Raw genomic sequence first — 57,671 nt, 5'->3', positions numbered from 1 at the left:
CCATCGGCGTTCTGGTAGTTCTCGATGATCGCGACCAGGGTGCGGCCCACCGCGAGACCGGAGCCGTTCAAGGTATGCAGCAGCTCGGTCTTCTTGGTCTCGGGATGGCGATAGCGAGCCAACATGCGCCGCGCCTGGAAGTCCTCGAAATTCGAGCAGGAGCTGATCTCGCGATACTTGTTCTGGCTCGGCAGCCAGACCTCGATGTCGTAGGTCTTGGCTGCATTGGCACCCATGTCGCCGGTGCACAGCACGACGGTGCGGAACGGCAGATCGAGCTTCTTCAGGATGTTTTCGGCGTGCGCGGTCAGCTCCTCGTGTGCGGCATACGAAGCCTCCGGCGTGGTGGCCATCACCAACTCGACCTTCTCGAACTGATGCTGGCGGATCATGCCGCGGGTATCGCGGCCGGCCGAGCCGGCTTCGGCGCGGAAGCAGGGCGTGTGAGCGACCCACTTTTTCGGAAGGTTCGCAGCGTCGAGAATCTCGTCGCGCAGCAGATTGGTGACCGGCACTTCGGCAGTCGGGATCAGACCCCACTGCGCGCCCTCGCCCGGCACATTGCTCAGCCAGAACAGATCGTCGCCGAACTTCGGCAACTGGCCGGTGCCACGAAACGACGCGGCGTTGACGATGAACGGCACGTACAGCTCTTCGTAGCCGTGCTCGCTGACATGGACATCCAGCATGAACTGGCCCAGCGCCCGATGCAGGCGCGCGAGTTGGCCGCGCAATACGGTGAAGCGAGCGCCGGTCAGCTTGGCGGCGGCGGCGAAATCCATCAGGCCGAGCGCTTCGCCGAGATCGGCGTGGTCCTTCGCGCCACTGCTTTCGCGCGGTGTGCCCCAGCGGCGGACTTCGACGTTGTCGGCTTCGCTCTTGCCGTCCGGCACCGAGGCATGCGGGACGTTCGGAAGACTGCCGGCAAACTCGTCGAACTCGATCTGTAGCGTGTTCAGTGCCGCTTCGTTGCCCACCAGCTGCGTCTTGATCCGCTCCATGTCGGCAAAGATCGGCGTCGCATCTTCGCCCTTGGCTTTTGCTTGACCAATGCGCTTGGAACCAGCGTTGCGCTCGGCCTGCAGCGCTTCGGTTTCGGTCTGCATCTGCTTGCGCTGCGCTTCCAGCGCATTGAAGCGTTCGAGATCGAACACATAGCCGCGACGCGCCAGCTGCGCGGCAATCGCGGCGGCATCTGCGCGCAAGCGTTTCGGGTCAAGCATCGGTCGGCATCCGGGTAAAAAGTGCCGCGCAGTATAGCGGCGAGGCTGCCCCCGTCAGACTGCCCAATCAGGCAGGATCAGGCCAGTTGCCGGCCCAGCCACAGGCCGATGGCGCAGGCTGCGAGGCTCAGGGCCAGGTTCGCGGCGATGTTCACGAACGCAGCCGTCGAGTTGCCATCCCGCCACAGCAGCATGGTTTCGATCGAGAACGCCGAGAACGTCGTGAAGCCGCCGAGGATGCCGGTGGTAAGACCCAGCCTGAGCGTATCGGACAGTGCACCAGGCTTCGCCAAGGCATAGGCCGTGATCGCACCCATCGCGAAGCCGCCGACGACGTTGACGGCCAGCGTGCCCCAAGGAAAGCCAGGCGCCGCGCCGCGCAACAGGGTCGACAGCAGGTAGCGGGCGACCGAACCCAATGCGCCGCCGACGGCAACCGCGAAGATCACCGGCGCATTCATGCCGCGTGCGCCCGCAACACCTTGAGGCCGAGGCCGTGCTCCATCGCGTCGAAATCGCGGTCACGGTGCAGAAGGGTCAGGCCGTGCTCGATGCAGAACGTGCCGATCAGCAGGTCGATGGTCTTGCGCACCGTGACGCCCTGCGCACGCAGCCGCCGATAGTTCTGCGCACTGAGCAGCGCGATGTCGAAGCCGGCCATCTCGTGGCTCGGCAGCGCGGCCATCAGGCTGGACACGCGACGGAACTCGCGATCGTCGCGGATGCCTTGCAGCACTTCGGTGAGGATCAGATCACCGGTCACCACGGTGTCGCGATCGAGCAGCTGGTCGAGCAGCTCGACCTGCGGGCCGTCGACGCCATTCAGGAAATCGATCCAGACCGAGCTGTCGGCAACGATCACGGCGCGGGTTCGTGAACGGAAAGCCGGCTCGCCTCGAGATTGCCGTCCCAGGCCACCTTGCCGCGCAAACTGCGCAATTCCTGCTGGCGCTGCATGCGCACGAGCAAGCGCAAGCCGTCCTCGACCGCCTGCTTCTTGGTGCGCGCGCCGGTCGCAGCCATGGCGTCGGCCATCAAGCGGTCGTCGATGTCGATATTGGTCCGCATCGGACGTCTCCGTGTGTATTCAATAAAGAAATGATACACACAATGAAGAGGGAGGTCAGCGGGCCGGCTTTTGTCGCGACACGGCCCGCAACTGCGCCAGCCGCTCGCCGATCTTGATTTCCAGGCCGCGCGGCACCGGGCTGTAGAACTCGGTGCCGATCAGCGCATCAGGCAGGAACTGCTGGCCGGCGGCGACGCCATCGGCTTCATCGTGGTCGTAGCGATAGCCATCGCCATAGCCGAGACCTTTCATCAGCTTGGTCGGCGCGTTGCGGATGTGCATCGGCACTTCCAGCGAGCCGTGTTTCTCGACGGCCGCGCGAACGTTCTTGTACGCGCGGTAGACCGCGTTGCTCTTGGGTGCAACGGCCAGATAGACGACGGCCTGCGCCAGTGCCAGTTCGCCTTCCGGGCTGCCGAGCCGCTCGTAGGTGTCCCAGGCGGAAATGCACATCGCTTGCGCGCGCGGATCGGCGAGGCCGATGTCCTCTACGCTCATGCGCAGCACGCGGCGCGCCAGATAGCCGGGATCGACGCCACCATCGAGCATCCGCGCGAACCAGTACAGCGCCGCATCGGGATCGCTACCGCGTACCGATTTATGCAGCGCGCTGATCTGGTCGTAGAAGTTCTCGCCCTGCTTGTCGAAGCGGCGCAGACCGCGGCCGATCAATTGATCGAGCAGCGCATCGTCCTTCTTGCCCGCGGCGCGGCTCAGTTCGACGGCGGTTTCGAGCAGGATCAGCGCGCGGCGCGCATCACCATCGGCGGAATCGGCAATGCGCTCGATCCAGGCCTCGGGCAACGCATCAGCGGCCTCGCCCATGCCGCGCTCGGGATCGGTCAGCGCGCGTTTCAGCAGCGCGCTGATCGCATCGGCATCGAGCGAACGCAGCACGAACACGCGCAGCCGGCTGAGCAGCGCGCCGTTGAGTTCGAAGCTCGGATTTTCGGTGGTCGCACCGATCAGGGTGACCGTACCGTCTTCGACATAGGGCAGCAGCGCGTCCTGCTGGCTCTTGTTGAAGCGATGGATCTCGTCGATGAACAGCACCGTGCGCCGCGGTGGCTTGGCGTTGCGCTCCATCTGCGCATTGATCATCGCTTCGCGGATGTCCTTGACCCCCGCCATCACCGCCGACAAGGTCAGAAACTGCGCATCCGAGTGATTGGCGATCAATCGCGCCAAGGTGGTTTTGCCGACACCGGGCGGGCCCCAGAACACGATCGACGGAATGCGGCCGGATTCCATCGCCACCCGCAGCGGCGAGCCCGGCCCGAGCACATGCGCCTGGCCGACGACTTCATCGAGCGTGCGCGGCCGCATTCGCTCGGCCAACGGCGCATGCGCGTTCAGGACTGCGTCCGCTCGCTCACGCATCACGAAGCGTCGCGTGTCGATCCATCAGGGTGTTGCAGCACCGGCCTTCGGCGGGCTGTCGCCATCGACCACTTCCGTGCCCTTCGGCGGCACGAACTTGAACTGCGCGTCGTCGATTTTCTGATTGGTCTTGATCGCGCTGAACTTCACTTCCGACGAGCCCCCGATCGGATCTTCGAAGCGCATCCGCTGCGGCGCGCCGGCCTTGTCGAGCGTCAGTTCGATCAGCTTGAAATCGCCATCCTTGGCCTTGGGCAGCAGGCGCACGATACGCCAATCACCATTACTGGCGCCTTCGCTGCCGCCGTCCTGCACGACGAAAGCCTCGCTGAGGCCGCCGCGCTGGGACAGCAGCGCCGCTGGCGTACCGGCCAGCGCATCGCGGGCATTGCGCACGGTCACCTGATTCAAGTCAGGGTCGAACGCCCAGAGCTTCACGCCGTCGCAGATCGACAACTGCTCGTACGGTTTTTCGTAGGCCCAGCGGAAGCGACCGACGCCAGTCTTCGCCGATGCAGGCGGACGTGCAAGCAGAAACAGGCCACTGCTGCGAGCCGTGACCTTGTGGCGGTCGTCCGTCTGGGTTTGCTCGAAGTGCGCCTCGAAGGTCTGCACGCCGTCGACGAAGCGCTTCAGCGCGTCCTGCGCGGAATCAGCGCCAGCGGCAGACACAGCCGTCGACGACAGAAGCAGGACAGCCAGCAGCGATGACAGCGATCTGATCATGGGAGGCCACGCGGTACCAAGAGTGAGACGACGAAATTATCGCCTGTCGGCTGAAGCCCCGCTGAGCGACCACATCGAGCCCCATCGATTCAGCCTGCAGAAACGGGAAAAGGCCCCGAAGGGCCTTTTCCTTATCGCTACGAAGTGTGTCGCTTACTTCGTTTCGAGAACCTTCTTCAGGTTGTCGAGACCGCCGGTGTAGACGCCCTCGATGGTCGTCGTCGCGGTCGCGTCGTCGGCGCCCTTAGCCTTGAACTTGCTCGACCAGGTCACGGTGCTGCCAGCGCCGTCGGCGGCGACAGTGAGGGTCGACGAGTAGTCGCTGACCGGCAGCGGGCCTTCGACGATTTCATACGAGAAGGACTTGGCGGCGTCGTCCAGCGCGGTCAGCTTTTCCTTGATCGTGGTCGGGGTTTCGCCGGCCAGCGTCAGCTGACGCACGGCGCCAACGGTGTTGTTGGTGCCTTCGACGATTTCCGACTTGGCGATCGCCGGGTGCCAGGTGTTCATGCCATTGAAGTCCTTGACCTTGGCCCAGACGGCGTCGGCCGGGGCAGCGATCGAAACCGACTTGCTGACCGACAGTTCGGCACCAGCGGCGGCCGGCGCAGCTTCAGCAGCAGCCGGGGCGGCTTCGGCCGGAGCGGCTTCCGGAGCCGGGGCCGGCTTGCAGCCAGCGGCGAGAACGGAGACCAGCGTGACGGCAGCAGCGGCGTAAATCGACTTCATGGATTGAATCCTCTCGGGAATTTAAATGTGTACAGATCGGGATGTGCCCCTTTGCGCCCGGCATCGATCTGGGTCGATGCTCACGCAAGGCCGCGTAATTTGACACAGCAGCCCTGTTCGGGAAAGCGGGACAACTCTCGAACGAGCTGCCGAGGTGCTCAGTCCCGGCCGCCAGGCCCGAGGATTTCGCGGTTGCCGCCAGGGCCGGAGGGCCCGACGATGCCCGCCGCTTCCATCTGCTCGACCATGCGCGCGGCGCGGTTGTAGCCGATCGACAGACGCCGCTGCACCCAGCTGACGCTGGCCTTGCGGGTCTCGAGCACGATCGCCACAGCCTTGTCGTAGAGCGGATCGGATTCGGCATCGGCCGCGCCCGGCTCTGGCGCAGCGCGTTCTTCCGGCTCGCCGTTGAGGATGTCGACGATGTAGTTCGGCTCGCCGACCTGCTTGAGATAAGCGACGACCTTGTGCACCTCGTGATCGTCGACGAAGGCGCCGTGCAGACGCTGGATGCGGCTGGCGCCGATCGGCCGATAGAGCATGTCGCCGTGGCCGAGCAGCGTCTCCGCACCCATCTCGTCGAGGATGGTCCGCGAGTCGATGCGGCTGGCGACCTGGAACGCGACGCGGCTCGGGATGTTGGCCTTGATCAGGCCAGTGATCACGTCGACGCTGGGGCGCTGGGTGGCGACGATCAGATGAATGCCGGCGGCGCGCGCCTTCTGGGCGATACGGGCGATCAACTCTTCGACCTTCTTGCCGACCACCATCATCATGTCGGCGAGCTCGTCGATGACGATGACGATGTGCGGCATCGGCTCCAGGCTCGGACCGAGCACCGGGCCGGACAGCTCGGCATCGGCGAACAGATCCGGAATCGTCGACAGCGGATCGGAAATCGGCTCACCAGACTCGATCGCGTCGAGCACCTTCTTGTTCAGGCCGGCGAGATTGCGCACGCCGAGTGCCGACATCAGCCGGTAGCGGCGCTCCATCTCGGCCACACACCAGCGCAGCGCGTTGGCGGCGTCCTTCATGTCGGTGACGACAGGCGTCAGCAGATGCGGAATGCCCTCGTAGACGGACAGTTCCAGCATCTTCGGATCGATCAGGATCAGGCGCAGTTGCTCGGCCGTGGCCTTGAACAGCATCGACAGGATCATCGCGTTGATCGCCACCGATTTGCCGGAACCGGTGGTACCGGCGACCAGCAGATGCGGCATCTTCGCCATGTCCACGGCGACCGGATTGCCGGCGATGTCCTTGCCCATGCCCATGGTCAGCGGCGATGTGGCGCTGGTGTACGCGTTCGACGCCAGAACCTCGGACAGGCTGACCATCTCGCGCTTCTGGTTCGGAATCTCCAGGCCGATGACGCTCTTGCCTTCGATGACCTCGACCACGCGGACGCTGGCCACCGACATCACGCGAGCGAGATCGCGCGACAGATTGGTGATCTGCGAGCCCTTCACACCGGAAGCCGGCTGCAGCTCGAAGCGGGTGATCACCGGGCCGGGCATCGCGTCGACGACCGTGCCCTTGACGCCGAAGCTGGCCAGATGGCGTTCCAGTTCACGTGACAGGCGATCGATTTCCTCGGCCGTATAGCGGCGACCGCCCGGCTTCGGCGGATCGAGCAGGTACAGCGGCGGCAGCGGCTCGCCGTTGAAGGCTGGCACCTGAATCGCATCCGGCTTCACCGCTTTCTTCGGCTTCGGCGCGGCCATCACCAGCTTGGATCCGGCCGGGATTTCCACTTCGGTTTCGACCTCGGTCGCCCATGGCGGAGCTGGATCGGGCGGCAGCGCAAACGAAGGCGTGACCACGGCAACGAGTGGTGGCACCGGCTCTTCGCGGTCGTCAGCCCGGTCGACGATCGGCAAGGGCTCGATGGCGGCCAGATCGAGTTCCGGGTTGGACAGCGAAGGCTCGAAGCGCGGCTTGCGGCGGCGCGGCTCGCGGACCGCCGGTTCATCGAGCGCGACGTCCACTTCACTGCCGATCACGTCGGCAATCTGATCATTGCTGCGCTGGGCACGGCGCAATTGACGCCGCTCCCACCAGGCCATCGCCCGGTTGCCGATGGCATCGAGCACGGCCAGCCACGAAAACACCATCGCCAGCGGCAACGCGGCGACGAACAAGGTCAGCAACAACAACGTCGCGCCGACCGGATTCAGCACGCTGCGCAGGCTGTTGCCGAGCAGGCTGCCGGCAATGCCGCCACCGCCCTGAGGCAACCAGCGGCTAGCGTCGCCGCCGTACATCGCGGCTAGTCCCGCCAGGCTCAGAGCCGAAACGAACCAGGCAGTGGCCCGCAAGCCCAGGGGCAGGTGCATCGGCGAATCGAAACCGCGGAAGGCGCGCAAGCCCAGCCACAACACAGCCCAGGGCGACAGGAATGCGACATAGCCGACACAACTCAGCAGGCCGTTGGCGAGCCAGGCACCGGCGGCACCGGCAAGGTTGCGGGTTTGATGACCGACCCCGGACGAGGACCAGCCCGGATCATCCGGATGGAAACTCAGCAGCGCGGCCAGCAGGAACACCGCGACGCCGACGCAGATCAGCAGCACCGCCTCGTTGGGCAGGCGTTCGATCCAGGTGGCATCGGCGGCGGGCACCGTCGAGCCAGCCTTCCGCGTCAAGGGTTGCGCGGCTTGTTTCTTGCTACCAAAGCGAAAGAAGCGGGCGATAGAAGGCACGGTGAAAGGACGTCGGGAATGGTCGGAGTATATCAGCCGACTTCCGGTACTCCGGCGACCACACAGGCCTTGAAATCGCGCCGGTCAGCGTCATGTTTCTGTCAGACAAGAACTGCCATTAACTGCCAAAAATCTGGAACTCGGAGGGTTTGCGATGACTATGGAAGTGCGTCATTTCGTGCTGGCCCCGGACGGTGCAATCCGTGAATTTTCCCCGGCCGAAGCCGCGTTGATCGCGGCCGGCTCCAACAAGCTGCCTGAGTTTGCCGAGCGTCGCGTGCGTTATCTGCAGGTGTCCTGGGATGATGAAGCCGCTGCCGAGATGAAGATCCAGACGGCGGGCGCTGCCATCAAGTTCGACTCCGATGGCCGTCTCGCCGAAGCGGCTCCGCCGTCGGACGAAGAAAAGATTTCCCGCTTCGAGCACGACACCTGCGTGCAATGGGCGCTGCGTGGGGCCGAGGTCGCAGCACTAACGTTTCACTGAGGCCAGCCTCCCTCAGCAACCGGACGTTCCGGAACCCGCAGCGACGCAATGCGCGTCAGACATCTCGACCGCGTCGCGTCGCTGCCCGCCGAGCAGTGGAACGCGCTGTTCCCGGCTGCCTATCCGTTCACGCGGCATGCCTTCCTGAGTGCTCTGGAAGAACACGGTTGCGTGAGCCCGGAACTGGGTTGGTCGCCGTGTCATGTCGTGCTCAGCGATGAGCTGGGTATTGCCGCCATCGCGCCGCTGTATGCGAAGGGCCATTCCTACGGCGAATTCGTGTTCGATTTCGCCTGGGCCGACGCCAGCCGGCGCATCGGCCAGTCGTACTACCCGAAGTTGATCAATGCGATTCCGTTCACGCCGTGCAGCGGGCCACGGCTCGGTGCTCGCGACGACATTGCCCGTCACCTGATCGCCGGTCGACTGCCCGATATCGCCCGCTCCGCCGGACTGTCCGGCTGCCATGCGCTGTTCGTCGACGACGCCGACTTTGCGGCGTATCAGAGTGCCGGACTGGTCGAACGCAACGATGTGCAATTCCACTGGTTCAACCAAGGGCCAAACGGCGCCTATCGCGATTTCACCGATTTTGTTTCGACCTTCACCAGCGACAAGCGCAAGAAGATTCTGCGCGAGCGCCGCCGGGTCGCCGAGGCCGGCATCCGCTTCGAGATCCGTGCCGGTCACGAGTTGAGCGAAGCCGATTGGACGCGGGTATATGCGCTGTATGCGAGCACCTACGCCGAGCGCGGCCAGGCGCCGTATCTGACCCCGGAATTCTTTCTCGACTACGGACGACAGACCGACACGCCGGTTAGACTCGTGCTGGCATACGAGGACTCGGCAATGGTGGCAGTGGCGATCACGCTGCGCGGTGGCGATACGCTCTACGGGCGTCACTGGGGTGCGGCCGATCGCTATCACAGCCTGCATTTCGAGACCTGCTACTACCAAGGCATCGATTACTGCATCCGCGAAGGCCTGCAGCATTTCGATGCCGGTGCCCAGGGCGAACACAAGCTGGCACGCGGCTTCACGCCGCAGATCACCCGTTCGGCGCACTGGCTGGCCGAGCCGCGATTGTTCGATGCGGTCAGCGATCATCTCGAACGCGAGCGCGCGTATGTCGAACAGCGCGAAGCGCTGCTCGACGAGCACACGCCGTACAAGCGCATCGTGAATCCGGCCGGGGCAGCCCAAGATGAGTAACCGGGATGGATAACCCGGTCCGCCTGCACTGGCTGGACCCGCGTGACCCGAACCAGCCTTTCCCTCCGCCGAATCGCGCGATGCGCGATCCCAACGGGCTGCTGGCGATTGGCGGTGATCTGTCTGTCGACCGACTGCTGCGCGCCTACTCCGGCGGCATCTTTCCCTGGTACAACCCGAACGAGCCGATCCTGTGGTGGTGCCCGGACCCGCGTGCGGTGCTGGAGCCGGATCAGTTTCACATCTCGCATTCGCTGGAAAAGCGCATCCGCAAGCCGGATTACGCGGTGACGCTCGATCGCGCTTTCGGTGAGGTGCTCGACGGCTGCACCGAATCGCGACGTGGCAGCCACGGCACCTGGCTCGGCGCCGACATGAAGCGTGCCTATCTGGAATTGCGGGAAGCCGGCCATGCCCATTCGGCCGAGGTCTGGCGCGACGGCCGGCTGGTCGGCGGGCTGTATGGCGTCGCGCTCGGCCATGTGTTCTTCGGCGAATCGATGTTCAGCACCGAGACCGACTGCTCGAAGCTGGCGCTGTACTGGTTGTGCCAGCAATTGAAGTCCTGGTCTTTCGAGCTGATCGATTGCCAGATCGCGTCCCAGCATCTGCGCACTCTCGGCGCGGTGGAGATTTCCCGCGAGCGCTTCCTGTCGCGGCTGCGCGTTGCGCTGCAATCGCCATCGCGGGTCGGTCTCTGGCGTTACGACATCGAGGTGCCGGACTTGCAGCAGCACTTTTCCGGGCTGCTGGCATGAGCCTCTGGCGCGCACCGTTCTTGCATCGGTTTTCGCCATGACCATGCAAAGCCTCCGCCTGCTGATGGGAAGCGCGCATGCCTGCGGCTACCTGCCGGAGCGACATGCACGCAGCGCCTTCGTCGATCCGGCGTTTCCGCTGGAACCGGCGCTGTACGGCGCGCTGCTCGATCAGGGCTTCCGGCGCAGCGGCGATTACGCCTATCGCCCGATGTGCCTGAACTGCCGCGCCTGCCAGTCAGCGCGCATCGTGGTCGGCGAGTTCGTGCCGGATCGCGCCCAGCGCCGTTGCTGGAAGCGCAACGCCGACTTGGTGCTGTCGATCAAGACGACGCTCAACGACGAGCATTACGCGCTCTATCGCCGCTACCTCGCCGCCCGCCATCGCGATGGCGGCATGGATCCCGACGATGCCAAGGCCTTCGAGGAATTCCTCGCCTGCGGCTGGGGCGCGACCGAGTTCTGGGAGTTCCGCGCCGGCGATCAGCCGGACAGCCCGTTGATGGCAGTGTCGGTGGTCGATCGCGTACCGCGCGGCCTGTCCGCCGTCTACACCTTCTTCGAGCCGGAAGCACCGACCCGTGGCCTTGGCACCTACGCGATCCTCAGTCAGATCGAACAGGCCCAGATCCAGCGGCTGCCCTATGTCTACCTCGGCTACTGGGTGCCCGACAGCGCGAAGATGGACTACAAGAAACGCTTCCATCCGCTGCAAGTGCTGCGCAACGGCAGCTGGCAGGATCTGGTTGACATTTGAGGCAGGAATTGCCAGTCCGGGTTCGTTCCCGGATAATCCCGCCTCCTCAAACTCCGTGGCCCTAATGGCAAAAGAAGATCACATCGAAATGCCCGGCATCGTCGCCGAAACGCTTCCGAACACGACGTTCCGGGTCAAGCTCGAAAATGGCCATATCGTCACCGCCCATATCTCCGGGCGCATGCGCAAGAACTACATCCGCATCCTGACCGGCGACAAGGTCACCGTGCAGCTGACGCCGTACGACCTGACCAAGGGTCGGATCACGTTCCGCGACAAGTAACGTTTCTGCTGCATTGAAACGTCATCCCCGCGCAGGCGGGGATCCAGTTCAAGCGTCTGCTGCCTACCCAGCCAATTTCCCGGCCGGGAGCGACAGCCAAGAAAAAGCCCGCTTTCGCGGGCTTTCTCGATTCAGCGCTGAAGCGTCAAGCCGGTTCGACCGCCACCACCGACTTCTCCTTGGCCTCGATCTCGAAGCCGATCTTGTCGTCGTCGGTGACCTTGACGGTGACGCGACCACCATGGGCGAGCTTGCCGAACAGCAGTTCCTCGGCGAGCGGACGCTTGATGCTTTCCTGGATCGTCCGCGCCATCGGCCGGGCACCCATCTTGACGTCGTAGCCGTGCTCGCACAGCCAGTCGCGCGCTTCCTGCTCGACATCCATCGTCACGTGCTTGGCCGCCAGCTGTTCCTCGAGCTGCATCAGGAACTTGTCGACCACGCGGGCGATCTCGCGCTTGCCCAGCGGCGCGAACGGGATGATCGCGTCGAGACGGTTGCGGAATTCCGGCGAGAAACCGCGACGAATCACTTCCAGCGCATCGGTCGAGTGGTTCGCTTCGGTGAAACCGATCCCGCGCCGTGAAGATTCCTCGGCACCGGCATTGGTCGTCATCACCAGGATCACGTTGCGGAAGTCCGCCGCGCGGCCGTTGTTGTCGGTCAAGGTGCCGTGATCCATGACCTGCAACAGCAGGTTGAACACGTCCGGATGCGCCTTCTCGATTTCATCGAGCAGCACCACCGCATGCGGATGCTTGATCACCGCTTCGGTCAGCAGACCGCCCTGATCGAAACCGACATAGCCCGGAGGCGCGCCGATCAGGCGCGACACCGTATGCCGCTCCATGTACTCGGACATGTCGAAACGGATCAGCTCGATGCCCAACTGGCTGGCCAGCTGGCGCGTGACTTCGGTCTTGCCGACACCGGTAGGACCGGCGAGCAGGAAGTTGCCGATCGGCTTGTCCGGATTGCCGAGGCCTGAGCGCGCGAGCTTGATGCACGAAGACAGTGTTTCGACCGCAGCATCCTGGCCAAAGATCACCAGCTTGAGATCGCGTTCCAGGGTGGCCAGGCGGTCCTTGTCGCTGGACGACACGCTCTTCGGCGGAATCCGCGCGATCTTGGCGACGGTTTCCTCGATGTCACGAACCTGCACGGTCTTGCGACGCTTGGCCTCGGGCAGCAGGCGCAGGCGGGCTGCGGCTTCGTCGATGACGTCGATCGCCTTGTCCGGCAGATGCCGATCGGTGATGTGCTTGGCCGCCAGTTCGACGGCGCTGCGGATCGCACCGCTGGTGAAGTGCACCTGGTGGTGCTCTTCGAAACGGGCGCGCAGGCCTTCGAGAATCTGGATCGTTTCCGGCACGCTCGGTTCCGGCACGTCCACCTTCTGGAAGCGCCGCGACAGTGCGCGATCCTTCTCGAAGATGCCGCGGTATTCCTGGTAGGTGGTCGAGCCGATGCAACGTAACTCGCCGTTGGCCAGCATCGGCTTCAGCAGGTTCGACGCGTCCATCACGCCACCGGAAGCCGCACCGGCGCCGATGATCATGTGAATTTCGTCGATGAACAGGATCGCGCCCGGGGTCCGCGCCAATTCCGAGATCACGCTCTTGAAGCGCTTCTCGAAATCACCGCGGTACTTGGTACCGGCGATCAGGCTGCCTAGATCGAGACTGAAGACGATGCCGTCCTTCAGCAGTTCCGGCACGCGGTTCTCGGTGATCAGCCAGGCCAGGCCTTCGGCGATCGCGGTCTTGCCGACGCCGGCTTCACCGACCAGCAGCGGATTGTTCTTGCGCCGGCGGCAGAGCGTCTGCATCACTCGCTCCATCTCGTGGGCGCGGCCGATCAACGGATCGATCAGTCCCCGCATGGCGCGCTGGTTGAGGTTGACGGCGAACTGCTCGAGCGCGGACTTGCCGCTGCTCTTGCCGGACTCATCCTTGTCCTCGTTGTCGTTCTGCTGCTCCTGCGGCGCGGCCGGTTGGTTGTTCTTGGCGATGCCGTGGCTGATGTAATTGACGACGTCGAGGCGGGTCACGCCCTGCTCGTTGAGCAGATAGACCGCGTGGGTGTCCTTCTCGGCGAACAGCGCCACCAGCACGTTCAGCGTCGACACACGCTTCTTGCCGGAAGCCTGCACGTGATAGATCGCCCGCTGCAGCACGCGCTGGAAGGACAGCGTCGGCTGTACTTCCTGGTTGCCGCCGGCATCCTTGTTCGAGTGGATGTTCTGGGTGATGTATTCACGCAGGCCGGTTTCCAGCTTGTCGAGATCGCCACCGCTGGCGGTCAGCACTTCGCTGACGTTGGAGTCGGACAGCAATGCCAACAGCAGGTGTTCGACGGTCAGCAACTCATGACCGTCACTACGCGCCGCAAGGAATGCGGCATCAAGAGCTTTCTGCAGTTCATCGCTGAGCATGGTCGCTTCCTGAACGGGTGATGTCGGTACGTTGGGGCAGTGATGGAGGCTTTTCCAGCCCCATCATGCAATGTCGTCAACCGAAATAGGAGTACGCAAAAGGCGCACCATTTCGAAACCGTTGAGACAAGGGCGACGATGCCCCGTGATTCTGCCGGCAAGCGGTATCGATTGCGGGCGCAAACGTCGTGAGCCGTTCAGTCGGCATGCCGACAGCGATTTCGAACGATGGCCTGAAGCTGGCTTGAAACGGTGCTCGGGCAGGCAGAGGCGGGAAAACGTCACCGCCCATGTGTCAGAAAGGCGACGAGCGCCCGCAGCGAACGAAGATCCGAATCGGGTCTGGTCTTAGACCTTTTCCATCACCGTCAGCAAGGGATGGTGGTTCTTGCGCGCGAAGCTGTTGACCTGGGCTACCTTGGTCTCGGCAATTTCGGCCGGAAAGATGCCGGCCGTGCCGCGCCCGACCTGATGAACCTGCAGCATGATCTGCACGGCCTGTTCGCGCGTGTGATGAAAGAACGTTTGCAACACTTGCACGACAAACTCCATCGGCGTGAAGTCGTCGTTGATCATCACCACCTTGTACATCGGCGGCTGTTGCAGGCGCGGTTTCGCCTCATCGACGATGAGGCCGGTGCCGGAATCCTGATTGCTTCGAGTGTCGCGGTCTGACATGGCTGAAGTGTACCGAATTGTCCAGCGCTGCCGAAGCCGGAGGCCGCTGGCAGCAATCTTGTAGACGGAGCGAGCGCAGCAACTCCGTTCGATGTCTCGTGGCTGCACCACATTATTCCCGCCGCTGTCAAAGCCCCGTTATCATGCCGCCGATGGCCACTTTTTCCCGTTCACGACTCAATGCCCTGCCCGGCGCAATGCCTGCGCTCGCGGCTCGCTATGGTCGTCGCCTGCCGGATCTGGCGAATCTGCTGCTGGTCCTGGTGATCGCCAAAATCGCGGCGAGTCTGGTCTGGGCCCTGGTTCCGGTACCGGAAAGCGCCCAGTGGCAACCGGCAGCGGCCACGTCACCGCGTACCGCTGCCAAGGCGGGTGTCGATCTTGGCAGGGTTGCCAACGCTCATCTGTTCGGTCAGTACACGGCGCCAGCCGATCCTGCGCTCTCCGATCTCGCCGCCGCGCCGGATACCCAGCTGAACCTGACCCTGCTCGGCATCCTGTCGAACGGTCGCAACGACAAGGACCGCCAGTCGCGGGCACTGATCGCCACCCAGGGTGGCGACGAGAAGCCTTATGCCGTCGGCGACGACATCGCCCGCGGCGTGCAGTTGCAGGCAATCTTCCCGGATCGCGTCATCCTGCTGCGCGGCGGCAAGCTGGAGACGCTGCGGCTCGACAAGGACAACCCGGGCGGCAGCCTGCTGCCCTCGCAGGTCAGCGACGATCTGGTCGAAACTCCAAACTCCGACGGCGAGAGCGACATCCTGACCTCGCTCGGCGAGATCCGCTCGGAAATCCTGGCCGATCCGTCCAAGGCCGCCAATTACATCCGCGTGCAGCCGGTCAACACCGGCGGCGGCCTGTCCGGTTACCGCATCTATCCAGGCCGCGATCGGGCGATGTTCGCGGCGGCTGGCCTGCGACCCGGCGATGTCGTCACCTCGGTGAACGGCGTGGCATTGAACGATCCGTCCCGCTCGCTGCAATTGCTGACCGATCTCAGTCAGAGCGCCCAGATCAATCTCACCGTCGATCGCGGCGGCCAGCCACAGAACTTCAGCATCAATCTCGAATAAGTGACACCGGCGGCTTCATCAGCTCCACCGCCGTAACCGAATGCTCTTCCGATCCTCGCCATGAACGCACGCAATACCCTGAAACAGACTGTGCTGACGCTGTCCGCAGCACTGCTCGTGGCGGCCACCGGCAGCGCGGTGCTGACCCAGGCCCAGGCCCAGGGGCGCAACCGCGGTGCGGAAGTCACGCTGAACCTGAAGGATGCGGAAATCTCGACGCTGATCGCGACGGTCAGCGAAGTGACCGGCAAGAACTTCATCATCGATCCTCGCGTGCGCGGCAAGGTCACCGTGGTATCGGCCAGCCCGATGGATGCCGCGGGCGTCTACCAGACCTTCCTGGCCGTGCTGCAGGTGCAGGGCTTCGCGGCGATCCCGGCCGGTGACGCGATCAAGATCGTGCCGGAAACCAACGCCCGTACCGACGGTGGCGGTCTGATCTCCAATGGTCGCGGCGTACCCTTCGACGAGATCGTCACCCACGTCTACACGGTGCAGAACGTTTCGGCTTCGCAGCTGGTGGCGATCCTGCGGCCGCTGATCAGCCAGTCCGGCCACTTTGCGGCCTATGCCGGCAACAACTCGCTGATCATTTCCGACCGCGCCTCGAACGTCATGCGCATCGAGCGTTTGATCGCGCAGATCGATCAGAGCGGCGATCGCGAGATCGAAGTGGTCAAGCTCGAGAACGCTGCCGCCACCGACGTGGTGCGCATCCTCACGACCTTGTCGCAGGCCAGCAAGCAGGCCGATCCAACCGCCCAGACCGGCGTCGTCATTGCCGACGAGCGCAGCAACAGCGTGTTGATCGGCGGCGAGAAAGGCGAACGCAGCCGGATGGCCGAAATCGTCCGACGCCTGGATCAGCCCGGCCCGAGCGGCGGCGATACCCAGGTCTTCTATCTGAACTACGCGAGTGCGGAAAACCTGGCGCCGATTCTGGAAGGCTACGCCCAGGCAGCCAGCGCCAGTTCGCGTCCCGGTGCCAGCGCCGCGGCAGGCGGCGCGGCACCAGCCGCAGCATCGTCCAGTGGCGGCGGCGCCGATGGCACCCGTGTGATCGCCGACAAGGACACCAATTCGCTGGTCGTCACCGCGGCGCCGAAAGCGATGCTGGCGATCCGCAACGTCATCAGCCAGCTCGATATCCGCCGCCGCCAGGTGCTGGTCGAAGCGATCATCGCCGAAGTCAGCGCGACCAAGGCCAGCGAACTCGGCCTCGATTACGCGGCCTACAGCCCGAGCACCGGCGCGATCACCGGCATCCTCAACCAGAGCACCCAGGGCGCCTTGTCGTCGCTGGCCACGGCAGCCAGCGGCGCCGCCAGTACCGGCGCCGCGGTGGCCACCGGTGGTGCCAGCACCTTGGTCACGGCGGCTGCGTCACTGATCGGTTCCGGCGCCACGGCCGGCATCGGCGGCTTTACTTCCGGCGGTTCGTTCTTCGCCGTGCTCCTGCGCGCACTGGCTTCCGATGGCGACACCAACATTCTCGCCACGCCGCAGCTGACCACGCTCGATAACGAGGAAGCGAAGCTGTCGGTCGGCCAGGAAGTGCCGTTCCTGACCGGCAGCTTCTCGAACACTGGCAGCGGCGGCGCCAACAACGGTTCGGTCAACCCGTTCCAGACCATCGAACGCAAGGAAGTGGGCCTGAAGCTCGGCATCACGCCGACGGTCAACGAGAACAACGGCATCAAGCTGAAGATCGATCTGGAAAGCTCCGGTATCGCCAGTGGCGGCGCCGGCACCGCGAGCCTGATCACCAATAAGCGCACGGTGACCAATTCGGTGTCCGTGGAAGGCGATCAGATCCTGTTCATCGGCGGCTTGATCGACAACCAGCTGACCGATTCGCAGAGCCGCATCCCGCTGCTGTCGAGCATTCCGGTGATCGGCGCGCTGTTCAAGTCGCGCTCGGTTCGCAAGGCCAAGACCAACCTGATGATCTTCATTCATCCGGTGATCCTCGACGACCGCAAGGACGCCGACTACTACACCCGCAAGCGCTATGACGGTGTGCGCAACGCCGAAATCCGCGCCGCGCAGGGCGCCGTGCCGCTGATCGGTGGCGCGCGTCCGGTGCTCGCACCGTTCGAGAACTACGCGGCCGACCAGCAGGCGGCCAAGGACGCGAATACCGTTTCGCCGCCGATGGTCCAGGAGCCGGGGCCTGAACAGGTCCCAACTCCAGCGCCCGGCACGGCCGCACCGCCCGCACCGTCTGGCAACTGAGCCGAAGGCAAGCACTGTCATGGAAGCTGCGAGCCCCGTCCTCCGCCGGCCACCGTTCGCGTTCGCGAAACGGCACGGACTGATCGTCTCGGTCGACCGCGGCGACGCCGTCGAACTGGTCTGCCGTCCTGGCGTCAGCATCGATGCCGTGCAGGAAGCGCGGCGCTTCGTGCGGCGCCCGGTGAAGATGCGCAATGTCAGCCTCGATGAATTCGACGCATTGCTGCAGCGAACCTATGAAGGCCAGACCGGCGCCAGCGCCGCGCTTGCCGACGGCCTCGAAGAAGACAGCGCCGATATCGACAGCCTGAGTGCCGCGCTCGCCGAAGCGCAGGACCTGCTGGAAACCGATGACGACGCGCCGATCATCAAGTTCATCAACGGCCTGCTCGTCGAAGCGATCAAGGAAAACGCTTCGGACATCCACATCGAGACCTTCGAGACCCGGGTGACGGTGCGCTTCCGCATCGACGGCGTGCTGCGCGAAATCCTCAATCCGCCGCGCTCGCTGGCGCCGAAGATCGTCTCGCGCGTGAAGATCATGGCCAAGCTCGACATCGCCGAGAAACGCCTGCCGCAGGACGGCCGCATCAGTCGTGCGTTCGGCGGCCGCAAGGTCGACGTCCGTGTATCGACGATCCCCACCGGCGGCAATGCCGAGCGGGTGGTCATGCGTATTCTCGACAAGCAGGCCGAGCGCCTCGATCTCGAACAGCTCGGCATCGATCCGGTCCAGACCGCGACCTTGAAGCGGATCATCAATCGCCCCTACGGCATCATGCTGGTCACCGGCCCGACCGGCTCGGGTAAAACGACGACCCTGTACTCGGCGCTGTCAACCCTGAACGACCGCAGCCGCAACATCATGACCGTCGAAGACCCGATCGAGTACTACATCGATGGCGTCGGCCAGACCCAGGTCAACCTGCGTGTCGAGATGACTTTCGCCCGCGGCCTGCGCGCGATCCTGCGTCAGGATCCGGACGTGGTGATGGTCGGCGAAATCCGCGATCTCGATACCGCGCAGATCGCCGTGCAAGCTTCACAGACCGGCCATCTGGTGATGTCTACCCTGCATACCAACACTGCCGTCGGCGCCGTCACGCGTCTGCGCGACATGGGTGTAGAGCCTTACCAGCTATCGTCGTCGCTCGTCGGCCTGATGGCGCAGCGTCTGGTGCGCACCCTGTGCAAGCACTGCAAGACGCCGTACGAACCGAAGCTTGCCGAACTCGAACAGCTCGGCGTGCCGCATCGCACCGACTTGCTGCTGTACAGGCCGGTCGGCTGCCCGCTGTGCCGGCACACCGGCTTCGCCGGCCGCAGCGGCATCCACGAGATCATCGAAGTCGATCGCAAGCTCGAAGCGCTGATCCACGACAATGCCTCCGAGCAGATCCTCGAAGCCGCCGCCCGCGAGCGCGGCGCGGGTATCCTGCAGTCCGGACGCAACAAGGTCATCGCCGGCGACACCACCCTGAGTGAAGTGCTGCGCGTGACGATCGAGGAAAGCTAGGCCTCCGGCCGTCCTCATGTCCGCCTACGAATACAGCGCGCTCGACACCCGCGGCCGCCAGGTCAAGGGCCTGATCGAGGGCGATACCCAGCGCCAGGTTCGCCAGCTGCTGCGCGACCGCAGCCTGACGCCGCTGGAAATCAAGGAAGTGGACGACAAGGGCAGCCGCAGCTCGCGGGCCAACCTGCCAATCACTCGTGGCGGCAGCCTGAACTCCACCGAGCTGTCGCTGTTCACGCGCCAGTTGGCGACGCTCACCCGCTCCGGCCTGCCGCTCGATGAAGCGCTCGCGGCGGTGTCGCAGCAGAGCGAATCGAAGCGCGTCCAGCGCGTGACCTTGGGCGTGCGTTCGCGCGTCACCGAGGGCAACAGCCTGGCGCGGGCGATGGGCGAATTTCCCGGCGCCTTTCCGACTCTGTTCCGGGCGACGATCGAAGCCGGCGAATCGGCCGGCAAGCTCGATTCGGTACTCGAACGCCTCGCCGACTATGCCGAGCGCTCGCAGGCGATCCGCAGCAAGGTGATGCTGGCAACCTTCTATCCGGCGATCCTGACTTTCGTCGCGATCGGCGTGATCTCGCTGCTGATGTCCTACGTGGTGCCGAAAGTCGTCGGCGTGTTCGATTCGATCGGCGCCGACCTGCCGCCGCTGACCAAGGGCCTGATCGCGACCAGCGAGTTCCTGCAGCACTTCGGCTTCGGCATCTTCATCGCGCTGCTGCTCGGCGTGTTCGTGTTCCGTCGTGCGCTGAGGAACGACGGCTTCCGTCGCAAGTACCACCTCTGGGTGCTGCGCCTGCCGTTGATCGGCCGTCTGGTGCGCGGTGCCAACACCGGCCGCTTCATGCGCACCCTGGGCATTCTGTTCGGTGCCGGTGTACCGATTCTCGATGCGCTGCGGATCGGCTCGCAGGTGGTGGAAAACCTGCCGATGAAGGAAGCAATCGACGCGGCGGCGAAGCGTGTCCGTGAAGGCGCCTCCTTGAACAAGTCACTCGCCGAAAGCCGCTTGTTTCCGCCGATCACGATGCATCTGATCGCCTCCGGCGAATCCTCCGGCAAGCTCGACGACATGCTCGATCGCGCCGCCGAAAATCAGGAACGCGAACTGGAAACGCTGATCTCGGCGCTGATGAGCCTGTTCGAACCGATCCTGATCCTGACCATGGGCACCGTGGTGCTATTGATCGTGCTGGCGATCCTGCTGCCGATCTTCAACCTGAACCAATTGGTGCAATAACAGGCGTCGAGGCAGCCTGCGGGCTCGTTTCCTGCTGCCCCATGGGTTCGAACTCGCCATCAAGAGCCGCCTGACCATGCCGACCACCCTCCAGCCACGCCGGCAGCCCGAGCGCCGTTTCGCTTCTTCATTGGGCGCCAAGCTGATCGCGATCCTGCTGATCCTCATCCTGCTCGTGGTGCTGCTGTGGGATTGGAACTGGTTCAAGCCGCTGCTGGAATCACGTGCTTCGGCGGCGTTGAACCGCCCGGTGACGATCGCCAATCTCGACGTCAAGCTGCGCTGGCATCCGTGGATCATTGTCGACGACATCGTCGTCGCCAATCCGCCGGAGATGACCCCGGAAATGCCCGACGGCTCGCTGGCCAGCGTCGGCCAGCTCAGCGTGCACATCAATCCCTGGGCGCTGTTCGACGGCAAGGTAGTGCTGCCGGATCTGATCATCGATCGCCTGCGCGGTGACCTGCGGCCGGCGCCGTCGGGTGCTGGCAACTGGGTGCTCGACCTGCCGCCGGGCGATCCGAACCAGCCCGGCCCCACGATCGACATCGGCACGCTCAGCATCATCGACGGCACGGCGCACGTCCTCGATCCGGCCCACAAGGCCGATTTCGTGCTGACCGCGCACACCGAGAATGCGGACGCCGGCGCCGAAGCGAAGATCATCATCACTGCCGATGGCCGTTACAGCGCCCAAGCCATCACCGCCAAACTGATCGGCGGTGCCGTGCTCGGGCTGCGCGATCCGGCCAATCCTTACAAGATCGATTTCACTGCGGCGAACGGCGCGACCAAGATCGCCCTGAACGGCACCCTGCTCGATCCGCTACGTTTTGGCGGCGCCAATGTCAGCCTTGAACTGCAGGGCAATGATCTCGCCGCCCTGTTCCCGCTGACCAACATCCCGCTGCCGGAAACGCCGCCCTACAAGCTCAAGGGGATGCTCGACTACAGCGAGCAGAAGATCCGCTTCACCGACTTTCATGGCGTCGTCGGTTCCAGCGATCTGGGCGGTGATCTCTACTACCTGCCGCGCAAGGATCGCCCGGAGATCACTGCGAATCTCGTTTCCCAGAAAGTCGTGTTTGCCGATCTCGCCGGCTTCATCGGCGCGCCTCCGGGGAAGGATGGTGCCGCCAACGACACGAAGCAGCAGAAGGCCGAGCGTGACAAGCAGGAAGCGAAGGCGACACTGCTGCCGGATCAGCCGATCAACCTGCCAAAGCTGCGCGCTGCTGACATGCATGTCAGCTACAAGGCGGAGCGCATCGAAACCGATGACCTGCCGCTCGACAATATCATTGCCGTGCTCGATATCGTCGACGGCAAGCTGACCATGAAACCGCTGAGCTTCGCCGTCGGCACTGGCGCGATCGCGCTGAACATCGCGCTCGATGGCCAGCAGGATCAGGTGCATGCGGTGGCCGATATCGACTTCCGCAAGGTCGATCTCGGCCACATCCTGAAGAAGAGCACGATCTTCCGCGGCACCGGCGTGATCGCCGGCTCCGGCCGGATCGACACCACCGGCAACTCGCTGAAGACCATGCTCGGCCGCGGTGATGGCCAGCTGAAGCTGTTCATGACCGGCGGCGATCTCAGCGCCATCCTGATCGACCTCGCCGGTCTCGATCTCGGCAACGCCTTGCTGTCGGCGATCGGCATTCCGCGCCGCACCGACCTGCGTTGCATGATCGCGGACTTCGGCCTCAAGGACGGACAGGTCGACACCCGCACCCTGCTGCTCGATACCACCGAGGCCAATGTCATCGGCAGCGGCGCGATCAATCTCACCGACGAGAAGATCGACTACAAGCTGAAGACCGAGCCGAAGCACTTCAACATCGGCTCCCTGCCCGCGCCGATCATCATCAAGGGCCCGCTGAAGTCACCCAGCGTTGCGCCGGAGTACAAATCGCTGGCGCTGCGGGGTGCTGCTGCGGCCATACTGGGCGTCGTCGCCACCCCGCTGGCCGCGCTGATCCCCACGGTCCAGCTCGGTCTTGGTGATGACAACGACTGCGTGGCGCTGCTGAAAACCGTCGGCGCGCCGCCGTCGGCGACCAGGCCCAAGGGTAAAAGCAAAGGCAAGGGCGGCTAGCCGCTCCACGCCGTTCCCAGATGCGCAGAAATTCCGGGGAAAGCTCCGGAGCTTCAGTATGGGCAATGGCTTTTCAAAGCCGATTTCCGGTTCGCGATCGGGAAGTTTTCCGGGGTAATCCGGGAATAAATCCCATATCTGGCAGTCCTTCCAGACCCGTACCGTCCCTGCATCCAGCAACTCCCTATCGCCGCTACTGGCTGATGGGAGCATAAAGCTTGATGTTGATTCAGAGGGACCGGTGATCCGGCTCCTGCCTCCGCATCAAGCGAACAAAAACGGTTCGCGCGGAAGGGAGCTTGATCATGAAGCAGGTCGTCGTGTCGGCAGCGCTTGCCACGCTGTTGCTGTCGTCATTCACGCCTGCTGCACAGGCCCAGGACGCCAGCGGCGTGGTGATCAGCCAGTTCGCATCGCGCGGGCCCGGTGGGCCCAACGATGATTTCATCGAACTGTTCAATGCCGGCACCACGCCGGTCGATCTGAACGGCTGGACCATCCGCAGTTGCTTCGGCAGCACGACGGCCACGTTCCTCGCGCAAGGCACGATCGAAGGCAGCTTCGTGCTGCCCCCGCGCGGGTACTTCCTGCTGGGAGGATCGGGCTACGCCCGCAGCACGCCGGCAGACGCTTTCTTCAATCAGCTTTCCGAATTCCTGACCATGGCCTTCAACGGTCGGTCCGGGATCCAGATCCTCGATGCAACCGGCGCCGTTCGCGACGGCATCGGCTCACCCGTATCCGTTGCCCAGCCGGCCGGCAGCCATTGCCGTGAAGGTGCCGGACGCGCGACGGTCAATACCGGCGTTGCCGATGTCGCCTACTACCGCCGCGTGGTCGGTGGCCAGCCACAGGACAGCGACGACAACGCCGTCGATTTTCCCGGCGATCCGGTCGCCGCCAACCCGCGCAACCTCGCCAGTCCGGCGGCAACGGTGACGCCGCGCCCGAACGTGTCGCTGTCGACCAACGCCACGACGATCAACGAAAACGGCGGCGTTGCCACGATCACCGCGACCCTGTCGGCAGCATTCACCGATCCGGTCACCGTCGGCCTGCGCTTCGCGGAATTCGCCCGGAACGGTGTCGACTACACGCCGTCGGCAAGCACGATCACCATCGCGCCCGGCGCCACCACCGGCAGCATCACGCTGACCGCCAGCGATGACGCGGTATTCGAAGGCGCTGAAACCATCGCCGTGGTGCTCGATACGCTGGACAACGCCGTGCGCGGCACGCCGGACCGGGTCGGCGTGACGATCGCCGACAACGAAGCCGTGCCGACGACGGTCGGAGCACGCGTCTATCAGATCCAGGGCGTGGCGCATCGCTCGCCGCTGGTCGGTCAGACAGTCACCGATGTGCCGGGCATCGTCACTGCAATCGCCGCCGACGGTTTCTATCTGCAGGACCCGGATGGCGATGGCAATCCGGCAACCTCGGATGCGGTATTCGTCCGCACCGCCGGCGCGCCGGCGGTCACGATTGGCAGCAAGGTCGCAGTCAGCGGCCGGGTCAACGAGTTCCGTCCGGGCGGACTGAACGGCCTGAACAATCTGTCGGTCACCGAAATCGTCGCCGGCACGGTCTCGGCCAGCGCCTTCCCGTTCGCTAACGGCACCGTTGCGGCGACCACCATCGGCACCGGCGGCCGAGTGCCGCCGGCCGAGATCATCGACAACGACAGCACCGGCAATCTCGAAACCAGCACCACGACGGTGTTCGATCCAGCGCAGGACGGCCTCGATTTCTTCGAAAGCCTGGAAGGCATGCTGGTGCAGGTCAGCAATGCCCGGGTGATCGGCCCCAGCGACGGCAACGGCAATCTCTGGGTGGTCGGCGACAACGGCGCGAACGCGACCGGCAGCAACGCTCGCGGCGGCCTGACGGTGATCGAGCGCAGCCCCGGCGTCATCGATTACAACCCCGAGCGCATCCGCCTCAGCGGCGGCCTGCCAGGCATCGCTGGCCCGGTCGCCGATGTCGGCGACACCCTGGCCTTGGCGCGCGGTGTGTTGAGCTATGACAACGGCAGCTTCGCGCTGCGCCTGACCGCAGCACCCGCCGTCACTCGCAATGCGCTGCCGGTGGACTCGAGCCGGATCGCTCCCGGTGGCGATCGCCTGAGCGTGGTCACCTACGCGCTCGGCAATCTGGGGCCGGCCGAGACCACCCGCTTTGCCCGCATCGCCAGCCAGATCGTCAGCCGCCTCGGCGCGCCGGACATCATCAATCTGAGCGGCATCCAGGACGACAGCGGTGCGGCAGACGACGGCGTCGTCACGGCCGCCGCCACCATCCAGGGGCTCCTGAACGCGATCAGCTCGGCCGGCGGCCCGGCCTATGTCGCGTTGCAGATCGATCCGAGCAATAACGCCGACGGGGGTCTGCGCGGCGCCAACGGCCGCATCGTGCAGTTGTACAACCCGGCGCGGGTCAGCCCGAACCCGGGGGTCTCCGGTGCCGGCGGGCCCGGCAGCTTCATTGCCCTGCTGTCCGGCCAGACCATCGGCCCGATCACGCCGAACCTGTCGCCGGCCTTGCTGCGTCCGGAAATCCCGGCGTTCGCCAACAGCCGAAAGCCGCTGGTCGCCGGCTATCGTTTCAATGGCCGCAACCTGCTGCTGGTCGGCAGCCATTTCATCGAGACCGACGGTGACGACAGCCTCACCGGTCTCAACCAGTCTGCGCAGGCTGCCAGCGATGGACAGCGGCGACTGCAGGCGACGGCCATCCACACGTTCGTCCGCAACGCGCTGGCCCTGGATGCCCGGCTGCGGGTGATCGTGCTCGGCGATTTCAACGCTGATGACTTCCGGCCGCCGCTGCGCATCCTGCGCAACGGCCCGCTCGGTACCGGCGACAGCGAAGGCACGTTGCCGGCGCTGGTCAATCTCGGCGTGCTGCGGGTGGCCGATGCCGCCGAGCGCTACACGCAGATCGTCTCCGGCAATGCGCGCGCCAGCGATCACATCCTGGTCACCAACGAGCTGAACGATCCGGCGGCTGAAGTGCAGTACGTGCACGTCAACAGCGAGTACGCCGATCGTGCTGCCGACCGCGACGCGGTGCTGGCGTCGCTGCCGCTGTCGCCGAACACAGCGCCCGTCGCCCGTGCGCAGGCCGATCCGACGGTCTCCGGTCCCGGTAACGGCGTCAGCCTGTTCGACGACGGCAGCAGCGACAGCGATGGCGCAGTGAGCAAGTTCAGCTGGAGCCAGGTCAGCGGCCCGGAAGTCAGCATCGACAATGCTTTCTCGGCCAACAACGCAGGCTTCACCACCCCCGAACTTGATGCGACCTCGGTACTGACGTTCCGACTCACGGTCACCGACAACGACGGCGGCACCGGCTTCACCGATGTGCCGGTGACCATCACCGTTCGCGATGGCGACTTCACGGTCGAGCCTTTCTCGTTCAACCCGATCACGGGTGTGGAACCCGGCAGCACGCAGACCAGTAACGAAATCATCATCGCCGGCATCGACACCTCGGCGAACCTGTCGATCGTCAACGGCAGCTACAACATCGATGGCGGCGATTTCGTCACTGATCCAACTCAGGTCTTCGGCGGCGAGCGCATCCGCGTCCGCACCAATGCGTCGGCAAATTTCTCGACCACGGTCACCGCCACCTTGAGCATCAGCGGCGTGTCGGCGGATTTCACCGTCCGCACCCGCGATGGCAACAAGGTACCGCTGCCGTTCAGCTTCCCGGCCCTCAGCAACGCCGAACCGGGCGCAACGGTGGTGTCCGACAGCGCGGTGATCACCGGGCTGCAGTCGCCCTCGCCGATCACCGTCAGCGGTGGTCTGTACTCGATCAATGGCGGGCCGTTCACCGCGGCTGCCGGCAATGTGTCGAACCTCGATACCGTGCGCGTGCAGCAGACGGCGTCGACTGCCTTCGAGACCACTACCGTGGCCACCGTGGTCATCGGCGGCGTCAGCGGCAGCTACAGCGTCACCACCCGCGGCGCCGACACCACGCCGGATGCGGTCGCCTTCACGCCGGTCACCGGCGCCACGCCGGGCGCCACGGTGACTTCAGATTCGATCAGCATTTCCGGCCTGGAGCAGGCCGCCTCGATCACCGTCAGCAACGGCCTGTACTCGATCGACGGCGGGCCATTCACCAACGCGATGATCGGCACCGTCAGCAATGGCAACGTGGTGCGCGTGCAACAGTCGGCCTCGACCGCGTTCTCGACGACCACCGTCACCACGCTGAACATCGGCGGCCTGGCGATTCCGTTCAGCGTCACCACCGTCGACGCACCGGACACCACACCGGCGCCGTTCGCATTCACGCCGGCTACCGGCGCCGAACTGAACAGCCTGGTGATCTCCAACTCGATCACCGTCGCCGGCATCAATTCGCCGACGCCGATCTCGATCAGCGGCGGCCTGTACTCGGTCAATAACGGGGCGTTCGTCGGTGGTGCCACTCTGGTCAATGCCGGCGATACGGTGCGTGTGCAGCGCGCCGCCTCGAATCTGCCGGCGACCACGACGACGGCGACGCTGACCATCGGCGGCGTCAGCGGCGGCTTCAACGTCACCACCCGAACCGCCGACGGCACGCCGGGCGCGTTCAGTTTCGCGCCGGTCAGCAACGCCGAACCCGGCGCCACCGTGACCTCGGCCGCGATCACCGTCTCAGGCCTCGAAGGGCCGGCGGCGATCAGCGTCACCGGCGGTCTGTACTCGATCAACGGCGGCGCGTTCACCGCCACGCCGGGCACGGTCGACAACGGCAACACGGTGCGCCTGCGGCTGACCGCCTCGGCACAGTTCTCGACGCCGGTATCGGCCAGCTTGAGCATCGGCAGCCAGCAGGGCACGTTCACGGTCACCACCCGCGCCGGCGACTTCACCGCCGATGCGCCGAGCTTCGCTTCGGTGACCGGTGTGGAACCCGGTGCGCTGGTGACTTCGGCGACCAGCGTCGTCAGTGGTCTCGAAGTGCCGGTGGCAATCACGGTTTCCGGTGGCCTGTATTCGATCAACAACGGGCCGTTCACCGCCCTCGCCGGCCTGATCAGCAACAACGACAGCCTGCGCCTGCAGCAGACGGCGGCGAGTCTGCCGGCAACCACGACGACGGCGACGGTCAACCTCGGCGGCGTCACCGGCAGCTTCAGCGTCACCACCCGCGGTGCCGACACCGTGCCGAACGGCTTCAGCTTCGCGCCGTTCAACAACGCAGAACCGGGGGCCGTGATCAGCAGCGGCGCGGTAATCGTCAGCGGCATCGAAGCACCGGCGACGATCAGCGTGGTCAATGGCCAGTACTCGATCAACGGCGGCGCGGCGACGGCGGAAACCGGCAGCATCGCCAACGGCGACAACGTGCGCGTGCAGCAAACCGCCAGCAGCGACTTCGCGTCCACCACCACGGCGACCCTGAACATCGGCGGCGTGTCAGCCGGATTCAACGTCACCACGCGAGCGGCGGATGTGATCCCCGATGCCTTCGTGATCGCAGCTATCAGCGGCGCGGTGCCGGGCGACACGGTGATCTCGGCGACCGTGTTCGTCGCCGGCCTCGAAGCACCGGTGCCGATCGCCGTCGCCAACGGCCGCTACTCGGTCAACGGCGCGGCGTTCACCGCGGAGCCGGGGCTGGTCGGTAATGGCGCAGCGATCAGAGTCGAGCACATCGCGGCCGCCGGCTTCACCACCACCAGCCGGGCGACCCTGACCATCGGCGGTGTCGCCGGCGACTTCGTGGTCACCACCCGCGCTGCCGATACCGCGCCGGATGCCTATGCGTTCACGGCCGTCGATGGCACCGCGCTGCTGACCGCGCAGGTCTCGAACGCGATCACGGTCAGCGGCATCGAAGTGCCGACGCCGATCTCGGTCATCAACGGCGAGTACTCGATCAACGGCGGGCCGTTCGTGACGCCGGTCGGCATCATCGCCAACGGTGACAGCCTGCGCGTGCGCCACACCAGTTCCGATCGTCCCGGCACCACGACGGTGACCACCGTGGCCATCGGCAATCTCAGCGCCCAGTACCGGACCACGACGGCAGCGGCCACCGATCCAGGACCCGGGCCCGGCCCCGGTCCTGGTCCGGCGCCGTCATCGGGCGGCGGCGGTGCGATGAATCCGCTGTGGCTGCTGGCGCTGTTGCTGGTACGACGGCGGAGGCGCGCATGAACAAGCGCCTGCGCTGCGTTTCCAGCCTGCTCGCAGCGGCGCTGCTCGCCGGCTGTGGCCGCGACAACGGCCGCATCGCCGATCCGCCGCCGGTGCTGCCGACCTTCTCCGGCATCGTCAGCATTGGCCAGGCGACCTCGCGTATCGAGGTTCAGGTGGCCAGCAATGGCACCTTTCCTCGTGACGGCCGCTTTGGCCAGAACGGCCAATTCATCGTGCCGCTGGCGGCGCTGACCGCGCCCTATCTGGTGATCGGCAGCGCCGATCCGCTCGCCAACCCGGACGCCGTTCCGCTCAAGCTCGCAGCGGTCACGCGGGCGAACAGCGGCACGATCAACGTCACGCCGCTGACCCAACTGGTGGTGCTGGAGCTTGCCCGTCAGGAACCGGTGACCTATTTCAACCGGCTGCTGAGCGCCGGCGGCATTCCGATCGCCGCGCGGATCGCCGACTTCGCGCCGTTCACCGATGCCGCGATCACCAGCGCCCAGGCCACCGTCGTGCGCCTGCTGCGTCAGGAACTCGGCATCGTCGTGCCGGCATCGGTCGCCACTGGCGACTGGGTGACCACGCCGTTCGCCGAAGTGGCAGGCGATCCGATGTACGACACGCTCGCCGCATTGAGCGCGAGCATCGCGCGCAACCAGTTCGTTCCCGGCAGCTATCCGAACAACCGCATCGACGAACTGGCGCGCTGCGCCCGCGAGCAGATCGGCATCACCGTGGGGCCTGAGTTCTACCAATTCTGCCCGGTCAGCCGCGATGCGCTGCCGGACGAGGCCGACGCCTCGGTGCTGGTGTTCCGCCTGTTCGACATCCGCGGCAACACGCTCGCCCTGCGGCTGCGCGACAGCACGGTGATCGGCATCGAGCTGCGTCGCTCCGGCCTGCCGCTGTACAGCTGCATCGAGACGAGCTGCAGCCTGGTGATGGTCGGCGGCGAAGTCAGCGATCGCTCGCGGCCGCTGACTTTCTCGAACACCGTGCTGAGCGCCGACGACGGCAGCACCGCGCAGCTGGTGGGCACCGCGATCGGCGGCGTACCGGGCCGGCCGGCAATCAACTGCGATGGCGTCGAAGGACTGGCGCTGTTCGTCGCCTTTGCCGATGGCACCGCGACGGCGCAGTGCGCCAGCGCCAATGTTCGATTCGAGGCAGTGGCCAGCTCGCGCTATGTCTATCGCTCCGGCGTCGATGTGCTCCCGGTGCCGGAAGTGCGGGTCGACGGCAATCGGCTGCTGAGCATCACGCTGTTCCAGCAAGATGAAAACAATCGGGCGCTGCTGCCCTTGTTCGAGTGCGTCGGCGACGCCTGCAACGGTGCATCGCTGAGCGAGTTCATTGCGCTTGGCAACCTGACCAATGCCGAGCGAACGCTGAGCCTGAGCGGCACGGTGCTGCAAAGCCTGAGCGGCGGCACACCGGTGACGCTCGATGGCGGCATCAATCTCGGCAACCGCATCGATCGAATTCCGCCGGACTGCTCGAAGTTTCCTGCCAGCGAAACGGTGCGCGTACGAGTCGAAGGCGAAACCGACAACTGGGATGTCTGCCCGCCCTATGACATCGACGAGGGCACGGTCAGCGGTTTCGTGATCCGTGACGCCAACATCGGCCAGTTTCCCGGAGCCCAGCTCGGCGACTACGTCTACGGCTTCGCCAACAATCAGGCGCGCAGCGAGTCCTCCCTGGCGATCATCGCCAGTCCTGCCGGCTTGGTCCGAAGGCTCCAGTACGACCGCGCACAAGGAGAAAGCTTCGCCTGCACCGATGCCGGCTGCCTGTCGGCGGTGACCATCGGCCCGGCCAATGCCCAGAGTGCCCATGTAGTGACCATCGCGCCGATCACGGTGCCGGAAGTGCTGCTCGGCGACCGGCCGGGCGATCGCCGAGTCAGCCTGCAAGGTCAGCTGCTGACCGCGCCGGATCGCAGCTTCAATGACTGACCCGGGGCGAACCATGAACCGATTCCGCCAACGCCCCGCTGCCCGCCTTTTTGCGGTCGGCCTGATGATGTTCGTCGCCGATGCCCTTGCCCAGACCGACACGACACCACCGCCGGCGGCCACCGACAGCCCGAAAGGCCCGGCGAAGATCGAGCTGGGCCCAGTCGACGTCAAAGGCGATCGGCCGCCGGTATCGATCGGCCCGCTGCCTAGCCTGAACCTGACCCGCGACCAGATTCCCAGCGCCATCCAGAGCGCCACCGCCGACGAGATTCGCGCCTCGCATTCGATCGGCATCGCCGATTTCTTCAACAACCGCCTGCAGTCGGTCACCGTCAACGATTACCAGGGCAATCCGTTCCAGGTCGACGTGACCTTCCGCGGCTTCACCGCCGGCCCGCAGCTGGGTACGCCGCAGGGTTTGTCGGTGTTCTTCGATGGCGTGCGGGTCAACGAACCGTTCGGCGACATCGTCAACTGGGATCTGCTGCCGACCAATGCGATCGAGCGGCTCGATCTGTTCCCCGGCTCGAATCCGGTGTTCGGCCTGAACACGCTCGGTGGCGCGATCAGCCTGCGCTCGAAGAGCGGCTTCACCGCCAAGGGCGTCGAGGCCGATGCACTGGCCGGCTCGTTCGGACGGCGCCAGGTCCAGGTCGCCGCCGGTGGCAGCCAGGGGCCGCTGGCCGGCTTCGGTGCCGTCCACTACTTCGATGAAGACGGCTGGCGCGACAACTCGCCGAGCCGGCTGGTACAGGGCTTCGGCCGCGGCGATTACCGGCTCGATTTCGGTACCATCACCGCCAGCGCGCTGGTTTCCGAGAACCGCCTGATCGGCAACGGCCTGGTGCCCATCGAGCTGTTCCGCGAGGACCACTCGGCGGTATTCACCTCGCCGGACGAAACCCGCAACCGGGCCTCGCAGATCAATCTGTCCGGCCTGTTCGATCTCACCGACAAGACCAGCCTGACCACCCAGGTCTATCGCCGCGACAGCCGCCGCAAGAGCCTGAACGGCGATGCCTACGACGACTTCGACGAGTTTTTCTTCAGCGGCAACCAGGCCAACCGGGAGATCACCAATCCAAACGACCCGGTCTGCCGATATGCCGATGTCAATGGCGACGGCTTGCGCGACACCGTTACCGGCGGCGGCTTCCAGCCACCGCTAAACGATCCGTTCCTCGAAGGCCTGTGCAGCAACGTCCGCAGGCTCGGCACGGCCCGCAACGGCGCGTACGGATTCAACCCGGTGACCGGCGAGACCGGTACCGCATCCGGTGTCGTCGAAGGCACACCGAACGGCGTCTATACCCGCACCCGGGTTGGCCAGCTCACCTACGGCGGCGCGCTGCAGTGGAACCTGAATCTCGACGATCACAAGCTGCTGCTGGGTGCCTCCTACGACGACAGCAAGGCCGACTACAAGGCCACCCAGCAGCTGGCGCTGATCGATGACAACCGCCGCGTCTATCTCGATCCGGACAACATCGATCCTCTGTATTACGCAGGTGCCAATCCGCTGACCATCAATGCCTTCAACGGCACTTCGCGGACCTGGAGCGCGTACTTCAGCGAAACCTGGAGCGCTCGCGACAATCTGTTCGTGACCCTGTCGGCCCGCTACAACATCAACAAGGTCGACAACCAGGTCACCGCGCGCATCGGCGAAGACATTCACGAGGTGCTGAACCGCGAGCCGACCTTCATCCTCTGCCCGACCAACGATCTGGCCTCCTGCCCGGACACGCTCGGGCCGATCATCCCGAACAACCTGGCGCGTGAAGCCCAGGATGTAACGCGGGAGAAGTTCGGCTTCTACTCGTTCAATCCCTCGTTCGGCCTGAACTGGCTGCCGATCCCGACGGTGAACCTGTACGCCAATGTCAGCCGCGGCGCGCGTGCGCCGTCGGTGATCGAACTGGGCTGCGCCTATGATCCGACCCCGGTCCAGACCGTGCCCGGCTTCATCGATCCGGTCACCGGCGTCTATGTGCCGCCGCAAACCGCGCCGCGCAGCCAGGTCGGCCCGACCTGCGCGCTACCCACCGCCTTGTCCGGCGATCCCTATCTGCCGCAGATCCGTTCGCTGTCGGCGGAAGTCGGTGCTCGCGGACAGGTGTTCGGCGGCTGGGAATGGAATGCCAGCGTGTTCCGCACCGATCTGAAGGACGACATCTATTTCGCCGGTGCCTCACCAACGCGCAGCTTCTTCGACACCATCGACAAGACCCGCCGTGAAGGCTTCGAACTCGGCATCAAGGGCAGCGCCGGCCAGTTCGATCTGCGTGCCAGCTACTCGCTGACCTCGGCGACCTTCGAGTCCGAGTTCTATGTGCTGAGCCCGAACAATTCGAGTGCCGATTTCAACCAGAACTCGACGCCCGGCAACGTGCTGTCACCGACCGCCGATGCCAACAACGGCCGCGGCACCTTCAGAGCGATTCGCATTGATCCCGGCGCATTGCTGCCCGGCGTGCCGCTGCACAACCTCACCGCCGGCGTCGACTGGCGTCTGACCCGGGCGTTCAAGCTGGGCCTGAGCGCCATCGCTCATTCGCGTTCCTTCGTGCGCGGCAACGAGAACAACGCCCACCAGCCCGAAGGCACCGATCAGATCACCGACGGCTTCGGGCCGATCGTCTCGAACGGCAGCCAGTTCACCGGCGGCAGGCCGTTCACCGAGAAGGGCTACGTGCCCGGTTACGCGGTCATCAACTTCGATGCCTCGTACCAGTTGCCGCGCGGCTTCACGGTGTTCGCCCGGATCACCAACCTGCTCGACCAGACCTACTTCAGCGCCGGCCGGCTCGGCGTGACGCCGTACACGCCCAGCGTCAACGGCGCGATCGGCCCCGGCGGCTTCAACTACAACTCGAACGAACACCAGAACACGACCTTCGTCGGTCCCGGTGCGCCGCGCGGGTTCTTCGGCGGGCTTTCGTATCAGTTCGGCAAATCCTGAAACAGCATTTTCAATGGCGGATGTCGTTCATCCAGAACGGCATCGACAGACCTGGGTGTGAAACGAGGAGAAGACGATGAAGAACAAGCAATGGTTGGGCGCCAAGCTGGCGCTGACGAGCATCGGCCTGGCTGCCGCGGCAATGCCGGCACAGGCGGCGTTCGAAACGATCACCGATAGCGGCACCACCGTCCTGAAGCTGTGCCAGGGCACCGAAGCGAACCGCAATCCCACCACCGGCGTCTGCAAGGTCACCGGCAACTTTCCGACCGGCAGCACGCCCGGCACCTTCCCCGGTTTGAGCGGCAGCAACTGGGCCGTCTATGCAACCAACAACAATCAGGCGGTGATCGCCAACGGCACGACGATCGGCAACCTGGACGACCGCATCTGGCGCAACGGCTCCACCACCGAATACGTGTTCGGCTTCCGGCTGCAGATGGTCAACACGCTGTGGACGCCGCCTTCGGCGTCCTGCTCCAGCACCACGCCAACCTACTTCGAAGTCAACGACATGTTCCGCAACGGCTTCACCGGCCGTACCGGCTTGCAGATCGCTTACCGGCAAGGCTCGGCCGAGGAAGGCGCCTGGTTCTCCGGGCGTACCAACCAGGGCCTCAACGAATACGCAACCTCGCCGGAAGGCCTGAACCCGGCGCGCAGTACCGACTGGGTGAACTTCCGGACCGACGTCAACATCGATGATCCGGACGCCCAGAGCAACGCCAATTCGGCTTGGATGTTCGTGCGCGTGACCTTGTCCACGGCGCCGAGCAGCAGCGCCGTCGCCAACGCCATCCGCCTGTCGGAGGGCGGCGAGGAAGGCCAGTGCAAGTTCTCAGTGAACCTGAACGGCCTGAAGCCATAAAGCCGGCCTGAGGATCCAGCAACGGGTACGGGAGCCGGATCGACACCCGTACCCGTTGCCAGCCGCAGTGCCGAGGCTCGAACAAAGCATTCGATTACTGACGGAGGACGGGTGCTCATTCGGAGCCTCGTCGACTTCCGTCCTGCAACAGGGGAGATGTCATGAAACAGCATGTGCGCAGTTTGTTGAGCCTCGCGGCCGGCCTGGGTCTGGGCCTGGCGGCGGCACCGTCGTTCGCCGGCTTCGAAGTTCTGACCACCGCCGGCACGCCGGTGCTGAAGGTCTGCCAGGGCACGGAGTCCAATCGCAATCCGATCAACGGCGTCTGCCAGGTCAGCGGCGCGTTCCCGACCACCACCAATGGCGTGCGCACCTTCCCGGGCCTGGGCGGCAACACCTGGGCGCTGTACGCATCGAACAATAGCCAGGCAGTGATTGCCAACGGCACCGAAGTCGGCCGTCTCGATGACCGCATCTGGCGCCGCGGCACCACCACCGACTACGTGTTCGGCATTCGCATCACGCTGAACGATCGTCGCTGGCAGCCACCGCTGGCCACCTGCGGCGCGGAAGATCCGGACTTCTTCGAGGTCAACGATCTGGGCCGCATCGGCTTCAATGGCATCGACACCTCGGTGGCCTATCGTCTCGACGGTGCCGACGAAGGCATCTGGCTGGCTGGCCGTACCGCGCAGGGCCTCAACCAGTACCCGGGCTCGCCAGAAGGCTTGAATCCGGCCCGCAACAACGATTACGTCAGCTTCCGCAGCGACATCAATTTCGATGATCCGGACGGCTCCAGCGTCGCCACCTCGGCCTGGTATTTCGTCGCCGCCCGCCTGACCAAGCCACCGAAGACCACGACCTCGGGCAATGTCGTCGGCGTCCGTCAGGGCGGCGAAGAAGGCCAGTGCCGCTTCCTGGTTCCGGTCAACGGCCTGCGCCCTTGATCCCTGCCTGACTACCGCCGCCCCTCGTCCATGAAGCGATTGATCGTTGCAGCCTTGCTTGCCATTGCGCTGTTGGTAGTGGTGCTTCGCTGGTGGACGGCGGCGCCGGAACCGGTTGCGGTCGTTGACGGCGTCGTGCCGTCAACGACTGTTGCCAGGGGCGAGCAGGCAGCACCAGCTGAGGTAACGTCGCTTCCGCCGGCGGTACCCGCCGGGAAGCAAAGCCCGGATGAGGCCTGCCGCGAGGGCGAGGTCGTCATCACCTCGGCGGCCGGCAAGACCGAGCAACACTGTGCCGATTCGGCGCTGGCCAGCCAGACCGGCAGCCGGCGCCGCTATCGCTACGTGCTGGGCCGCGATGCCTACCTGCTGATCGACACCACGGCGGGCGCCGCAACCCGCGTCGAGTACGGTCATCGAAGCCCGGAGTACGGCTGCGATGGCGAGGCCTGCTCGGGCCTGATGTTCGGCAAGCCCGACTTCAACGGCCGGCAGAACATCACGCTGAGCGGCACGGCACTGGCGCGGGAAGCGCCGGTGGACGATGGCACTCAGGACGGCCCTGTGATCCTCACCGCCCGGCTCAGCGCGCTCGGCAATGTCGGCGCGGTCTGCGATACCGGCGTCACCCTGAATTTCAGCGACAACAGCTACACGCGCTTCTGCGCTTTCGGCGGCAATGGCTATGCGCAGGGCGAAGACGGCTTGCCGGTCTACAGCTTCAGCAATGTCGATGGCGGCGTGATCAAGCTGCGCACCGATCAGGCCGGCGCGATCCGCAGCATCGAAATGTCTGGCGAAGGCTTGCGCTGCGTCGCCGCTGCCTGTGCTGGCGCCAGCTTCTCGGCACCGGATGCGCGTGGTTCGCGAACGCTTGCGCTGATCGGCACCCAGTTGCATAGCGCCGACAACAGCCGCTCGGCGACGCTCAACGGACAGCTGGTGCTCAGCGGCGACTGAGCAGCGTCAGCTAGGTCGATGACGGCGTGGCCGTCGACGCCGGTTCTAGCCGGGCACTCAACACATCCGGGCCACAGTTCGGCGTGATCCGCAGGTAGATGCGCCAGAGCAGATAGCCGCTGATCGTCAAGCCGGTGGACGCGCAGGCCAGCCCCAGTGGCGAGGCGCTGACCAGCGGCGACAGCACGCCCGATACGATGGACGCGACCCCGAGGCTGATCGTCGCCTGCACCGAGGCAGCAGCGCCGCGCACGGCCGGGAAGCGATCGAGCATCAGCAAGGTGAAGGTCGGGAAGGACAGGGTCACGCCCATGCCGATCAGGCCGATCGGCAGCACGAACCAGGGCACTGACGGCGTCAGCCACAGGCTGCCGGCCAGATTCAGCACCGCGCCGATGCTCATCAGGATGAAGCCGATCGTCACCGTCCTTAAGGCGTCGATCTTGCCGGCCAGCCGCGACGACAGCGCCGAGCCCGACATCATGCCGCCGATGATCGGCACGAACAGCCAGGCGAATTCGGTCTCGCTCAGATGCAGGATGCTGAGCACTACCGAGGGCGCTGCCGAGATGTAGGTGAAGATCGCGCCGAAGTTCAGTGCCGCGGCAAAACCCAGCAGCAGATAGCGGCGATCACTGGCCACCGCGCGATAGGTGCGCAGCAGCGGCCGCAGCGCGAATCGCGTCCGCCGTTCGCGCGGATGGGTTTCCGGCAGCGCCGCCAGCGAGGCCAGGACCAGAAACAAGGTGAAGCCGGCCAGCAGCCAGAAGATCGCTCGCCAGCCGGCTGCGCCGAGCACGAAGCCGCCGATGATCGGCGCGATCGCCGGCGCGAAGCCGAAGATGAAGCTGACCTGCGACATCAGCCGCTGCGCATCGGCACCGTCGAAACGATCGCGGATGATCGCCCGGCCGACGACCATGCCCGCACCGCCGAAAACGCCTTGCAGCACGCGGAAGCAGAGCAGCATCTCGAACGAGGTGGCGAGCGCGCAGCCGGCAGTGGCCGCCGCGAATAGCAGCATCGACCACAGGATCACACCGCGCCGGCCGTAGGCATCGGACAGCGGCCCATGCAGCAGCGACATCGCCGCATACGCCGCGAGATACAGGCTCAGGGATTGCTGCATGGCCGCCGGCGTCACGCCGAGCTCGGCTTCGATCGCGTGAAAGGCCGGGAAGAAGGCGTCGATCGAGAACGGCCCGATCATCGCCATGCCAGCGAGCAGTGGCGCCAGAAGTTTGGGATTGGCGCGGAAGCGGTTCACGGCGCCAGCGCTAGACCGGTATGGACTTCGGCTGGGCGCTCAGGGCTTCGGCCAGCAGGCTGGAGATGCGCGCCGGCACGTCGTGCTCGACGGCCCGCATCGCCACCGTGATGGCATTGGCGAAGGCCAGCGCATCGGCGCCGCCGTGGCTCTTGATCACGTTGCCGTTGAGGCCGACCAGACTGGCACCATTGTAGCGGCGCGGATCCATGCGCTTGGCCAGTGCGCGCAGCACCGAGCGGGCAATGAGCCCCACCAGCTTGGTACCAGCATTGCGAGTGAATTCCTCGCGCATGAAATGGCCGACCAGCTTGGCCACGCCCTCGCCGGCTTTCAGCGCGACATTGCCGACGAAGCCATCGCAGACCACGACATCGGCCGGGTGCAGGAAGATGCCATCGCCTTCGATGAAGCCGCAGTAGTTCAGCTTCGACGCCGAGATCATCGCCGCCGCCTGCTTGATCGTCTCGTTGCCCTTGATCTCTTCCTCGCCGATGTTCAGCAAGGCGACCCGAGGCCGCTCGATGCCGTTCAGCGCGGTGACCAGCGCCGAACCCATCACCGCGAACTGGAACAGCTGTTCGGAGGTGCAGGCGGCATTGGCTCCGAGGTCGAGCACATGGGTAGCACCCTTGACCGTCGGCAACGGCGAAATGATGGCCGGACGATCGATGCCCGGCAGCGTCTTCAGCACGAATTTGGCAATTGCCATCAGCGCGCCGGTATTGCCGGCCGAGACGGCAGCCTGGGCACGCTTCTGCTTGACCAGGTCAACCGCGACCCGCATCGACGAATCCTTCTTGCCGCGCAGCGCCTTCGACGGCGCCTCGTCCATCGCCACCACTTCCGAGGCGTGCTGGATCGTCAGCCGGGGATCGTCGATGTGACGATGCGCGACCAGCGCTTTGCGCAGGGTTTCTTCATCACCGACCAGGATCAGGCTCAGGCGGCGATGTTCGTCCAGCGCCCGCAGGGCCGCTTCCACGACGATGCGGTGACCGTGGTCACCGCTCATCGCGTCAAGGGCCAGCAGGATCGGCGCGTTCATGAGTAGCTCACATGATTGCGCCTGGCAGCGACTGAAGCCGAGCTAGGCGCGGTTCAGTCGCCGCGAAGAAGCTCAGGCTTCTTCCGCGACTTCGACCGTCTTCATCTCGATCACGCGCTTGCCACGGTAGAAACCGTCGGCAGTGACGTGATGACGCAGATGCGTTTCGCCCGAGGTCGAGTCGACCGAAAGGGTCGGCGCGCTCAGCGCATCATGGGCGCGGCGCATGCCACGGCGGGAACGGGACTTCTTTGATTTTGCGACAGCCATTGGGGAACTCCGGTGGGCAAGGTTCGCCCAGGGGCGCGAATTCTACCCTGATTGACCCCGAACATGTACAACAAATGAGGCGAAATCAGAGCGGCGTGCAATCGTCCCGTTCGCAGCGCGCCGAGAACGGCAGCGCCAGCAGCACTTCCTCTTCGACGATGACGTGAAACGGCAGCTGATCGTCCTCGACGAGATAAGGCTCGGCGTCCTTCAGCACCCGGTTTTCCTCTTCCTCGTTGAACACCAGGCGCAGATCGATCGCCGCATCGAGCACGAACTGGAACGGCTTCAGGCAGCGCTGGCAGGTCATTGTCAGCTCGCCGCGCACCCGCCCTTCCAGCTTCGGCGCGCGGGTCTTGTCACGACGCAACTGCAACTCGATCTGCAGATCGGTCTGCGGCGTGTCGTGGAGATCCGCCAGCGCCTGCTTCAGACGTTCCAGCCGCGACACCGGCAGACTGCCGGCGTAGCTCGCCTCGCGCGTCAGCGCGCTCGATACCTTGGCGTGCAGGGGCAGAATGCGCTGCGCAGTTTTCTTGACCGGTTCGTTCATGAGAGAACTCTATCAGCGGCCTTCACGAAATCGAAATCTTCAATACACATATGTCTCTGATCAATTCAGAATTTCCGCTGATTCTTGCGTCTGGTTCCCGCTACCGCGCCAGCCTTCTGGCCCGCCTCGGCCTGCCGTTCATGGCGATGCCATCGGATGCCGATGAGAGCCGCCAGCCCGGCGAGACACCGTTGCAGCTCGCGGAGCGGCTGGCCCTCGCCAAGGCGCGCGTGCTGTCGCGTCAGCACCCGGAGCGCTGGGTACTCGGCTCGGATCAGGTCGCCGCTCTGGGTGACACCGTGCTCGGCAAACCCGGCAATCGCGAACGGGCGATCGCGCAATTGCAGGCGCAGGCCGGGAACACCGTGAGCTTCATCACCGCAGTCACGCTGCTCCACGAAGCCAGCGGCCGGGTACTGCGCCACGTCGATCACACCCGCGTGCGCTTCCGGCAATTGAGCGATGCCGAGATCGAACGCTATCTGGACGCCGAACCGGCCTACGACTGCGCCGGCAGCTTCAAGAGCGAAGGTCTGGGCATCTCGCTGGTCGAAGCGATCGACAGCGAAGACGCCACTGGCCTGGTCGGCCTGCCGCTGATCGCCGTGCGGCGGATGCTCGCAGAAGCGGGCTGCGCCTTACCGTAGCAACCAGTTCGGCAGCGCACTGACGTCCTCGATTACCGCGACAGCACCGCCCGAGAGCAACCGCCCTGGCGCGTGGACACCACAGGCAACGCCGAGCGCCGGCATGCCGATGCTGGCCGCCATCGCCACGTCGTATTCGGTATCGCCGATCATCAGCGCCCGGCCCGCCGCCACACCGGTCTCGCGGAGGATCTCCTCGAGCATCAGCGGATGCGGCTTGTCGGCGGTTTCATCGGCGCAACGACTGATCTCGAACAGCGACCGGACGTCATGCTCGTCGAACGCACCATCGAGCCCGGCGCGCGGCTTGCCGGTGGCGACCGCCAGCCGGAAGCCCTGCCCGCGCAGCGCCTGCAGCGACTCGACAGCGCCCGCGAACAGCGGCGTCGAATGAATCTTCAGCCCGGACTCGCGGCGATGCGCGAACAGCTGGGCCATCACCCAGTTCGGATCGAACTCCGGATACAGGCGGCGCATGCCGTCCTGCAGCCCAAGGCCGATCAATTCGGCGATCTGATGGTTCTCGCGCGGCGGCAGGCCGAGATCGAGAATCGCCTTCTGTGTGGTGCTGACGATGTGGCCGGCGGAGTCGGCGAGCGTTCCGTCCCAGTCAAAGATCAGCAATTCGTAAGTGGACATCGAATCAGCCTTTGCTTCAGCGACCCGGCCCCAGCACCTCGAGGAACTGCCGCAGCTCTTCGGTCATCGGCGCGTTGAGGATCAGCTTGCCGAACTCGCCGTCGGCCGGCAGCTGCAGGAAGTGCGAGTGCAGGAACATGCGACGCAGGCCCAGGTCGCGGATCGGCTTCTGATCGTCGCGCAGGCCGTACTTGCGATCGCCGGCCACCGGATGACCGAGCGCCAGCGCGTGAACGCGAATCTGGTGAGTGCGGCCGGAGTAGATGTGCACTTCGCAGAGCGTCGCATCCTTGTAATGCGCCTGCGGCACGAAGCGCGACTTCGACGGCTTGCCGTCTTCCTCGTCGATATCGATGAACCGCTCGCCGCCCGGAATCGAGCGCTTGACCAGAGCCGCGTCGACATCCCGCGCCCCGCCCTGCAGCCGGCCGACGATCAGCGCGAAGTAGCGCTTGTCGGCCAGGCCTTCGCGGAACGCGCGCTGGGCCCTGAGCAGACCGACACGCGACTTGGCCAGCAGCAACAAGCCGCTGGTATCGCGATCGAGACGATGGGCGAGTTCGAGGAAGTCGTACTTGCCCCAGCCGCGCGCGGCTTCGATCACGCCGTAGGCGATGCCAGTGCCGCCGTGCGAAGCCAGACCGGCCGGCTTGCAGATCGCCAGGTAATGCTCGTCCTCATAGACGATCGCTTCACGCAAGCGGTTAAGCACCGCGTCCGGCGCACGGATCTGCTCGCTCTTCTCGGCGAGACGGACCGGCGGAATGCGCACTTCCTCGCCCAGCGCCAGCTTGCGATCCGGCTTGACCCGGCCGCCATCGACCCGTACCTGGCCGGAGCGCAGGATCAGATAGATGTGCGATTTCGGCACGCCCGGCAGGCACTTCATCAGGTAGTTGTCGACCCGTTGCCCGTCCTCGTTGGCGGTGATCGTCATGTGGACGACGACGGTGGGCAGCAGCTCCTTGTCGGCGGCTGCTTCGACAGCCTTGCCCGGGCGATTTTCGCGGGTGAATTTCGGTGTCGACTTTGGCTTGCCTGCACGCTTGGTCGCGGCGGGGCCGGACGCCGGCTTGGCGGCGATCGTCCGGTCTGCAGACCTGACCGTTGATCGAGTCGGCGGACGCGAGGTCGGCCGCGGACTGAAGTCGCCGTCCCGCGACGAGGCTGGCCGCTGGCCATCCCGTCCTGGCGACGCCGCTTTCGGGGCGCTGCTCTTGGCGGTCATGTAGCGCGGCGCGCTCGGGCGCGCGGTCCGATCGGACTTGCGCAGCTCGGACTTCGCGCCCGGCTTCGGCTTCGACGCCGCCATGAACTCGCTCAGCGATTCCGGCGGCCGCGCCGAGCGCGGGCTCGGCTTCGAGTTGGGCCGCTGCGTCGGTCGCACCGACGCCGGAGCACCGGCAGAACTGCCGCCCTTCGGCCCACCCGGACGTGCACCGGGCCGAGTTGGCCGTGAATCCGGACGGGAATCTGTCCGGCCGGCCGACTTCGAAGCCGGCTTGTACGGCTTGCCTGCCGACGAGCCCGGACGCGCTGAAACGGGCCGGGCCGGGCGATCGTTGCCTTCCGGACGCGAACGCGCCGCCGGACGCTCGGAGGATGCCGGGCGGGGCTTCGGCCGCGAAGACGGCCGGGCGGAGGATGAAGGAGGAGCTTTGCGGTTCAAGGCGATCTCGGCAGTAATGAACAAAGCCGATACCGGCTTGGCGAAAATGAAACATGACGGTTGAACGACCGGTCGCCGACGACACCCGCAGCGGCGTCATGGAAACCGGCCGTACCCGGCAACGCGGCCCGTTTCGACGTTCTGCGCCATGCCTTTGAGCGGCAACGCAAAACTATCGTTGGCGCGGGTTTCTATGGCACACTTCGATGTGTTTGTCGCGGTTGCGACGAATACGATTCCGGCGTCAGGCCCAAAGGTTTTTCGGGGCTTTCGTCGGGACCTGGCGCCAACCGGCGGGCCGCATGGTAACAAACCACCCGCCCCGTCAACGCCAGGCTAAGCACCAAACAGTTACGCCGACCGTCTTTCGACCGGCGTTCCGCACAATCCAGCGTTCCCGCGCGAGGCGGGGATGAATCGACGATCGAACCATCACAATTTCGTAACGATCGAGGCGCGCCCCAGACGCGCCGCATCCCGTTCTGCGCGGTCGAGCGTGTCACCAGACAGCTATCGAGACCGCATCAATGAAAAGAATTCTGATCAACGCCACGCAGCGCGAGGAATTGCGCGTTGGCATCGTCGACGGACAAAAGCTTTACGACCTTGACATCGAACTGGCCTCGCGCGAGCAGCGCAAGTCCAACGTTTACAAAGGCAAGATCACCCGCGTCGAGCCCAGCCTCGAAGCCTGCTTCGTCGACTACGGCGCCGAGCGTCACGGCTTCCTGCCGCTGAAGGAAATCCACAAGGACTATTACCGGACCACCGCCAGCGGTGCCGGCAAGGGCAACATGCGGGAGCTGATCGCCGAAGGTTCGGAGATCATCGTCCAGGTCGAAAAGGAAGAACGCGGCAACAAGGGCGCGGCACTGACCACCTACGTCAGCCTCGCCGGCCGTTACCTGGTGCTGATGCCGAACAACCCGAAGGCCGGCGGCATTTCGCGCCGCGCAGAAGGCGAGGAACGCGAAGAAGCCCGCGAAGCACTCGCCGCGCTGGCGATTCCGGACGGCATGGGCATCATCGTCCGCACCAACGGCATGGGCCGTTCGGCGCCGGAACTGCAGACCGATCTCGATCAGCTCGCCGACACCTGGGGTCGCATCGTGTCCGCCGCCGTCGAACTGCCGGCACCGTTCCCGCTGTACAAGGAAAACAACGTCGTGCTGCGTGCACTGCGTGATTACCTGCGCCCGGACATCGGCGAGGTGATCGTCGACAACGCCGAAATCTACGAGGAAGCGCGGGCGCAGATGCTGCGCTCGATGCCGGCCGAGCAGCACAAGCTGAAGCTGTACCGCGACGACATCCCGCTGTTCTCGCGCTACCAGGTCGAAAGCCAGATCGAATCGGCGCACGAGCGCATGGTCCGCCTGCCGTCCGGCGGCTCGATCGTCATCGATCACACCGAAGCGCTGACCGCGATCGACATCAACTCGGCGAAGGCGACCGGCGGCGGCGGCATTGAAGAAACCGCGCTGCAGACCAATCTGGAAGCGGCCGACGAAATCGCCCGCCAGCTGCGTCTGCGCGATCTCGGCGGCCTGATCGTGATCGATTTCATCGACATGAACAGCTCGAAGAATCAGCGTGATGTCGAGAAGGCCGTGCAGCTCGCCTGCGATATCGACCGCGCCCGCGTCCAGGTCGGCCGCCTGAGCCGCTTCGGTCTGCTCGAAATGAGCCGCCAGCGCCTGCGCCCGTCGCTGTCCGAACACACCCAGATCGCCTGCCCGCGCTGCGAAGGCCGCGGCCAGATCCGCTCGGTCGAATCGCTGGCGCTCGCCGCCCTGCGTCTGATCGAAGAAGAGTGCATGAAGGACCGCACCGGCCGCGTGATCGCGCAGCTGCCGGTCGACGTTGCCACCTACCTGCTGAACGAGAAGCGCGGCGTCATCGCCGAGCTGGAATCGCGCTACATGGTGGTGGTCACCCTGGTGCCGAACGAGACGCTGGAAACGCCGAAGTACGAGATCACCCGGATTCGCGCCGATCATCTGACGCTCGAAAACAACGCCGGCATGAGCTATCGCCTGCCGCAGGACTACAAGGCCGACGCCCGTGCCGCACTGGCCGGCAACGGCACGCCGCAACAGGCGCCGCGTGGCGCCGGTGGTGAAGCCGCGGTGAAGCTGGTGCTGCCGAATGCGCCGGCCCCGCTGCCGCTCGACGCGCCGGATCCGGTTGCGCCGGTTGCAGCGCCGAAGCACGTGCCGGCGCCGGTCGCCGTGATGCAGCCGGTCGCCAGCGGCGGCGGTTTCTGGAACTGGCTGAAGGGTCTGTTCGGCGGCGGCAAGGCCGAGGCACCGAAGCAGTCCGACAGCCATCAGCAGAAATCGCAGCGCAACGGCGGCCAGTCTCAGGGCCAAGGCCAGCAGCGGCGCGATGGCGGTCGGGGCGATGGTCGCCGCGAAGGTGGCCGTCCGCAGGACGGTCAGCAGCGCCGTGACGGTGCCAATCGCGATAACGGGCGCAGTGAAGGGCGCGGTGATGGCCGCAACGAAGGTCGCGGCGGTGAAGGCCGTGGCCAGCGTCCGCAGCAGGAAGGTCAGCAGCGCCGTGACGGCCGTGGCAACAACGAAGGCCGCGATCGCAACAACGAGCCACGCAATGGCGGCGGCGAGAACGGCAATCGCCAGGCTCGCGGCGAGGGACGTGGTGAAGGACGTGGCGACCGTGGCGGCCAGCAGCAGCCCCGCCAGCCGCAGAATCAGCCGAAGCAGCAGAACCCGCGCAACCAGCAGCCGCAGGCTAACGCCGGTGTTGCGTCCAGCGATGCCGAAGCATTACCGCCAGTAGTCATTGCCGCTGCCGCTGCAACGGTCGCAGCGCCGATGGTCAGCGCGCTGTCGGCAGCACCGGAAACAATGGACGAATTGCTGAACAGCAACACACCGGTCGACGGCGAAGCCGCTGCCCTGGCGCAGAGCGAAGGCCAGGCTCCGGCCGGCGCGGCTGGAGAAGGACGTGAAGGCGGTGGCCGTCGTGGTCGCCGCGGTCGTCGCGGTCGCGGTCGTGGCCGCAACGGCGAGGCCGGCGAGCGCAATCCGAACGCCGCCCCTGGCAGCGAAGGTGAAGGCGACGAAGGCAGTGAAGGTGACGACAACGACGGCGGCTTGAACCAGGCCGACGATACCTCGCCGATGTTCGACTCGGCCGCGATCGAAGCGCGCGCCGGCAGCGACGAACCAGGCTACGCACCGCGTCGCGATCAGCGTCCGCAGCGGACCGAAGTCGTCGCCGAAGCAGCGGTCGTTCCGGAAACCGCCCCGGAAGCTGCCCGAGAGACTGAGGACGCTATTGCTGCTGCCTCGATCGAAACGCCAGCTGCGGTCGAAACGCTGACCGTGCTGGATGCGCCGATCGCGGTCGAACCCGCCGTCGAGCAGGCTGCTGTCGACGTTTCAGTCATCGAAGCAGCACCGGCAGCGCAGGTGGTCGAAGCGCCGTTGTCCGAATCCGCCGCGCCGCCGTTTGCCGTCGAATTCGCCGAGCCGGTGATTGCTGCCGCTCCCGTCGACGTTGCGCCGGCGATACCGGTTGAAGTGGCCGTGGTCGAGCCAATCGCCGAACCGGTTATCGAACCGATCGTCGAAGCCACGATCGAGCCGTCTCCGGTTGCAGCACCCGTGGTCGAAAGCGAGCCTTCAGCTGCCGAGCCGGATCTGGTCACCGCGGCCGCGCCGCTGGCTGCAGAAGCGGAGCCGGTCGTCGTCGCCGTGGTCGAACCTGCGTTCGTGGCAGCCGAGTCGGCGCCGCCGGTTGCTGCGGAAGTCGAAGCGCCGGTCGTGCCGCCGGTGGTCATCATCCCGGCTCCGGCCGAGCTGGTCGAAGCCGCGCTAGCCGCTGCGACGCCAGCCGAGAAGACTGGCGAGAAGGCCGAAGACGCGGAGAAGAAGCCCGACGCCACGGCCTGAATCTCGAGCCGTCGCTGAAACAAGAAAGCCGCGTCGAAAGACGCGGCTTTTTTCGTTGGCCTCGACAGACTTATTCGCGACGCAGGATGCGATCGACGAGCTGGTTGGCCCAGAAGTTCGACTTGAACGAGGCGGTCACCGCTACCGGGTCGTAATGGTTCGCCACCCAGTCCGGGAACGTGGTGCCCGGATGCGCGGCCACGTGATCGCGGTAGGTATAGAACAGCTGATCGAGCACGCCGGTCTTCGCCGCCTTGATGTGACCGTGGCGCCAGAAATCGAGTTGGCGCATCGCGGTGTCGAAGCTTTCGCCGCGCAGCAACTGCCAGATCGTCGACACCATGCCGGCGCGGTCCGCGCCGGACTTGCAGTGGATCAGCAGCGGCTTCGGCAGGGTTTCGAGCAGGTTGATGATCTCCAGCACTTCATCGCGCTGCGGCGCGCTGCGCGAGCCGATCGGGAAATGGACGAGATTCAGGCCGATCCGCTTGCAGGTATCCCATTCGAGCTGATTCGAGCCCAGGTGCGTTTCGTTGCCGCGCAGGCTGAGCACGGTCTTGATGCCGGCACGCTGCGCGCCGCGCAACTGGTAGGGCATCGGGTGACCGCAGCGATGCAGTTCCGGCGTGACTGCCATCCGCGTGTTGTAGATGAAGCGGAAGATCGAGTGATCGACGAACAGCATGTTGAGCCAGGCACGAATGCGCTGGCCGAAGCTCAACAGCGGGACTTCCGGCGGCAGCACGGCAGTGCGACGGCTCATGCGCGCGACTCCAGTACGGCGGCAACTGCGGCCAGATCGGCCTCGGTATCGACACCGCGCGGCGGCGGCACATCGGACACGCCGACCGCGATCCGCAGCCCGGCTTCAAGCGCACGCAGTTGTTCCAGCGCTTCGTAGTTTTCCAGCGGCGAAGTTGGCAGCGCGCTGAAGCGGCGCAGCGCACCGACCCGATACGCATACAGGCCAATGTGGCGGAACGCGAGGCCCGCCGGCAGCGGCGACGTCAGGCTGGTCCCTTCCCGCTTCCAGGGAATCGGCGCGCGCGAGAAATACAGCGCATGGCCGTTGGCAGCACGGACCACCTTGACGAAATTCGGATTCAGCCAGTCTTCCAGCGCATGCAGCGGATGGCAGAGCGTGGCGATATCGGCACTCGCATCATCGGCCAGCAGCTTCGCCGCTTCGACGATCATCGCCACCGGCATCAGCGGCTCATCGCCCTGCAGGTTGACGACGATCTGAGCGTCGTCCCAGCCCGCGGCTGTGGCGATCTCGTTGACCCGATCGGTGCCGGACTGATGCGCTGGATCCGTCATCCGCACCGTGGCACCGAACGCCGTGCAGGCGGCCAGCACTTCGACATCGTCGGTGGCGATCACCACGGACTCCGGACCGGCGACCTGGCAGGCCGCTTCCCAGGTCCATTGCACCAGCGGCTTGCCGGCGAGCGTGCGCAACACCTTGCGCGGCAAACGTGTGGAGCCGAGCCGGGCCGGGATGACGATGCGGAATCCGGACATTGCTTGCGTACTTACTTCAGCTCGTCTTCGCGCAGATGCCGCGCTTCTTCCTCGAGCATCACCGGAATGCCGTCGCGCACCGGATACGCGAGGCGCGAGGCCTTGCACCAGAGTTCCTGCACGTCCGGATGCCAGGTCAGCGGACCCTTGGTGACCGGGCAGACGAGGATGTCGAGCAAGCGCTTGTCCATGGGCATCGGAGCGTTCAAAGGATCGGATGTGATTTGAGAGCAGACAGCAATTTTCGCACATGCACCGCATCAGCCTCCGGCAATTGCGCCTCGGCCGGCACGTACCACAAGCCATCACGCGCAAAGGCCGCGCACTTGACGGCGTCCTTCTCGGTCATCAGCAGCGGCAGGCCGTCGTCGAAGGCAAGATCGCCGGCGGTGTAGCGATGATGATCCGGGAATGCTTGCGGTATGACGACAAGCCCGGCGGCTTCGAGGGCCGAGAAGAAGCGCTGCGGATGGCCGATGCCGGCGATCGCCCGAATGCGCTGGCCGGCAAAGCTGTGCAGCGAACGCGGCTCGCCACCGGCCAGTGGCAACGCCCGCTCGATCGCCAGATTCATAGTCAGCTGCGGCCTGCCGTGTGCGGGCAGTGGCGCTGATAGCGCGCCGTTGACGATCACCGCATCGACCTTCGCCAGCCGTGACGGCAGTTCGCGCAGCGGCCCGGCCGGCAGCCGTGCACCATTGCCGAGGCCGCGCGCGCCATCGATCACGCAGAGTTCGAGATCGCGCGCGAGCCGGTAATGCTGCAGGCCATCGTCGGCGATCAGTAGATCGACGCCGTCCTGCTCGATCAGCAGCCGCGCCGCCGCAATACGGTCCGGGGCCACAGCCAGCGGCGCGCCGCTGCGTCGGGCGATCAATGCAGGTTCATCGCCGCATTCCGCCGGATCGGTCGTCGATGTGACACGTAGCGGATAGCTTGCCGCGCGACCGCCATAACCGCGGCTGATCACGCCGGGCCTGAAGCCGAGCGCCCTCGCCTGCTCGATCAGCCACAAGGTCAGCGGTGTCTTGCCGGTGCCGCCGACGCTGATGTTGCCGATGACGATCACCGGCACCGGCAGGCGAATGGCTTCGCGCTTGCGCGAAGCGGCAACGTGATCGGCGATCAAGCCGTACAGCGAAGCGAGCGGACGCAGCGCCAGCGGCGCGGGTTCTGCGGCGTACCAACGGGATTCGAGCCAGCGCTTCAAGCGAACGCCCGCCCCACGTAGGGTGGGCAGGCTTCATCTGCCCACGCAGCGCCATGCGCAGGCCGGAGCGAATTGGTGGGCAGATGCAGCTTGCCCACCCTACGAACCTGCCCACGCGGTGCAGCGTTCAGACGAACGCGAATCGGTGGGCAGGTGAAACATGCCCACCCTACGCGGCCACGGCTTCATCGCGAAACTGCATCCGATGCAGCCCGGCGTAAGCACCGTCGCGCGTCAGCAAGGCCTCGTGCGTGCCCTGCTCGACGATCTGGCCCTGATCCATGACCACGATCAGATCGGCGCTCTGGATGGTCGACAGACGATGCGCGATCACCAGGGTCGTGCGGCCGCGCATCAGCTCGGTCAGCGCCTGCTGGATCGCGCGCTCGGATTCGCTGTCGAGGGCGCTGGTGGCTTCGTCGAGGATCAGGATCGGCGCATCCTTGAACAGCGCACGGGCGATGGTCAGGCGCTGCTTCTGGCCACCGGAGAGATTGGCGCCGTCCTGACCAAGCATCGTGTCCAGGCCTTGCGGCAGGCGGCTGATGAACTCCCAGGCGTGGGCGCGGCGCGCGGCTTCTTCGATCTTCTCCCGGGTCGCGCCGGTGGAGCCGTAAGCGATGTTGTCGGCGATCGTCGCGTTGAACAGCACGATGTTCTGATCGACCAGCGCGATCTGCCGGCGCAGGTCGCTGAGCTTGTATTCGCGGGCATCGTGACCATCGAGCAGCACGCTGCCGGAATGCGGATCGTAGAAGCGCGGGATCAGCGACAGCAGGGTCGACTTGCCGCTGCCGGAGCGGCCGACGAAGGCCACTGTCGAACCGGGTGCGATATCGAGCGTCACGCCGTCGAGCGCGGCACTGCCATCGAGTTCGTAGCCGAAGCGCACGTCGTCGAAGCGCAGGCGGCCTTCGGCATGGGCGAGCGGACGGCTGCCGCTGTCGGCTTCCACCGGCGTATCGAGGAACGAGAACAGATCGGCGCCGGCGACCAGGCCGCGCTGCAGGCGCTCGCTGATGCTGGTCATCGAGGCCATCGGCGCACGCAGGCTGAGCATCGCGGCAATGAACGACGCGAAGGTGCCGGCGCTGACCGTTTCGATCATCCCGGGTGCGGTCGCCACGAACACCAGCATCGCCACGCCGATGGCGGCGATCAGCTCCAGCGCGCTGTTGCTGGCAGCACCACTGGCGGTCATCTTCAGGGTCTGTCGGCGCAGGTAGTCATCCATGCGCCGGAAGGCATCGAGCACATAGATTTCGCCGCCGTAGAGCTTGAGGATGCGGCGGCCGGTGATCGCTTCATCGGCCGAATGGGTGATGCCGCTGACCGAGGTCTGCACCCTTGCCGACAGCTTTCTGAACCGGCGGTTGACCCAGGTGATCGACACGCTCACGAGTGGCGCGATGATCAGGGTGAACAGCGCCAGCTTCCAGCTGGTCCAGAACATCAGGCCGAGCAGACCAACGGCTGACAGGCCGTCCTTGATGATCGAGGTCAGCACACCAGTGGCGCTGTCCGATACCTGGCCCGCGTGGTAAGTCAGCTTGGTCTGCAGATCGGCGTTGCGGGCCTTGTCGTGATGCGCCACCGGCACGTACAGCAGGTGCTCGAACACTTCGCAGCGCAGCCGCGACACCACCCGCTGGCCGACCGCGGCAATGCCGTAAGCGGCAGCAAAACCGGCGACGCCGCGAATGATGAAGATGCCGAGAATCGCGAACGGCATGATCGCGATGGTGCGCGGATCACGCTCGACGAAGATCGAATCGATCAGCGGCTGGATCAGCCGCACGAAGGTGATGTCGGTCGCCGCGAAGGTGACCATGCCGAGCAGCGCCAGCAGGAACAGACGCCAATGCGGCGCGCCGTAGCCGAGCAGGCGGCGCCAGACGGCGGCGGGGCGATACGGGTCAGGTGAAGTCATGGCGAAATGGTAGCAGCCGCGTTGTGTCGTCTAAGATTCGGCACCTGCGCAACGCGCGACCACCCAGGAAATTCCATGTCCGGCGAGCCTTCCAAGACGCTGTTCGAAAAGATCATCGCCCGCGAGATTCCGGCCACGATCGTGTTTGAAGACGAGTTGTGCTTCGCGATCCGTGACATCAACCCGGTCGCGCCGACGCACATCCTGCTGATTCCGAAAAAGCCGATGCCGCGCCTCTGCGACGCCGTGCCTGAAGACCAGGCCCTGCTCGGTCACCTGATGCTGATCGCAACCAGGATTGCCGAGGCCGAAGGCTATGGCGATGCCTATCGCCTGGTGGTCAACAACGGTGCCGCGTCCGGGCAGAGCGTGTTCCATCTGCATCTGCACATCATTGCCGGCCGTCCCTTGAAGTGGCCGCCGGGCTGAAGGAGGCCCGCAACCATGAACAGACACACTCTGCAGGGGGCGTGTCAGGCGCTCATCGCGTCCTCCATGCTGTTGGCGACTGCCAGCCCGGCCGCCACCACGCCAGTTGCTACCGGCCTCGCTGACTGCCCCTCGTTCGACGTCCTGCGCAAGCAGGAAGCCGACAAGATTGCGGCTCGACAACTGAAGCCGCTGACGACTGAGCCAACCAAGCCCGAGCTGCGCAAGGAGCTGCTGGCGATGATGGAACGCGACCAGTCCGCGCGGACCAAGGCTTCGGCCAGCGCCAAGGCTCACGGCGGCAAGCCGGAGCAGGCGCTGATCCTGGCGATCTTCCAGGCCGATCAGGACAACGTCAGCCGGATGGCCGAGATCGTCGAAGCCAGGCAGTTCCCGGATGCCCAGCAAGTGGGTCGCGACGGCCTGCGGGCTGCCTGGCTGGTGGCCGCCCATGCCGATCGCGATCCGGAACTGCAGGCGAAGCTGCTGGCCCTGCTCGAACCGCAGGCGAAGAAGGGCGACATCGTGCCGCAGGATTTCGCGCTGCTGTCCGATCGGGTCAAGGTCTCGCAAGGCTTGCCACAGCTCTATGGCAGCCAGTTCCGCGCCAGCGGCGGCATCAGCCATCCGCAACCGATCGAGAAACCCGAAGGCCTGGAAGCGCGGCGCGCCGAACAGGGCCTGCTGACGATGCGCGACTACGGTTGCCTGCTGCAGCAGTTCCACGGCATTCCCGTCGATCTCACTCCACATGCGCAAGTGATCCGCTGACGCCATGAGCACCCGCCGCGCCGACTACCCGCACTTCCTCGCCATCCCCACGCGCTGGAAGGACAACGACGTCTACGGCCACGTCAACAACATCGACTACTACTCGTTCTTCGATACGGTCATCAATCACTACCTGATCACCGTCGGCGAGCTGGACATCCATCGCGGCACGGTCATCGGCTTCGCCGCCGAATCGCATTGCCGCTATCTGAAATCGCTGGCCTATCCGGAAGTGGTCGACGCCGGCCTCCGAGTCGCCAAGCTCGGCAACTCCAGCGTCCGCTACGAGATCGCGCTGTTCCGCGCCAACGATGACGAACCTGCCGCCGAAGGCTGGTTCGTGCACGTGTTCGTCGATCGCGACACGCAGAAATCCAGTCCGATCCCGGACTCCATTCGCGCGGCTCTCGCGCAAATCCAGACTCCAGTTTCCCCACCGATCACCGTTCCGGCCATCTCATGATCCAGACCCGCGCTGCCGTCCTCCGCGAAATGGGCCTGCCGGCCCCGTATGCACAGTCGAAGCCTCTGAGCATCGAAACGATCAGCCTCGCCCCGCCCGGCCCCGGCGAACTGCTGGTCAGGATGACCGCCGCCGGCTTGTGCCATTCGGACTTGAGCGTGATCGACGGCAGCCGCCCGCGAATCATGCCGATGGCGCTCGGCCATGAAGCCGCGGCCACCGTCGTCGAATGCGGTGCCGGTGTGGCCGCCTATGCACCCGGCGACAACGTGGTGTTCTCGTTCGTCCCCGCCTGCGGCCATTGCCAGCCCTGCGCCACCGGCCGTGCCGCACTCTGCGAACCGGGCGCGAAAGCCAACGTCGCCGGCACGCTGTTGAGTGGTGCGCGACGACTCCATTCCAATGGCGGCGACATCAACCATCACCTCGGCGTCAGCGGCTTTGCCGAATACGCCGTGGTTTCGGCCGCGTCCGCCGTCAAGGTCCGCCCTGACCTGGCACCGGAAATCGCTGCCCTGTTCGGCTGCGCAGTGCTCACCGGCGTCGGCGCCGTGGTCAACACCGCGAGAGTCACACCCGGCTCGACGGTTGCCGTCTTCGGCCTCGGCGGCGTCGGCCTCGCTGCCTTGCTGGGCGCCAGAGCCGCCGGTGCCGGAACCATCGTCGCGATCGATCTGCAGCCCTCGAAACTGGAACTGGCGAAATCGCTGGGTGCGACCCATGTCGTCAACGCCGCAAGCTCTGCCGACGTCGTCGCCGAAGTTCGCGAGGCTACCCGTGGTGGTGCCGAATACTGCTTCGAGAGCGTCGGCAGCGAACGTGTGCTGCAACAGGCTTACGCCGCAACGGCGAGAGGCGGCATGACGGTGACCATGGGCCTGCCGCATCCCTCCAAGCAATTCACTATTTCCGCTGTCAGCCTCACGGTCGAGGAGCGGACGGTGAAGGGCTCGTACATGGGCTCCTGTGTGCCGAGCCGGGATGTGCCGAGATTCGTGACGATGTACGACGCAGGCTTGTTGCCGGTGAATCGCCTGCTCACGCATCGCCTGAAGCTTGACGACATCAACGAGGGCTTCGATGTCCTGGCCAGGGGCGAAGCGGTCCGGCAGGTGGTGCTGTTCTGAGCGCTGGGTGAATCGGGCCGCTGCGCCCGGCTCCGGCCCGGCCCCAGAAATGCTTGTCCATCGTGACTACGGAAGATCGGGCTACGGCGCATGAACTGGATTCTGCTGTCCCTGCTTGCTTACGTGGTACTGCAACTGGCGGTGGTATTCCTGCTGGCCCGCAGGCCGCAGACCGAGAGCGACTACCTGCTCGCCGGCCGCAGCCTCGGGCCCTGGCTCTCGGTGTTCACGGTCTTCGCCACCTGGTTCGGCGCCGAAACCTGCATCGGTGCCACCGCCGAGGCCTATGCGGGTGGGCTCGGCGCTGTCGCGGCTGATCCCTTCGGCTACTCGATCGGCATCATCGCGATGGGCCTGCTGTTTGCCGCGGCGCTGCGCCGGCGTGGGCTGCTGACCCTGGCCGACCTGTTCCGCAACCGCTGGGGCTCGGGCATCGAACGGCTTGCGGCCCTGGTGATGATCCCGTCCTCGCTGCTCTGGGCGGCCGCGCAGATGCGCGCCTTCGGCCAGGTCATCGCCTCGGTCAGCGATCTGAGCCTGATCGCCGCGACCGGCCTCGCGGCCTTCGTGGTCATCGTCTACACGGCCGTTGGCGGCATGTGGGCCGACGCCTGGACCGATCTTGCGCAGGGCCTGGTCATCATCCTCGGCCTGCTGCTCCTGCTGGCCGTATTCACGCTGGCCGGAGGTTTCGACACGCTGCCGGCATCGGCCGCTGCCGCGGCAGCCCGGGCGCCGATACGCGACCGGCCGCTGATCGAGATCCTCGCCGTGCCGATCTTCGGCACCATCGCCGCCCAGGAACTGACCTCGCGAGTGCTGGCGATGCGCGACGCCAAGCTCGCCCGCTCGGCCACCGTCGCCGCCGGCTTCGTCTATCTCGCGGTCGGGCTGATCCCGGTCGCCGTCGGTCTCGGCGCAGCAGCGACGCTCGGCACCGGCATCGAACCGGAACAAGTGCTGTCGCGCTACGCGCAGACGCAGTTGCCGGTCGCCCTGTACGTGGTGTTCCTCGGCGCGCTGGTGTCGGCGATCCTGTCGACCCTGTCCGGCGCACTGCTGGTCGCCGGCTCGCTGGCCGCTCACAACCTGATCGCGCCAATGGCCGGCCCACGGCTCACGGAGCGCCTGAAGCTGCGCCTGAACCGGGTCGCCGTCGTGGTGTTCGGCCTCGTCGCCTTCCTGATCTCGCTGGGCGGAGAAAGCATGTACTCGCTGGTCGAGCAGGCTTCCGGACTGGCCTCGGCCGGCGTGCTGGTGCTGATGGTTGTCGCGATCTTCGCGCCCGCCGTGGGCGGTGTCGCGAGCGCGGCGATGGCGCTGATCGCGAGTGTCGCGGTTTATGTGCTGGCTTCGGCGCAGGATTGGTCGATGCCTTATCTGGCGTCGCTGGCGGCTGCTGTGCTGGCCTATGCGGTGCTGGCGCCGTTTGGACCGCGGGCGGCTGGCTTAGCCTTGTCTCGGTCTAACTTGGCTGATCAGCCGTGACGATGGGGCTGCAGCATCCGTCCGGAGCGCTTCGCGATCTCGACGGTCTACTTCACGGCGGGAAGGCGGACGGTAAAGGACCGTTACATGAGCTCCTGCGTGCAGAACCGGAATGTGCTGAGATTCGCGAGGATGTATGTCACGGGCTTTTGCCATTCGATCGCTCAATCGCTGCTTTGCGCTTGAAGACCTGAACCACGGGTTTGATGCTTTGGCGAAGAGAGTCGGTCAGTAGGGTAGTTTTATTAAATAGGCCAATTAAATGTCCGCTGCCGTCCCCCAGTTCAGCCGCTCTCTCGTCGACAAGGCAGGACGCCAGCTCGTAGCTGACGACTCAGTAACAGAAGAAACTGACGCCGCTTGGGAAATTCTGGCGAATTGGAGATCCGCGCACGCATTTCCTTTGAACACGATAACTATGGATCTAAGGCAGAAAGTCAACAAAATCGATAGTTCTGCAATCGTCGTTCAACGCCTCAAGCGATCTCGATCAATCCTAGCAAAGCTTTCCGCTAAACCCAGCATGCGTCTGACACAAATGCAGGACATTGGAGGATGCAGAGCAGTCTTAAAGACAATTAGTGATGTTTATAGTCTTCGAGAGAAATACAAAAACAGCAAGTCTCTCCATGAGCTTGTTACAGAAGACGACTATATTGTCCATTCAAAATCTTCTGGCTATCGCGGCATTCATCTCGTTTATAAATTTCAAAGTAAAAGCAAAGAAAAATATAACAAACTTCTTTTTGAAGTTCAGCTTCGAACTATTACCCAACATGCGTGGGCAACTGCTGTCGAAACGGTAGGTGCAGTTATAGGACAAGCTCTAAAATCGAGCGAAGGAGAGCTCGCATGGCTACACTTTTTTCAGAAAGCTGCCGTCGCTCTCGAGCACATGGAGGATCCGGAAAAAGCCGCTGTTAGGAGTCCAGAAAAAAGAATCTTAGCCAGATCAATTTTCGATCTTAGCCGTAGCCTCGATGTCACGAAGAAACTGACCGCATACCGTTCGGCCCTTAAAGCAACGGAGAATGAATTCAAGAAAGGTGCCGGTTATTTTTTATTGGTTTTACTACCAGACCAACTCGGACTTCAAATTCACTCATTTGAAAAGCGTGACGCCGAAAGAGCTCATAAAGAGTATGCCCGCCTTGAACGACAGCTGCCTCTTCGAACAAAGCAACTCCCATTGTTTCCTGAACTTAGTGATTACACCGGCGCTCAAGTCGTGCTCGTAGGAGCCGAATCGTTCCGCTCAATCCACGAGGCTTTTCCGAATTACTATTTAGACACTAAGATTTTTCAGAATAGCCTTGAAGATTTTGTGATACGCCACCGTTAGCCCGAGTAGCCCGAGTAGGGCGGGAAAGCCGTAGGCGCATCCCGCCTTCCGAGACTTCCGACCAACGTCCGGCCCGATGCGCTGAGGCCTTGCGCATGTGGCGTGGCGGGATGCGCCTGTCGGCTTTCCCGCGCTACGGTTTAGGCCGAGACTCGGCGACGACTATCGAAAGAGGCGACACGACCATGAACGTGCAGCTGAACCACACCATCGTCTGGTGCCGCGACAAGCGGAGGTCGTCGTCGTTTCTGATCGATATCCTGGGGCTAAGGGATGCGGCCATTCCGTTCGGGCCGATGCTGGTGGTGAAGCTCGGCAATAGCGTGTCGCTGGATTTCTATGATCAGGATGGGGACATCGCTTCGCAGCATTACGCCTTCCTGGTCAGCGAGGACGACTTCGATTTGATCTTTGCTCGGATCAAGAAGCAGGGGCTTACCTTTTGGGCGGCGCCGGGGAAGCGTGGGGCTGGGGAGACGTATCAGCACAATGGCGGCCGGGGTGTTTATTTCGATGATCCGGATGGGCATTTGCTGGAGGTGATGACGCGGCCTTATGAGGGGATTGGCTGAGCGGCCTCTCGTTTTTGTTTGGCTGGTCGGTTGGTTAGTTGGTTGGTTCTCGGTTTGATCGAGCGGTGCGGTTGTTGGCTGGCTTTGGCGCACTATTCCGCGCTATCGCGCGGGTTACTTTCCTTGGCGCCCAAGGAAAGTAACCAAAGGAAGGGCGCCCCCGGCGCTACGTCGGATCGCGAGAAACAGAAGCGCGATCCGATGCCCTGTGCTTCTCGGCCCTGACGGGGCTTTTCGACGCGCCATCCGTGGCGCGGCGAAAAGGCATCGGCATCCTGCCTCGCCTCCTTCGGAGCCTGTCCGCCATGGCCTGCGATGCTCGGCGCGCTTAAGGGGG

47 protein-coding genes (1 of these 47 running past the window's edge) are annotated in these 57,671 nt (G+C 64.9%); 26 read left to right on the top strand and 21 right to left on the bottom strand.

The window, feature by feature from the left end; translation table 11 throughout:
- The 8 genes from serS to G513_RS26400 form a co-directional block, all read right to left on the bottom strand.
- A protein-coding gene (serS, locus tag G513_RS0115530) for a serine--tRNA ligase (RefSeq protein ID WP_022977778.1) crosses the window boundary here: on the bottom strand, nucleotides 1-1,223 show its 5' portion. The gene continues 61 nt to the left of window position 1, outside the view; 1,223 of the gene's 1,284 nt are visible here — the first part of the coding sequence; the start codon lies at nucleotides 1,221-1,223; its stop codon lies off the left edge, out of view.
- A gap of 77 nt (nucleotides 1,224-1,300) precedes the next feature.
- Nucleotides 1,301-1,684, bottom strand: a complete 384-nt coding sequence (gene crcB, locus G513_RS0115525) for a fluoride efflux transporter CrcB (protein ID WP_022977777.1) — start codon at nucleotides 1,682-1,684, stop codon at nucleotides 1,301-1,303.
- Nucleotides 1,681-2,085 carry a type II toxin-antitoxin system VapC family toxin gene (vapC, locus tag G513_RS0115520; protein ID WP_022977776.1) on the bottom strand — a complete coding sequence of 135 codons (405 nt, stop codon included), beginning with the start codon at nucleotides 2,083-2,085 and terminating at the stop codon, nucleotides 1,681-1,683. The genes crcB and vapC overlap by 4 nt, the downstream gene beginning before the upstream one ends.
- A complete protein-coding gene (locus G513_RS0115515) occupies nucleotides 2,082-2,291 on the bottom strand; it encodes a type II toxin-antitoxin system VapB family antitoxin (RefSeq protein WP_022977775.1) in 210 nt (69 codons plus the stop codon). The genes vapC and G513_RS0115515 overlap by 4 nt, the downstream gene beginning before the upstream one ends.
- A 55-nt stretch (nucleotides 2,292-2,346) precedes the next feature.
- Nucleotides 2,347-3,672 carry a replication-associated recombination protein A gene (locus G513_RS0115510; RefSeq protein ID WP_022977774.1) on the bottom strand — a complete coding sequence of 442 codons (1,326 nt, stop codon included), beginning with the start codon at nucleotides 3,670-3,672 and terminating at the stop codon, nucleotides 2,347-2,349.
- 24 nt (nucleotides 3,673-3,696) lie between these two features.
- Nucleotides 3,697-4,398 carry an outer membrane lipoprotein periplasmic chaperone LolA gene (gene lolA, locus G513_RS23420; protein ID WP_022977773.1) on the bottom strand — a complete coding sequence of 234 codons (702 nt, stop codon included), beginning with the start codon at nucleotides 4,396-4,398 and terminating at the stop codon, nucleotides 3,697-3,699.
- A gap of 153 nt (nucleotides 4,399-4,551) precedes the next feature.
- Nucleotides 4,552-5,127 carry an SRPBCC family protein gene (locus G513_RS23415; RefSeq protein ID WP_022977772.1) on the bottom strand — a complete coding sequence of 192 codons (576 nt, stop codon included), beginning with the start codon at nucleotides 5,125-5,127 and terminating at the stop codon, nucleotides 4,552-4,554.
- A 158-nt stretch (nucleotides 5,128-5,285) separates the two neighbouring features.
- Nucleotides 5,286-7,775 carry a DNA translocase FtsK gene (locus G513_RS26400; RefSeq protein WP_022977771.1) on the bottom strand — a complete coding sequence of 830 codons (2,490 nt, stop codon included), beginning with the start codon at nucleotides 7,773-7,775 and terminating at the stop codon, nucleotides 5,286-5,288.
- 211 nt (nucleotides 7,776-7,986) lie between these two features.
- On the opposite strand from G513_RS26400, the gene G513_RS0115490 reads away from it, so the two are divergent.
- The 5 genes from G513_RS0115490 to infA all read left to right on the top strand — a co-directional run bounded on the left by G513_RS0115490 (nucleotide 7,987) and on the right by infA (nucleotide 11,329).
- A complete protein-coding gene (locus G513_RS0115490; RefSeq protein WP_028475612.1) occupies nucleotides 7,987-8,319 on the top strand; it encodes a hypothetical protein in 333 nt (110 codons plus the stop codon).
- Nucleotides 8,320-8,367: 48 nt separating this feature from the next.
- Nucleotides 8,368-9,531 (top strand): GNAT family N-acetyltransferase, encoded by a 1,164-nt coding sequence (locus tag G513_RS0115485; protein WP_022977769.1) that lies wholly within the window; start codon nucleotides 8,368-8,370, stop codon nucleotides 9,529-9,531.
- 5 nt (nucleotides 9,532-9,536) lie between these two features.
- A complete protein-coding gene (aat, locus tag G513_RS0115480; RefSeq protein WP_022977768.1) occupies nucleotides 9,537-10,289 on the top strand; it encodes a leucyl/phenylalanyl-tRNA--protein transferase in 753 nt (250 codons plus the stop codon).
- A 37-nt stretch (nucleotides 10,290-10,326) separates the two neighbouring features.
- Nucleotides 10,327-11,046, top strand: a complete 720-nt coding sequence (locus tag G513_RS0115475) for an arginyltransferase (RefSeq protein ID WP_028475611.1) — start codon at nucleotides 10,327-10,329, stop codon at nucleotides 11,044-11,046.
- Nucleotides 11,047-11,110: 64 nt separating this feature from the next.
- On the top strand, nucleotides 11,111-11,329 hold the full coding sequence (gene infA, locus G513_RS0115470) for a translation initiation factor IF-1 (protein ID WP_022977766.1): 219 nt from the start codon (nucleotides 11,111-11,113) through the stop codon (nucleotides 11,327-11,329).
- A gap of 145 nt (nucleotides 11,330-11,474) precedes the next feature.
- Here the strand turns inward: infA and clpA are convergent, their stop codons facing one another.
- On the bottom strand, nucleotides 11,475-13,763 hold the full coding sequence (gene clpA, locus G513_RS0115465; protein ID WP_022977765.1) for an ATP-dependent Clp protease ATP-binding subunit ClpA: 2,289 nt from the start codon (nucleotides 13,761-13,763) through the stop codon (nucleotides 11,475-11,477).
- 348 nt (nucleotides 13,764-14,111) lie between these two features.
- A complete protein-coding gene (clpS, locus tag G513_RS0115460) occupies nucleotides 14,112-14,441 on the bottom strand; it encodes an ATP-dependent Clp protease adapter ClpS (protein WP_022977764.1) in 330 nt (109 codons plus the stop codon).
- Nucleotides 14,442-14,593: 152 nt separating this feature from the next.
- Here clpS and gspC point away from each other — a divergent pair, with 152 nt between their 5' ends.
- The 11 genes from gspC (at nucleotide 14,594) to G513_RS0115405 (ending at nucleotide 36,465) form a co-directional block, all read left to right on the top strand.
- Complete coding sequence (gene gspC / locus G513_RS0115455) at nucleotides 14,594-15,517, top strand: type II secretion system protein GspC (protein ID WP_169560668.1); 924 nt, start codon at nucleotides 14,594-14,596, stop codon at nucleotides 15,515-15,517.
- A 60-nt stretch (nucleotides 15,518-15,577) separates the two neighbouring features.
- Nucleotides 15,578-17,752: a type II secretion system secretin GspD gene (gspD, locus tag G513_RS23410; RefSeq protein WP_022977762.1), complete on the top strand. Its 2,175-nt coding sequence runs from the start codon at nucleotides 15,578-15,580 to the stop codon at nucleotides 17,750-17,752.
- Between the two features lie 19 nt (nucleotides 17,753-17,771).
- Complete coding sequence (gene gspE / locus G513_RS0115445; RefSeq protein ID WP_022977761.1) at nucleotides 17,772-19,268, top strand: type II secretion system ATPase GspE; 1,497 nt, start codon at nucleotides 17,772-17,774, stop codon at nucleotides 19,266-19,268.
- A 16-nt stretch (nucleotides 19,269-19,284) separates the two neighbouring features.
- Nucleotides 19,285-20,508 carry a type II secretion system inner membrane protein GspF gene (gene gspF / locus G513_RS0115440; protein WP_022977760.1) on the top strand — a complete coding sequence of 408 codons (1,224 nt, stop codon included), beginning with the start codon at nucleotides 19,285-19,287 and terminating at the stop codon, nucleotides 20,506-20,508.
- Nucleotides 20,509-20,584: 76 nt separating this feature from the next.
- Nucleotides 20,585-22,609, top strand: a complete 2,025-nt coding sequence (locus G513_RS23405; RefSeq protein WP_084711570.1) for an AsmA family protein — start codon at nucleotides 20,585-20,587, stop codon at nucleotides 22,607-22,609.
- A gap of 305 nt (nucleotides 22,610-22,914) precedes the next feature.
- Nucleotides 22,915-28,776 carry a DUF8508 domain-containing protein gene (locus G513_RS23400; protein ID WP_156891722.1) on the top strand — a complete coding sequence of 1,954 codons (5,862 nt, stop codon included), beginning with the start codon at nucleotides 22,915-22,917 and terminating at the stop codon, nucleotides 28,774-28,776.
- Nucleotides 28,773-30,722: a hypothetical protein gene (locus tag G513_RS0115425; RefSeq protein ID WP_156891720.1), complete on the top strand. Its 1,950-nt coding sequence runs from the start codon at nucleotides 28,773-28,775 to the stop codon at nucleotides 30,720-30,722. Before G513_RS23400 ends, G513_RS0115425 begins: the two co-directional genes overlap by 4 nt.
- A gap of 13 nt (nucleotides 30,723-30,735) precedes the next feature.
- Nucleotides 30,736-33,687 carry a TonB-dependent receptor gene (locus G513_RS23395; protein WP_022977756.1) on the top strand — a complete coding sequence of 984 codons (2,952 nt, stop codon included), beginning with the start codon at nucleotides 30,736-30,738 and terminating at the stop codon, nucleotides 33,685-33,687.
- Between the two features lie 76 nt (nucleotides 33,688-33,763).
- A complete protein-coding gene (locus tag G513_RS0115415; RefSeq protein ID WP_022977755.1) occupies nucleotides 33,764-34,555 on the top strand; it encodes a hypothetical protein in 792 nt (263 codons plus the stop codon).
- Between the two features lie 161 nt (nucleotides 34,556-34,716).
- Nucleotides 34,717-35,505, top strand: a complete 789-nt coding sequence (locus G513_RS0115410; protein WP_022977754.1) for a hypothetical protein — start codon at nucleotides 34,717-34,719, stop codon at nucleotides 35,503-35,505.
- A 30-nt stretch (nucleotides 35,506-35,535) separates the two neighbouring features.
- The gene (locus tag G513_RS0115405; protein ID WP_022977753.1) at nucleotides 35,536-36,465 is read left to right on the top strand and encodes a hypothetical protein; all 930 of its coding nucleotides are present in this window, start codon (nucleotides 35,536-35,538) and stop codon (nucleotides 36,463-36,465) included.
- A gap of 10 nt (nucleotides 36,466-36,475) precedes the next feature.
- Here the strand turns inward: G513_RS0115405 and G513_RS23390 are convergent, their stop codons facing one another.
- The 4 genes from G513_RS23390 to G513_RS0115385 all read right to left on the bottom strand — a co-directional run bounded on the left by G513_RS23390 (nucleotide 36,476) and on the right by G513_RS0115385 (nucleotide 39,603).
- Nucleotides 36,476-37,732, bottom strand: coding sequence for a multidrug effflux MFS transporter (locus G513_RS23390; RefSeq protein WP_022977752.1), 1,257 nt, complete (start codon nucleotides 37,730-37,732; stop codon nucleotides 36,476-36,478).
- A 10-nt stretch (nucleotides 37,733-37,742) separates the two neighbouring features.
- Nucleotides 37,743-38,780: a phosphate acyltransferase PlsX gene (gene plsX, locus G513_RS0115395; RefSeq protein ID WP_022977751.1), complete on the bottom strand. Its 1,038-nt coding sequence runs from the start codon at nucleotides 38,778-38,780 to the stop codon at nucleotides 37,743-37,745.
- A gap of 72 nt (nucleotides 38,781-38,852) precedes the next feature.
- Entirely contained in the window at nucleotides 38,853-39,050 is a 198-nt protein-coding gene (rpmF, locus tag G513_RS0115390; protein ID WP_022977750.1) for a 50S ribosomal protein L32, read from the bottom strand.
- Nucleotides 39,051-39,135: 85 nt separating this feature from the next.
- Entirely contained in the window at nucleotides 39,136-39,603 is a 468-nt protein-coding gene (locus G513_RS0115385; protein WP_022977749.1) for a YceD family protein, read from the bottom strand.
- Nucleotides 39,604-39,653: 50 nt separating this feature from the next.
- On the opposite strand from G513_RS0115385, the gene G513_RS0115380 reads away from it, so the two are divergent.
- The gene (locus G513_RS0115380; protein WP_022977748.1) at nucleotides 39,654-40,250 is read left to right on the top strand and encodes a Maf family protein; all 597 of its coding nucleotides are present in this window, start codon (nucleotides 39,654-39,656) and stop codon (nucleotides 40,248-40,250) included.
- On the opposite strand, the gene G513_RS0115375 is transcribed toward G513_RS0115380, so the two are convergent.
- Both G513_RS0115375 and G513_RS0115370 read right to left on the bottom strand, forming a co-directional pair.
- A complete protein-coding gene (locus tag G513_RS0115375) occupies nucleotides 40,242-40,889 on the bottom strand; it encodes an HAD-IA family hydrolase (RefSeq protein ID WP_022977747.1) in 648 nt (215 codons plus the stop codon). The two genes, G513_RS0115380 and G513_RS0115375, sit on opposite strands and share 9 nt — an antisense overlap.
- A gap of 16 nt (nucleotides 40,890-40,905) precedes the next feature.
- Entirely contained in the window at nucleotides 40,906-42,201 is a 1,296-nt protein-coding gene (locus tag G513_RS0115370; RefSeq protein ID WP_022977746.1) for an RluA family pseudouridine synthase, read from the bottom strand.
- On the opposite strand from G513_RS0115370, the gene G513_RS23385 reads away from it, so the two are divergent.
- Nucleotides 42,200-42,622 carry a hypothetical protein gene (locus G513_RS23385; RefSeq protein ID WP_033417960.1) on the top strand — a complete coding sequence of 141 codons (423 nt, stop codon included), beginning with the start codon at nucleotides 42,200-42,202 and terminating at the stop codon, nucleotides 42,620-42,622. The two genes, G513_RS0115370 and G513_RS23385, sit on opposite strands and share 2 nt — an antisense overlap.
- 463 nt (nucleotides 42,623-43,085) lie before the next feature.
- On the top strand, nucleotides 43,086-46,478 hold the full coding sequence (locus G513_RS0115360) for an Rne/Rng family ribonuclease (RefSeq protein WP_022977744.1): 3,393 nt from the start codon (nucleotides 43,086-43,088) through the stop codon (nucleotides 46,476-46,478).
- 70 nt (nucleotides 46,479-46,548) lie between these two features.
- Here G513_RS0115360 and G513_RS0115355 read toward each other — a convergent pair whose 3' ends face one another.
- The 5 genes from G513_RS0115355 to msbA form a co-directional block, all read right to left on the bottom strand.
- Nucleotides 46,549-47,241: a fused DSP-PTPase phosphatase/NAD kinase-like protein gene (locus G513_RS0115355; RefSeq protein WP_022977743.1), complete on the bottom strand. Its 693-nt coding sequence runs from the start codon at nucleotides 47,239-47,241 to the stop codon at nucleotides 46,549-46,551.
- Complete coding sequence (gene kdsB / locus G513_RS0115350; protein WP_022977742.1) at nucleotides 47,238-48,002, bottom strand: 3-deoxy-manno-octulosonate cytidylyltransferase; 765 nt, start codon at nucleotides 48,000-48,002, stop codon at nucleotides 47,238-47,240. Before kdsB ends, G513_RS0115355 begins: the two co-directional genes overlap by 4 nt.
- A gap of 11 nt (nucleotides 48,003-48,013) precedes the next feature.
- Nucleotides 48,014-48,193, bottom strand: coding sequence for a Trm112 family protein (locus G513_RS0115345; RefSeq protein ID WP_022977741.1), 180 nt, complete (start codon nucleotides 48,191-48,193; stop codon nucleotides 48,014-48,016).
- A gap of 14 nt (nucleotides 48,194-48,207) precedes the next feature.
- Nucleotides 48,208-49,212: a tetraacyldisaccharide 4'-kinase gene (lpxK, locus tag G513_RS0115340; RefSeq protein ID WP_022977740.1), complete on the bottom strand. Its 1,005-nt coding sequence runs from the start codon at nucleotides 49,210-49,212 to the stop codon at nucleotides 48,208-48,210.
- Between the two features lie 169 nt (nucleotides 49,213-49,381).
- Entirely contained in the window at nucleotides 49,382-51,142 is a 1,761-nt protein-coding gene (msbA, locus tag G513_RS0115335; protein ID WP_022977739.1) for a lipid A export permease/ATP-binding protein MsbA, read from the bottom strand.
- 75 nt (nucleotides 51,143-51,217) lie between these two features.
- On the opposite strand from msbA, the gene G513_RS0115330 reads away from it, so the two are divergent.
- The 7 genes from G513_RS0115330 (at nucleotide 51,218) to G513_RS0115295 (ending at nucleotide 57,334) form a co-directional block, all read left to right on the top strand.
- Nucleotides 51,218-51,571 (top strand): histidine triad nucleotide-binding protein, encoded by a 354-nt coding sequence (locus G513_RS0115330; RefSeq protein ID WP_022977738.1) that lies wholly within the window; start codon nucleotides 51,218-51,220, stop codon nucleotides 51,569-51,571.
- A 15-nt stretch (nucleotides 51,572-51,586) separates the two neighbouring features.
- Nucleotides 51,587-52,342, top strand: a complete 756-nt coding sequence (locus G513_RS23380) for a DUF6624 domain-containing protein (protein ID WP_156891717.1) — start codon at nucleotides 51,587-51,589, stop codon at nucleotides 52,340-52,342.
- Between the two features lie 4 nt (nucleotides 52,343-52,346).
- Entirely contained in the window at nucleotides 52,347-52,805 is a 459-nt protein-coding gene (locus tag G513_RS23375; RefSeq protein ID WP_022977736.1) for an acyl-CoA thioesterase, read from the top strand.
- Nucleotides 52,805-53,932, top strand: a complete 1,128-nt coding sequence (locus G513_RS0115315; protein ID WP_028475608.1) for a zinc-dependent alcohol dehydrogenase family protein — start codon at nucleotides 52,805-52,807, stop codon at nucleotides 53,930-53,932. The genes G513_RS23375 and G513_RS0115315 overlap by 1 nt, the downstream gene beginning before the upstream one ends.
- Nucleotides 53,933-54,022: 90 nt before the next feature.
- On the top strand, nucleotides 54,023-55,420 hold the full coding sequence (locus tag G513_RS0115310; protein WP_022977734.1) for a sodium:solute symporter family transporter: 1,398 nt from the start codon (nucleotides 54,023-54,025) through the stop codon (nucleotides 55,418-55,420).
- 262 nt (nucleotides 55,421-55,682) lie between these two features.
- Nucleotides 55,683-56,762 carry a RelA/SpoT domain-containing protein gene (locus G513_RS25535; RefSeq protein WP_084711569.1) on the top strand — a complete coding sequence of 360 codons (1,080 nt, stop codon included), beginning with the start codon at nucleotides 55,683-55,685 and terminating at the stop codon, nucleotides 56,760-56,762.
- A gap of 185 nt (nucleotides 56,763-56,947) precedes the next feature.
- Nucleotides 56,948-57,334, top strand: coding sequence for a VOC family protein (locus G513_RS0115295; protein ID WP_028475606.1), 387 nt, complete (start codon nucleotides 56,948-56,950; stop codon nucleotides 57,332-57,334).
- Nucleotides 57,335-57,671 lie beyond the last annotated feature (337 nt).

The sequence above is a fragment of the Nevskia ramosa DSM 11499 genome (assembly GCF_000420645.1).
Classification (GTDB): Bacteria; Pseudomonadota; Gammaproteobacteria; order Nevskiales; family Nevskiaceae; genus Nevskia; species Nevskia ramosa.
Note: the sequence above shows the minus strand (reverse complement) of the source record. Positions and strands in the feature narration are given on the sequence as shown.

Excerpts from the sequence above, each read along its gene's own strand:
- crcB (WP_022977777.1), bottom strand. The coding sequence starts at position 1,684 with ATGAATGCGCCGGTGATCTTCGCGGTTGCCGTCGGCGGCGCATTGGGT.
- G513_RS0115515 (WP_022977775.1), bottom strand. The coding sequence starts at position 2,291 with ATGCGGACCAATATCGACATCGACGACCGCTTGATGGCCGACGCCATG.
- G513_RS0115510 (WP_022977774.1), bottom strand. The coding sequence starts at position 3,672 with ATGCGTGAGCGAGCGGACGCAGTCCTGAACGCGCATGCGCCGTTGGCC.
- lolA (WP_022977773.1), bottom strand. The coding sequence starts at position 4,398 with ATGATCAGATCGCTGTCATCGCTGCTGGCTGTCCTGCTTCTGTCGTCG.
- G513_RS23415 (WP_022977772.1), bottom strand. The coding sequence starts at position 5,127 with ATGAAGTCGATTTACGCCGCTGCTGCCGTCACGCTGGTCTCCGTTCTC.
- G513_RS0115490 (WP_028475612.1), top strand. The coding sequence starts at position 7,987 with ATGACTATGGAAGTGCGTCATTTCGTGCTGGCCCCGGACGGTGCAATC.
- G513_RS0115485 (WP_022977769.1), top strand. The coding sequence starts at position 8,368 with ATGCGCGTCAGACATCTCGACCGCGTCGCGTCGCTGCCCGCCGAGCAG.
- aat (WP_022977768.1), top strand. The coding sequence starts at position 9,537 with ATGGATAACCCGGTCCGCCTGCACTGGCTGGACCCGCGTGACCCGAAC.
- G513_RS0115475 (WP_028475611.1), top strand. The coding sequence starts at position 10,327 with ATGACCATGCAAAGCCTCCGCCTGCTGATGGGAAGCGCGCATGCCTGC.
- infA (WP_022977766.1), top strand. The coding sequence starts at position 11,111 with ATGGCAAAAGAAGATCACATCGAAATGCCCGGCATCGTCGCCGAAACG.
- clpA (WP_022977765.1), bottom strand. The coding sequence starts at position 13,763 with ATGCTCAGCGATGAACTGCAGAAAGCTCTTGATGCCGCATTCCTTGCG.
- clpS (WP_022977764.1), bottom strand. The coding sequence starts at position 14,441 with ATGTCAGACCGCGACACTCGAAGCAATCAGGATTCCGGCACCGGCCTC.
- gspC (WP_169560668.1), top strand. The coding sequence starts at position 14,594 with ATGGCCACTTTTTCCCGTTCACGACTCAATGCCCTGCCCGGCGCAATG.
- gspD (WP_022977762.1), top strand. The coding sequence starts at position 15,578 with ATGAACGCACGCAATACCCTGAAACAGACTGTGCTGACGCTGTCCGCA.
- gspE (WP_022977761.1), top strand. The coding sequence starts at position 17,772 with ATGGAAGCTGCGAGCCCCGTCCTCCGCCGGCCACCGTTCGCGTTCGCG.
- gspF (WP_022977760.1), top strand. The coding sequence starts at position 19,285 with ATGTCCGCCTACGAATACAGCGCGCTCGACACCCGCGGCCGCCAGGTC.
- G513_RS23405 (WP_084711570.1), top strand. The coding sequence starts at position 20,585 with ATGCCGACCACCCTCCAGCCACGCCGGCAGCCCGAGCGCCGTTTCGCT.
- G513_RS23400 (WP_156891722.1), top strand. The coding sequence starts at position 22,915 with ATGAAGCAGGTCGTCGTGTCGGCAGCGCTTGCCACGCTGTTGCTGTCG.
- G513_RS0115425 (WP_156891720.1), top strand. The coding sequence starts at position 28,773 with ATGAACAAGCGCCTGCGCTGCGTTTCCAGCCTGCTCGCAGCGGCGCTG.
- G513_RS23395 (WP_022977756.1), top strand. The coding sequence starts at position 30,736 with ATGAACCGATTCCGCCAACGCCCCGCTGCCCGCCTTTTTGCGGTCGGC.
- G513_RS0115415 (WP_022977755.1), top strand. The coding sequence starts at position 33,764 with ATGAAGAACAAGCAATGGTTGGGCGCCAAGCTGGCGCTGACGAGCATC.
- G513_RS0115410 (WP_022977754.1), top strand. The coding sequence starts at position 34,717 with ATGAAACAGCATGTGCGCAGTTTGTTGAGCCTCGCGGCCGGCCTGGGT.
- G513_RS0115405 (WP_022977753.1), top strand. The coding sequence starts at position 35,536 with ATGAAGCGATTGATCGTTGCAGCCTTGCTTGCCATTGCGCTGTTGGTA.
- plsX (WP_022977751.1), bottom strand. The coding sequence starts at position 38,780 with ATGAACGCGCCGATCCTGCTGGCCCTTGACGCGATGAGCGGTGACCAC.
- rpmF (WP_022977750.1), bottom strand. The coding sequence starts at position 39,050 with ATGGCTGTCGCAAAATCAAAGAAGTCCCGTTCCCGCCGTGGCATGCGC.
- G513_RS0115385 (WP_022977749.1), bottom strand. The coding sequence starts at position 39,603 with ATGAACGAACCGGTCAAGAAAACTGCGCAGCGCATTCTGCCCCTGCAC.
- G513_RS0115380 (WP_022977748.1), top strand. The coding sequence starts at position 39,654 with ATGTCTCTGATCAATTCAGAATTTCCGCTGATTCTTGCGTCTGGTTCC.
- G513_RS0115375 (WP_022977747.1), bottom strand. The coding sequence starts at position 40,889 with ATGTCCACTTACGAATTGCTGATCTTTGACTGGGACGGAACGCTCGCC.
- G513_RS23385 (WP_033417960.1), top strand. The coding sequence starts at position 42,200 with ATGAACTCGCTCAGCGATTCCGGCGGCCGCGCCGAGCGCGGGCTCGGC.
- G513_RS0115370 (WP_022977746.1), bottom strand. The coding sequence starts at position 42,201 with ATGGCGGCGTCGAAGCCGAAGCCGGGCGCGAAGTCCGAGCTGCGCAAG.
- G513_RS0115360 (WP_022977744.1), top strand. The coding sequence starts at position 43,086 with ATGAAAAGAATTCTGATCAACGCCACGCAGCGCGAGGAATTGCGCGTT.
- G513_RS0115355 (WP_022977743.1), bottom strand. The coding sequence starts at position 47,241 with ATGAGCCGTCGCACTGCCGTGCTGCCGCCGGAAGTCCCGCTGTTGAGC.
- kdsB (WP_022977742.1), bottom strand. The coding sequence starts at position 48,002 with ATGTCCGGATTCCGCATCGTCATCCCGGCCCGGCTCGGCTCCACACGT.
- G513_RS0115345 (WP_022977741.1), bottom strand. The coding sequence starts at position 48,193 with ATGGACAAGCGCTTGCTCGACATCCTCGTCTGCCCGGTCACCAAGGGT.
- msbA (WP_022977739.1), bottom strand. The coding sequence starts at position 51,142 with ATGACTTCACCTGACCCGTATCGCCCCGCCGCCGTCTGGCGCCGCCTG.
- G513_RS0115330 (WP_022977738.1), top strand. The coding sequence starts at position 51,218 with ATGTCCGGCGAGCCTTCCAAGACGCTGTTCGAAAAGATCATCGCCCGC.
- G513_RS23380 (WP_156891717.1), top strand. The coding sequence starts at position 51,587 with ATGAACAGACACACTCTGCAGGGGGCGTGTCAGGCGCTCATCGCGTCC.
- G513_RS23375 (WP_022977736.1), top strand. The coding sequence starts at position 52,347 with ATGAGCACCCGCCGCGCCGACTACCCGCACTTCCTCGCCATCCCCACG.
- G513_RS0115310 (WP_022977734.1), top strand. The coding sequence starts at position 54,023 with ATGAACTGGATTCTGCTGTCCCTGCTTGCTTACGTGGTACTGCAACTG.
- G513_RS25535 (WP_084711569.1), top strand. The coding sequence starts at position 55,683 with ATGTCCGCTGCCGTCCCCCAGTTCAGCCGCTCTCTCGTCGACAAGGCA.
- G513_RS0115295 (WP_028475606.1), top strand. The coding sequence starts at position 56,948 with ATGAACGTGCAGCTGAACCACACCATCGTCTGGTGCCGCGACAAGCGG.